We start from the raw sequence: 57,671 nt of genomic DNA, 5'->3' as shown, positions 1-57,671 counted from the left end.
ATAACAAAACGAGACAAGTGGAAGATTTTATATTTGGGACGTTTGTTACCTTCATTACCTATGAAAAAACTATTTGAAATGGCGCTTGGAGAAGGTATCTTGTTGAATTCGGGGAACGTTGAATCAGGCTGATCAATATTTACGTATCTCCTATTTTTAGGAGTAAGAAGTTTAAAAGAAATACAAGAGTAGGGTGGAGTCACGAGATTAAAATACCAACTGCGGCCAGCGATAGACGAGTTAATTTGAAAATTAGATTATAAAAAGATTACTAAAATTTCTACAATCATACCCGAAGTTAGATTTAGTCATACTAGCGTTATTCATCTACTACATTGTGGTAGATGATGATAAATTTCTCGCATTTATTGTTATTGCTGCAACTGTTACCAGGGGAGTGTACTACTATTATCAAGGTGAAGACAGCGAAAACTAGCTATCTGTAAAATATAGGTGTTTGAAAGCTGGTTGAGTGATCGTTTCGTGCACACTTAAAAGTGAAAAGGCATGAACCATTCATGACAGATTGGTGTAGTGCAGGTAGAGTGGGCTACCCACACTACACCAACCTGTCATGAGTATTTCTATGTCCATTTTTACACGTTCGTTCGTTTTTTGTATAAGCAACGAGTAAACCTTCCTCTAATTGTTTTTCATCCTCGCTTAACACTGAGAGACTTTAGCTCGACAGTCAGGAGAATCTTTCCCGGTTTGTTATAATATAGTCGGGTGTACGATCAGCACCTTTTTGTATAGGTAGTGTAACTTGATTGCTTATTAAACAAAGATTAATTTTAAACCAGCAATCACTAAGACAATCGCTAACGTTCTTCTAATGATCGTTTTATTTAACCTTTTTGTTCCGAGATTCGAGCCGATTAACCCACCAGCTATAGCAGAAACAGCGAGGTATGGCCAATAGGATGGGAGCATTTGTACACTTGAAATATGTCCCAATAAACCTGATAAGGAATTGACAAAAATAAATAGGGCAGCGATTCCAGAGGTTTGTTTGGTCGTTGCCCAGCCTAGGAGTAGTAACAAGGGACTTAGGAAAATCCCTCCACCTACGCCAATAATGCCAGATAAAAAGCCCATTCCCATTCCACTTAAGATGGCGAAAAAGAGGGGGATCTTTTTTATGTCTTTTTCTTCTTTTTTACTCGTTACAACAAAGTGATAAGCACTAAATAAAAGCACAACCCCTGCGATAATTTTGTATGTGTGAGAAGGTACTTGAAGTGCTCCTCCTAAATAGGCAAAAGGAATGGCTGGAAGGGCAAATGGTAGAAAAATAGACCACGAGAAAAACTTTGCACGATAAAAGCGAACGGAAGCTAGTCCTGAAACAAGTAAATTAAGCACGAGTCCAACAGGTTTCATGACAAATGGAGAAACGCCAAATAGCGCCATTGCCGCCAAGTAACCAGAAGCCCCTCCATGACCGACAGCAGAGTAGAGAATCGCAGCAATAAATATGAACATGCACAAAAGTGAAATCTCAGTCGCGCTCACCGTTAACCCTCCAAAAGCTAGATTTAAAATTAAATTGAATAATTGTACTCGCCATTATTACCACCTTTTTTCTGTGTAATCCGCGGATGCGTCGAGTTTATCGAAGTCTGTGCGGCGGATATCCGCGAATGCGTAGTGTTTATCGAAGCATGCCGAGCACATATCCGCGCATGATGTCAAAAGTACTAACTAAATAAAGTGGACGCTTAAAGATTAAAAAGTCTCCAAAGCCTGTCATTTAAACAATGTTGTCATTACTTCGTACGTGACGTCTCTGGAGTAAAGCATGTTCTTCCACCTGTTAAAATTATAGCTTGTAAAGGGGGTTTTTACACCATGTTTCAATATATAAAAAAAGAGCGGAACAAGTACGTTCTGCTCTTAGATTCTTGACCCATCTATGATTGCTCAATTAAAAGCAATAATCTTCTAATTAGAGAGAAAAGCGAAACCTTTTATGATCTTATTCGTAGCTATTAGAAAAGGCGGTGTAAATATTGAAAAAGTATCTTGTTTTATAATTAGTTTCGCGCTGTTAAACACCGTATTTCAAGTTTTATCAGGCTTGGTACTTACTGCTTATTATGTTCCCGATATTCCTGATTTCTCTTCTATGAACAGTAATTTAAGTCAAGAAGTAGTGTTTGGAGTATCTTCAATAATTCCTTTTCCTTTATTATCAACTTTAATTACAGCTACATTAGCCTATTTCTTCTCTCAAAAATTTTTTATAACTCCCCAAACTAAATCTAATGAGTGAAATTTAGTTTGAAATGATCCCCTAAGGCTATTTGATTTTAACTAGTTTCTTTCCAATCCTTTGACAACATCCCATAGACTGAATGGTCAACATAATGATCATATAACCATTCTGCTTGTCTGATACATCCTTCTTTTACAAAACCTAATCTTTCAGGAATGCTTTTACTTTTATTATTTTCCACAGCTGCCCTAATTTCAACCTTATCTAGGCTCAACTCACTGAAAGCGTATTCGGTCAAAGCCTTAGCTACCTTAGTCATGATTCCTTTTCCTTGGAATTCTTCTCCGATCCAATATCCTATATATGCTGTTTTGTTTGACCAATTTATAATGTTATAACCAGCCACTCCTACGATTTCTCCGTTGAATAAAATAACGGTATTCAGGCTCTTATTCTCAGCATGACCTTTTAAACAAGCTTGAATAAACCCTTTGGTATGTTCTATTTTTGTTGTAGTATCAATCCAAGGTAGCCACATAGAAATTTCTTTTTATTCTATAATTTTACTCTTAGAAGTACAAGTGTTAATTAGCCATGAAGAATTTAACTGGAACAGGGGGGGAAGAATAAAAAAGTACCATGACAGTGGCACTTTTTTTACTGGCTTATTTCATTAATAATTGATCTGCTTTTTGCGTATAAGAGAGAATCTTCTCTGTAGATTGCTGCTTGTTCTCGTTTATTAAAGGTTCGATTGGAAGCTGTGCGATCATTTCCGTTTCTAACAAGGCTAATCTTACTTCGCCATCCTGAGTGAAAAGGTAATGCATTTTTGCAACTTTCTGGAGCAGTAAAATAACTTATGTTTTCAACAATTACTACTATATCGTGGTTTGCTTTTTGTGCCATCACTCCTGCACGTTCTGCAACATGAGCAGCAGTAGGGTGAGGGGGCGTCACAATAATTTCTTTGCATGTTGAGATATGGTGATGTATGTCCAATGCAATATCACCTGTTCTTGGTAGTAAATCCAGTATCATATAATCTATTTCCCCAAAAATAACATCCTTTGTGAAATGTTCAACCATTTTGCCAAGCATTGGTCCACGCCAAACGATCGATTCATTTCCTTTTACTATATCGGGGTAGCAATGACTTAGTACTAATAGCCATCTTAGTGTTTATAAGATGGCATCAAACGTACCTAATGATAAAGACGAAACGCGCTAACGTCCCGTTAATGAAACAATCACCCTACATTCAGTTGTCATGAACGGAGGGTGATTGTTTCTTCTATTTCTAAGGAGACAGATCTAAGTCTTTTTGCATCAATGTTGACACATCGTTAAAGCCAAGTTTGTAATAAAGGTTTTTCACAGGGTTCCCTGAAAATACGTTCAATTGAACTTTTTGATAGCCGTGTTCCTTTAATTTACTGAATGCTTCCATGCATAATTTTTCGGCAATTCCTTGTTTACGATATTGTGGTAGGACAAAAATTTCTGGAATAAATCCGACCATTTCATCTGTGTAATAGTCAAATATTTTTCCGACACCAATCCATCCTTGAATCACATTATTTTCAATATGAACAAGGTAAAACCCACCATCGGACAAAAACGGAGAAACCAATTGAAGTGCTTTCTCTTGACTCTGTTCAACAGACCCCATGGTTGCTTCCTTTAATACAACTAAACTGTAATTCAATATTGTTTGTGTCTCACTATAAGTAGCTTTTCTGATTGTCATCTAACTTTGCCTCTCCTTTGAATAGAGATAAATAGGGCAAGAGATATAATCGGAAAAAGTGTGCCTATTCACTTTTTATTCGCAACACCTAAATACACGAAAACCAAGTGCATCCTTGTAGACTTTTGTTAGGTGTTCGTGTTCTGCAAAAATGTCATAGAATTCATCATCTATTTTCTCTGAAAGTGAAAAATCAGGAGCATTTTGTACATCATTTTTATCAAATGGTAGGTTGGATTTCTTTGCACTTATTTGTTTAAATCCAGCTTTTTGAAAATAGTTATACCATTCGGATTCAGTTCTTAATTGAGAAAATCCATAAAAATTAGAGATTTTTTCTGATTCCTCTTCAGAAATTGACTTTTCCAGTACCATTTCAATGGCAAGCAAAACACCTTTTGGCTTTAATACTCTTTTCATTTCTGGAATGGTCAAGGAGACATCTGTAAATGATATGACCGATTCTGAAAGAATCATATCAAATGAAGCTTCATCAAATGGGAGATCTTCACTGCTCCCTTGCTTAACCTCGATCGGTAAATGTAAGGATGAAAATCTTTGTTTTGCCTTATCCAGCATGAGTTTATTGCAATCTAAGGCAGTAACTTTGCACTTATACTGTTCTGCAATGTATGAAGAGGTTTGACCTGTTCCGCATCCAACGTCAAGAACGGATGTTGTCTCATCTATTTTTTCTGATGATAAAAGGTTTCTTGTTAGTTGAAGACCCCCAGGATGTGCACCTCCAACTCCGAATAATGCCAAACAATCAAGATATGTGTAATCCACATTAACCCCACCTTTGCGGGAAAATTTTTGCAAAACAAATCCTAAGCACTTATCATAATTAATCTTTCACGTATGACAGGGGGATTTTTTGATTATAATTTAATGAACTTGAGTAACGGACTCATCTGGTTATATAACCCATGCATTTGTTGTGCGGTTGATGAAATCTTCTTGAAATCGAATTTTCCCTCATCAGTTTTAAAATGAGATAATAAAGCATTCGGTTTTTTTTGGAATTGTTGACCTTGTAATGGTCTGCCAGGTTGGCCTTGTAATGGTATGCGAGGTCGACCTTGTAATGGTCTCCCAGGTTGAACATGTGAATATTGTGGCATTGGTTGTCTTGGTCGCATCGGTGGCATCGGTCGTCCAGGTGGCATTGGTGGTCCCGGTGGTCTTCCAAAAAACATAAATAAAACACCTCCCCTATTTAAGATATATTGTATTCAAAAGAAAGTTTTATGGGACGGTATCTGTCCTGTATTTATTTTTTTGTCTAGTAGGAGGTAGTGGAACAGGTTCACGTTTAGTTGATGAGTGAATATAGTATTAGACGTAATGTACATTTAGGGGTGATGATATGAGTGTTATTAGAACAGATAAATGGTTACTGAACTCATATGATAAACCAATTGAATTATGTGAAAAGGTAAAGGAATTTTTCGGTAACGCCCGAGCTTCCGAAATTCACCCTTATCTAATTCGACATGGAATGTACCGCCGTCCTTTTAAGAATGGAAAAGAGCTAGTGAGAAAATTAAAGGAAAATAGAGTATGGGAGATTGTACAAAAAGAGGAACAGCAACTTAAAAAAATATGGGAAGGACCAAATATTCCTATTTTTATTTTTCCGTCAGATAACAATCGAGAATTAATACAGAATTTTAATGGAAAATCTGGTTTGGCCTTTAAAGATAAACTATTTCTATTCATTTCTGAGGATAACACTGAAAAAGAAATAAGGGCAGTGTTTACGCATGAGTATAACCATGTCTGTCGGTTATCCCAATTGCAAAAAAATGAAAAGGATTACGTATTATTAGACACAATTATTTTGGAAGGGTTAGCTGAAAATGCAGTTCGTGAAAGGTTTGGTGAAGAGTTTGTAGGGAAGTGGACATCTTATTACTCAAATGAAGAGCTAGAGAGAATATGGAAAAAGCTATTACTTCCAAATAAAAATATCCGAAGGTTGGACCGTAAACACCAACAAATATTGTATGGAGCCCGTTCTTACCCAAAAATGGCAGGGTACTGTGTTGGTTACTACTTAGTTAAGAAATATATGAAAGCGAATAGCCTAACATGTAAAGACCTATTAAATTATAAATCTGATGATATTGCTCAAATAAAAGACAATTAATGTAGATACGTAAATAAGAGGAATATTCATTTCCAATTACCTAAAGTACGCTACAAAAAACAGACGAAAAAGCTCTCGTCTGTTTTTATTTTGTTCTCGTTCCTCCAATAACTTAAATGAAGAAAAGTGAAGCTAAAGCCACTCCTGCGATTAAGCCTACAGCTATTCCAATTCCTAAACCAGGTCGAAAAGGGCGGTACCCATATCCACCGTACCCATATCCACCATATCCACCAGAACCACCATACCCACCATATCTATATCCACCATATCCACCGCCAAAACCACCTAAATTTCTACGACCCTGAGGCATTAAATATACGTTATCGTTGTCCACATGCGTAATAACCCCCCTGTGGACTCTTCCATCAGAGGTTCTTAGATCAACAGCTCTACCTTTGTATTGTCGGCATAGTCCATGATAATGTCCATATGACATCTTTACACCTCCATATCCTAAGAATATATGACATTATATTCATTAACATGAAAGGTCGTAAAGGACAGATGTATTAGGATATTAGTGGAAATTAATAATCTGCAAATTAATACGACTGATTATTATGTATTTATTACCAATTAAATGATATCGCCTATTCTGGTACGATCGTCAGCGACAAAAGCAACATACTGTACAGGAGAGGGTTTAACGTTGAATGGTTCAGGCTTTAAAACACGATCGAGTTCAACGTTTCAGCCCCATCAAAGAACCCCCTGTTCACGGACGGATTCTAATTTTTCTTTGGAAATGAAACGCGCAAATAGTTGAAATACTAAAATGACTGTTTCATTGGAGAAAAAAGACAATGTTCCGTATAGGATGCTCAAAAGGTGTTTCATTTGATTGTCAGCCGGTGCAAGCGGACGAAACGACGAAAGCGATCGAGAATGTTCTTTTATTAATCAATTCATAAGTACATCCAGTATGTCATCCATGTATGTTCATCCTGCTAATATAGGACTTAATAAATGTTGGTTTTTAAAAAAATAGCCCAATTAACAACAATAGAGGATATTACCTATCTCGAAATTTACTTAATCTACATATATTAGTAACAAAGGTCATGGAGGTGTTTGATGAGTTAGCTATAGTGAGGTTTGTCCTTAATTGTAGTGTTGTTAATCCTATAATTATTGTTATAGGTTCATCTTACGTTTGATCTTGATATTAAATAATGAATGTTGGGAGGTTTTATTATGGCATTTGGAACTGGGTATGGATGTGGATGTAGCTATGTCGAACCTATGCCTGAGCCGCCTAGAGGCTGTGGGTGTTTTCCGATTATTGTCGTGTTATTTATCCTTCTCGTAATCATCGGATGCGTATGTTTGAAAGGATATTAAAAGGTACGTGAACAAAAAGAGGCTGACATAGAAGGTCGTTAAAAACCCTCTGGTCCCTCTTTTTTTAATTATACTGTTTGAAGTGCTAAAAATCCTCATTTTCCTCGACTTATACATTTCGTACAGTTGTTGACTTACCCAAGAATTTTTCAATCATGTTTCTACTTCCAAAGATTTCTTCTATTTTGCATTTTTTATTATATAAATTTTTCATACCCAAAAGCAGATATAAACGCTAGTTACAAAATATTTTCTCGTATCTCCTTACTTGAATAAATAAAAAAATATTATGGAGTGTTAGATGAAATGAAAATGAACGATGAAAAAGTAATTGACTACGTTGCACTAGGGGATTCGTTAACTACTGGTGTGGGTATTCTCCCGTTCGATCCAGGGTTTGTTGAAAGATATGCAGGTTTGACTAGAGGCAAATTAAATATGCCAGTTAGACTTTATAAACACGATAAAGTGGGGGCAACAACAAGCGACTTACTTCAATCTTTACGATCAGATGACTATAACAAAACAGTTTTAAGGCACGCTGATATCATCACCGTCACGATTGGAGGAAATGACTTAATCCAAGCTGGAAAAGCATTTCTTCAAAACAAAGATGAAAACGTTCTATTCCAAGCACTTGATACAAGTATAAAAAACATAAGCGCAATTATTACTATATTAAACGAATTAGTAAGTAAGTATGAAGGACCATTTATCATTCGTCTAACAAACCTTTATAATCCGCTTCCTCAAGTTCCACAAGCAGACATATGGGTACAAAAATTTAATGAACATCTTCAAGGATTCTCATCAATTAGTAATCTTAAAGTAGCAAATATTTATTCTATTTTTAAAGGGAATACCAAAACCCTTTTATCTTCAGATGGTATTCATCCGAATCAACAAGGATATGATCAAATGGCCCGAGCCGTTTATAATCTTGGTTACAATCCTTTAGCCTAGCGCCCCTGTGAAAGAAACAATACAGTTATTCGTGTTTTCTACAATTGACAAAAATTCGTGGAAGCTAGATGAGAACAATCATTTTTAGGAAAACATACGATCATATGTTATTTTTAGGAGTAAGGACCAATACTGATTGTATCGATAATTAACGATAAATTCTTTACCATAACTATGGTAAACGATTAATAGTTGAAGATATACTTTTAAATATTCCTACTATTCTTGACATAGGATCGATTGGTCATATAAAATGTAGCTAACATAAAACGGAAGGGTGACTCGAGTTAATGAAGTACTAATCCTATTTTTAGAAAAGCATTCGTTCATAAAAAATGAGTTTGGCCAAAGGGAGAAACCTGTCCTTTTTAAGCCAACCATCTTTTGGTTCGTTCGTTTTCTGAATAGGATTGTACGGTGCTTGAGTTAGGCAACAAGGGGACGAGTCTCTTTGTGCTTATTCACCACCCATGCCTCCTATTCGGAATTCGGATAGGGGGCTTTTTTGTCCCTAAATTGTGAAAAATGGGGATGATGAAATGATCGTATTAGAGGGAAATCAATTAAAGAAATCAGTGAAAGATCAGTTGTTATTTGAAGCACACCAACTAAGAATTTATCGCGGTGATCGTATCGGATTAGTGGGCAGGAATGGCAGTGGGAAGACGACGTTATTAGCCGTCCTTGCGGGTGAAATAAGCGTTGATGAGGGTGTGATAACAACCGATTCCACTCGCTATTTGCTGCCGCAGCTAAAACGTTTGGATCGCGTGAAAAGTGGTGGAGAAATCACACAAGAATACATCAACAAGGCATTGGCAGAAAAACCTGATATTTTATTTGCAGATGAGCCGACGACTAATTTAGATACAGAACACGTTGAACGGTTAGAGTCCATGCTTGATCGGTTCAATGGTGCGGTCGTTATTGTGTCACATGATCGTGCTTTTCTTGACAAACTTTGCACGAAGATTTGGCAGATTGAAGAACAGAAGGTTACTGAATTCAAAGGAAATTACCGCTCCTATCGTGAACAAAAGGAACAGATGAATCGTCAGCATGAAGCAGCTTATGATCACTATAGTAAGAAAAAGAAACATCTTGAAACTGCAATTAAAGCCAAGGAACAACGAGCACAACGAGCAACAAAAAAACCAAAAGATGGAACAGATATAGCGAACACCAAGCCCTATTTTGCAAAAAAGCAAAAGAAGCTACAAAAAACAGCTAAAGCACTTGAAAAAAGAGTAGACCAGCTAGAAGTTGTAGAAAAGCCAAAGCAACCAACTACCATTAAAATGAACATTCCCAATGAGGAGGCAATCGTAGGGAGAAGTGTCATTCGTGTCAATCAACATACGGTTGAAGCTGGCAACAGGATGTTGTTTACCACACCTAGTGTTGCATGTAAGGGTGGAGAAAAAATTGCGGTGATTGGCAAGAATGGTGTTGGTAAAACGACCTTACTCAAGCAACTTGTTCAAGGGCATGAAGAAGTGACGATCTCTCCTGCAGTAAAGATGGGCTACTTCAGTCAAAATCTTGATATTTTACAGGTGAACCATTCCATTTTAGAAAATGTCCAATCCACATCCATCTACCAAGAAGATCTTGTTCGAACAGTTTTGGCCAGGCTGCATTTTTACAGTGATGATGTGCATAAGCCTGTACAGGTTTTGAGTGGAGGCGAGCGAGTAAAAGTCGCTTTTGCCAAGGTGTTTCTAGGTGATCTAAACGTACTCATCATGGATGAACCAACGAATTATCTTGATATTGAAGCGGTGGAAGCACTAGAAAGCTTATTAAAGGATTACAAAGGGACCGTCATTTTTGTGTCACATGATCGGCGTTTGATCGACAACGTGGCAACAAGAGTGGTGGAAATTAAAGATGGAAAGCTTAGCGTTTTTGAAGGAGATTATCAAGTATTTACTCGTCATACTCATCTTCCTGAGCGTGATGATCAGGAAGATGAGTTACTCGTAATTGAGACGAAACTATCGGAAGTTCTCAGTAAGCTTAGTCTTGAACCAACGAAAGAGCTGGATGAAGAATGGCATCGATTAGTGGCATTGAAGAGAAAGGTATCCAAAAAGTAATCATGTTAAAACAGGAGGGAGGCGCTTGATGTTAACCACCTCATGGTATAGAGGCATGCGCAACCCACAGCAAGCTAAAAATGTGTTTAGAAAAGAGGGTCTGGTGCGAATAAGTGCCAGATCTTTTTGTATTTGAACCAGTCGATTTAGTTATGACTTCATTCTACTTCATTCACCCAAAGCGAATCATATCAACTCTTTCTTGCCGTTTTCACTTAGTCACATAAATCACTGCTTCATGCATATATATAGTTGATGATCAAAAAGAAAGGGTGTTCGCCCATGTGTGGAATTACTGGTTGGATTGACTGGAAGCAAGATCTTTCAAATGAAGAACCCCTAATGAAAAAAATGACGCAAACACTTGAAAAGCGGGGACCTGATGCGTCTAATATAAAGGGCACACCTCATGCACTACTCGGTCATACAAGACTCGTTGTAGTGGATCCTTCTGGTGGTGGCCAGCCAATGACTAAAAACATTCATGATCGAGACTATACATTGGTTTATAACGGAGAACTATACAATACGGAAGAGATTCGTGCAGAATTACTTAAGAGAGGTCACACATTCAAATCACATTCAGATACAGAGGTCTTACTGACAGCGTATATGGAGTGGGAAGAGCAGTGTGTTGATCATTTTAACGGAATTTTTGCTTTTGCGATTTGGGATCATTCAAAAGAACAATTGTTTATAGCGAGAGATCGGCTTGGTGTAAAACCGCTTTTTTATCGACAAGAACAAGGTTCGTTGATTTTTGCCTCTGAGTTGAAGGCGATTCTTGCTCATACTGAAGTAAAGACAGAGGTCGATATTGAAGGTTTACAAGAAATTTTCGGAATCGGTCCCGCTCGCACACCCGGGCATGGCGTTTTTAAAGAAGTAAAAGAATTACGTCCAGCTCATGCGATGATTTTTAATCGAAATGGATTAAAGGTGTGGCGTTATTGGAATGTAAAAAGTAGGCCCCATAACGACTCACTTAATGAAACAGCCCAGCATGTACGCTATTTATTGAAAGATGCCGTTGAGAGGCAATTAGTGGCAGATGTTCCGGTTTGTACTTTTTTATCTGGTGGAGTAGATTCCAGTGCAATCAGCTCCTTTGCGTCAGATTATATGAGAAATGAGGGTAGGGGAGAGCTCCATACGTACTCGATTGACTACGAGCAAAATAGTCATTATTTTAAAGCAAGCGCATTTCAACCGAAAGAGGATGCACCTGCCATCCAGTTAATGCAACATTATTTACGTTCTTCGCATCACACCTCTGTCATGGATAACGAAGAGCTCGCACATCGTTTGAATGATGCAATGAGAATGCGGGATTTACCAGGAATGGCGGATGTGGATTCTTCCCTTCTATGGTTTTGTGAGCAAATAAAAAAAGATTTCACTGTTGGGTTATCTGGAGAATGTGCAGATGAAATTTTTGGTGGGTATCCGTGGTTTTATAAAGAGGAGCTCTTAAATGCTGGTAATTTCCCATGGATGAGATCTCAAGCTGAAAGGGAGACATTACTGAATCCGGAGTGGAAGAAAAAACTTCGTTTAAGCGATTATGTGCAAGATCGTTATAGAGAAATGGTTGCAGAAACACCGTATTTAGATGGTGAAACGCAAGAAGAAGCTAAGCGAAGAGAAATGTCATACATCAACATGGTAAGCTTTATGACGACTCTTTTGGATCGTAAGGATCGTATGAGTATGGGAGCAAGTCTAGAAGTCCGTGTGCCATTTGCTGACCATCGACTTGTTGAATATGCATGGAACATTCCGTGGAACATGAAGAGGTTACATGGTCAAGAAAAAGGAATTTTACGTAAAGCGTTAGAAGGTGTTTTGCCACTTGAAATTCTTTACCGCAAAAAGAGCCCGTATCCTAAAACGTATCACCCAGCCTATACACGTGCAGTAAAATCAATGCTTCAAGATGTGATTCAACGACCTTCATCGCCAATTCTTGAATTTTTATCAAAAGAAAAACTAGAGGAATTAGTCCAATCAAACGGATCTTCATTTAAAGGACCGTGGTTTGGTCAACTCATGTCAGGTCCTCAATTGATTGCTCATCTCGTTCAGTTAAACACATGGTTTGAAGAATATAACGTGAAAGTAGTGTGAAGGAACTGTCTTTGGCAGTTTCTTTTTTTTCGCTATTCAGTGGTTGTCTATGCCAAGATACATACAAGTTAGGAATAAAAAAGGTGCTTGAAAAATTCTCAAACGCCTTTGCGACTTAATCCTTAATAATCAATTGATAAAAGTGCACGTCCTGCCACTGGTCAAATTTATAACCAACTTCTTTAAAACAACCTGCAAATTCAAAACCAAATCGTTCGTGAAGTTTTACGCTTGCTTCATTTCCACCAGTAATTCCACCAATCATTACGTGATAACCTAAAGATCTAGCGTGTTGGATAATTTCTTCCATCAATTTCTTACCCACGCCTTTACCTTGAAAAGCTGGGGAGATGTAGATCGACAATTCCGTCGTATCTTCGTAAGCATCCTTGTCTCTGAATGGATTTAAGCAACTGTACCCTGCCACTTCTCCATTGATCTCAGCAACAATTAATGGGTATTTCCCTCCATACTTTTCAAACCAAACCATTCGCTCTGCTAGTGGTTGCTCGACCAAATCAAACGTTGCCACTGTATGTAAAATGGCATCATTATATATTTTTGTTATCGCAGGAACATCTGAAAGAAGTGCTTCTCTTATGTTTACCATGATTATCCTCCATCTCATTACTCATTTCCCTTTATTAGTGTACGTTAAAAAATGGTCTTTAGGAAACACTTTTGTTTGTAGGGAAATTAGGTCAAGAACTTTCCCCACATGACGTTCATTGTCCACGATTGTTTCTATGACGATTCGTGGAGTCTTTTCAGAGATTGGAAGTAACTAATCATCTATTTCGATGTAATTCTCATACAGATCAAACTAACCCCCCTAGGAAGCTAATCTCTCACCTAGGGGGGAGTGTGTAATAAAAAAAGCACGCCGAAGGATGCTAAGAGTGATCAATTACAAATACCGGCGGGGTCACTAGTGTCCACATTTATTCCCTTTGAATTTATTATTCTTCGATATTGAAACTCCCATTACCGAACGAACGGTTAAACCTGTATTAGATGGAACTGATTTGGAAGATGATGGTATAAACCTTACTAATACTTCTGGTGGCGTGTTGGTGAAAAATTTTATTATTCGAAATTTTGGTTTATCTCACTTTTTCTATCCCAACAGCTTGATATTATCTTCATCTGGGGGAGGTTCACTTATTAGTATTGATAGCCATAATTATAATTAGGGTGAGAATAATGAGGTGCGTTTTGTGACATAGGGTTTGAGTACCTTGGCATATTGGAATGAGAAGCGTTAGAATAACCTTGTTTCTTTTGATGATTTTTTTCTACACACTCATCAGTTGGTCCGATAACAATCGTTTCATTTTTTAATGGAGCAAGAGTTCTTCTTAATTTTTCAGGGTCCAAACAATAGGTATGTGCAAGGACTTCTATTGGTGTTTTTGTAAGAATATCAGATCCGAAAATATATTCTGGATACGGGGCATCGAAAATAGCAAGTAAATGGGTATGATCTTCTGAGGCGATTTGCCAATGCCACCAGCCTTGAGGTATATTTGCCACTTGGCCAGGAGTAATAGGAATATTCGTCACTTCATTATTGAAAGGATTAATTAAGGAAACTACTGCCGATCCTGAAATACAATAAACAATCTCAGCAGCATTTTGATGATAATGTGGTTCAACTACACGACCCTGACTTAAATAAATATCAAGTAATGACACCTCTCCAAGTGTGTTTAGAACATCTCTACCTAACCGGTTAACAAAGTTTTGTGAGTTACGGGTAATTAATCTATTTTTATTAACATCGGAAAAATATTGGACATTGGGACTAGTGTAATCCATGTATGATGCTGGCATCTACTTCCATCTCCCTTCTTTAAGAAATTCAATATACAATGATGTATAGTATGAAATAAAACTAATTTAGTGACTACGCCCATATCGGAACTGCACCTACATAATCATCGCATCTGCACTCATTTCCTACGATCGTTCGATTTGCTCATAAAGATTCAAAGCACTTATTAACCGAAAACAATCTTTCGCTTTTTTAGGATCGAGGTCTGTTAAGGACTTGATTTTATCCAAATGAGCAACAACCGTCGCACGTTGAATCAAGAGTGCTGAAGCTGTTTTAGAAATATTTAAATCAAAATCAAAGAAAGCCTTCAGCGTAACAATTAAAACTGAATAGTCAAGAAGATTGGCGAGTGTGTTTCTAAGAAAGAGTTTTTTAAGGAATGGATCCGTATGTCCGAGTAAGCTATCAACATCTAATACGGAAGGCGTGTTGAAAAAACGGTTCGTTCTTTTTCCAATTAGAAGGAGTGTTTTACATAGCTCGTAATGTTCTTTGTATTCATGTAGATCAATCAACTCCGTACTGGAAGAAAAATAGACCTGTTCTTCATTGGCCAATTGAGTAAAAGAATGAACGGGATGATTCACTAACATGATTCCTTCATTTAATTGCGTCTGTGCAATGACTATACAAGAAGGGGCGTTGCTCAAAAAACGGGTGATTTTGTCGAGTTCTTTGGGGGATGCACAGGAAAAAACCATTAAATAAAGCTTTTGTTTAAGAGGCAAGGATAAGAGCTCTGTTCGAGATAAAGCTTGTTCAATCGTCATTTTCTCTGAGAACAAATCTATGAAAAAATAATCTTGTGCTCTTTTTTGACGTTCAAGCTCTTGTAATAATACTTGCTGCTTGAGAAAAAGTTCAATATGCGACTTTACCATTGTTGCGAAGGGACGCACTTCATTTACCTCACCGGTAATGCCCACTACGCCAAGGAGCGTATGATTAACGATGATCGGCATGTTGATCCCTTTTTGAGCCCCGAGCAATGACTCATCTGTCACTTCAAAGGTTTGCTTTGTTTCAAGCACGACAAGAGCGCCTTGATGAAGCTGATCAAGGCGCTTAGCATCTCCACTGGCGATGATTCTGCCTGCGTGGTCAAAAATATTTATATTATAAGGTATGATGGCCATCGTTTCTAATACGATCTTTCTAGCGATTGTTGGTGTGAATAACATGGTACTCATCCTTTTTATCTTACCTATGCTAATAGTAAGTAAAGGATAAACGTAGTTGTAAACGCTGTCAATCCCTGGACAAGTGTTGCCATTGTTTGAGCCTTGTATGCATCGGTTACTTCCATTCCGCTAAGTTGAGTGACAACCCAGAAGTAGCTATCATTCACATGTGATACCGTCATTGCTCCTGCTCCAATCGCTATAACCGTTAAGGCAAGTTGCAATGGTGATTCAACCCCTAGTGATGGCAAGAGTGGTGCGATCAAAGCAGATGTCACAACAAGTGCCGCAGTGGAAGAGCCTTGGGCTGTTTTTAACGCTGCCGCAATTAAAAATGGTATCAGCAGAACAAATGCACCATTGAAACTACTTGCTGTTACAAAGCCTTCAATAAAGTCAGATAGTGGTGTATTGGTAAGGACACGACCAAATGATCCACCTGCTGCAGTGATTAATAAAATAGGGGCAGCGGCTTTCAAGCCTTCTCCAACCCATCCATTTAATGTCGTTTCATTAAAAGCAGGAAGAAGTAAGAAACTAAACAATACACCTACAAAAAGGGCAACCATAGGAGCACCTAGGAAAGTAAAGAAAGTACTGCCAAATCCATCATATTGTGTGATTGAAATGATAGAAGAAATGGCAATTAAGCCAATGGGAGCTAAAATGGGTGCGAAAGCTTTCCAAGTGGGAGGAAGCTCGCCAAACTCTTTTAGCACATCATCATATGAAATATTATGCTCTTCACCGACAATTTTAATTTTTGAAGCGACACGTGTGGCCCAAAAATAGCCAGCTGCAATGGTTGGGATTGCAACAATGAAACCGACAAAAATGATCGTTCCTAGATACCCTTCAGCGCCAATATTACCAGCTGCGGCAATCGGACCAGGTGTAGGAGGAACGAGAGTATGGGTGGCATAAAGACCTGTTGATAAAGCGACAGCCATAGATGCTAACGCGACATTTGCCCGACGAGCCATGGCTTTTTTCAGACTTGATAATATCACATATCCTGAATCACAAAAGACAGGAATACTGACGATTGCTCCAATAAGTGACATCGCGAGCTGAGGACGTGTATCACCAATTCTTCGAATAATGACTTCAGCCATTTTAAGTGCAGCTCCAGATTTTTCAAGAATTGTACCGATGATTGTTCCAGCTACGATGACGATCCCAATACCGCTCATTAAACCGCCAAAACCACTGTTGATTGACTCCACAATCATATCGAACGGCATTAGAGCCATAAATCCAGCTAGGAAAGAAGCGAACATTAAAGCTAGAAAGGGGTGGAGGTGTAGCTTAGCAGTTGCAAAAATAATGGATAAGACAGAAAGAATCAGTACAAAAATTAACATTGGACCTTCTAACATCTACAAACACTCCTTCTATTTACTAAATTAATAGTGCGACTAATTTAGCTATTTCTTTACTCCTAGCTTCAGTTAGAAAAGCGGCATGTTCCATTGCATAGTTTAAAGTACATGGGCCATACATAATTGAAAACGATGCTGAAAATAAATCATCAACTGCATCCATCTCTGTATCCAAGCTTCCAGAAATCAAAATGACTGGTTTATTTGATTCCTTTGCTTGTGACGCCACAAAATGTGGAACCTTGCCAAAAGCCGTTTGGAAATCTGTTTTCCCTTCGCCTGTTATGATGAGATCAGCCTTTTTTATTGCTTCAGGCAGCATCAGAGCTTCAGCAATGACCTTTGCGCCTTGTTCAAACCGTCCACCAATGGATAATAAAGCAAACCCGAGTCCACCAGCGGCCCCAGCACCTGGTTGATCGATCAAATGGGAAGCAAGTCGTTCACCATAGTTAGAAAGAGCTTGATCAAGAGTCTCTACTTGATTGGCTAGAACGCCTTTTTGAGGTCCAAAAACGGCAGTTGCTCCTTGAGGTCCCGTTAATCCGTTATTTACGTCAGATGCAATTAAAATATCAACCTCTGACAAACGAGGGTCGAGTGTAGAAATATCAATTGATTCAATAGTAGCAAGGTCTTGTGCACGTATATCTGATAGTTTGGTAGAACCCTTCCAAAAATGAACGCCTAATGCTTCAAGCATGCCAGCACCACCGTCATTGGTGGCACTACCACCTAACCCAACAATGATCTTTTTACACCCTTGATCCAGCGCGTGAGAGATCATTTCGCCCACTCCGAAGGTCGTGCTCATATGAGGTGATAGTTGATCAACGGAGTAGTCAGTTAGTCCAACAATCGAAGCTGTTTCAATGATCGCTTGTTCCTTGTGAATCAAGACGGATGCTTCCTTGTTTTGTCCGTAAGCATTGCGAACAGTATGGTGTTGTATGGGAACTTGTTTTTTATAGGAAAATGATTGCAGCGTGCCTTCACCACCGTCAGCCATTGGGAAAACCGAAAAGACAGCGTTTTCAAAAATCGCTTCAAAACCTCGTTGCATGGCCTCAGCAGCCTCAGTTGCACATAAGCTTCCTTTGAATGAATCAGGCGCAATGACAATATTCATCTAGGCCACTCCTTTCTATTGTGTATTATTGTAACAAGCTCAAATCCTACACACGATAACCAAAGTGACTACATTTAACTAGTTTTTTTCTGAAAAAATGATCAATTTGATTGGTGATTCTTCAAACTTCGCGGAATGGACAATAACCCTGACTATAAGGTAGTGGTTTTTACAGAGGATTGAAAGCAAATTTCAAACGATCTTTCATTTTAAATATCTTTAATTTTTAATTCTTTCATTAATATGTCATAATAAAAGGAATACTCTGAAACTATTGTTTCGAATTCATTGTAAACCGGATCAAGCGATAAAAGCACCACAGAATTGCATATCAAGAGGAGGAGGGGGCTACATGGCTTTATTAATATTAGATTTAGACGGGACGTTAGTGGATTCAACGGACTATGATACAGAGGCGATTCATTTAGCGATAGAGGGTATGCCTCATATTGAAGAACCTACAAGAGAATTGGTTCAATCCGCTTATGGGTTAGCGAATGGAGACTATTGGGCAAAGGTTGCTCCGGGTGCTTCGGCTCAAGATATAACAAGGATTCGTTCGAGAAGAAGCACATTTTTAGATCAATTAGTAAAAGGAAATGATCTTTTGTTCCCGGGTGTTCGTGAAACACTAGCTAAACTAAAAGAACAAGGACACATCTTAACAACAGCATCAAATTGTGGTATTCATTATTTGAATATGATGCTAGATTCACAAAATATTCGTCATTATTTCACCCATCCAATTTGTCTTGGGACAATCAATGGAGAAAAGAAGGCAGACATTTTGACAGCTCACTTTGATCATCATTTCCTTAAGGAAAATGTTTATATGATTGGTGATCGATATTCTGATATAGAAGCTGCACGAGAACATAATATCCCATCTGTAATTTGTACCTATGGTTTTGGTGACCAAGAGGAATGGCAAAAAGCTGACTATAAAATTGATAAGGTTGAAGATCTACTTTGTCTGATAAAATAATGAAAGACAGCTTCATATTTTTATTTGAAAAGGATGATTAGATGATTGATCAACAGCCATTTTTTAGTTCTTGGAGTGGTGGCAAAGATTCGACGTTGGCATTTTTCAAAGCATGTCAACAAGGTGGTCATCCTGTAAAACTCGTAACCATGTTTGAAGAAAACGAAGAGCGCTCAAGATCTCATGCGCTACCTATTGAGGTGCTAGAGGCTCAAGCAGAAGCGATTGGTGTACCACTTATCATAAAGGGAGCGTCGTGGGATCAGTATGAAAATGCTTTTTTAGAGGTGCTTCAGGGTTTGAAAAGAGAGGGCATTACACATGGTGTCTTTGGTGATATTGATCTTGAGCCACATTTGGAATGGGTTGAAACTACTTGCTCTAAAGTAGCGATCACTCCATATCATCCTCTGTGGAAAATGGAGAGACGAGCGGTCCTGGATGAACTTTTATTACATGGGTTTGAGTGTGTCATTATTGTGGTGAAGGATGAAAAACTTCCCCAATCATTTCTTGGAAAAACGCTCTCCAAAAAAGTAATAGAAGAAATCGAACAATTCGATATTGATGCATGTGGTGAAGAAGGTGAATTTCATACCGTAGTTGTAAACGGTCCGAATTTTAGTAAACGTATTCCACTACACTTTGAAGGCATTCATGCGGAAAGTGGATATTCATTTTTAAAGGTTAAGCTTAATGAAGATGAAAAATAAAAAAGGAGCAATTACGCTCCTTTTCCATCACTCCTCAAGATCAGGTCGTTCCCCCCGCTGTAGTTCATGTATGGATAGCCCAAACCTCATTTCAAAATGAGGGTAATCTTTAAAACCGGGCCAATCGCCTCCCCACGAAAATCCAAGTTCTTTTGCAATCTCGACGACTTCCATCCAATCGGATTGATTGTTGTCGTTCCCGTCGTACTCCATATCCCAAATAATGCTTCCATCATTCGTTCTAAGAGCAAAATCGATCGCTAATCCAAAGTTATGATAGGATTCTCCACCTTCTGCATAAGTGACAATATTCCCCTCGGTGGTTCTTCCAATGGCATAGAGGGCATCCTGTTCTTCTACTGATCGGAATCCCTCTGTGATGACAACGGTTATTCCAAGTGAAGCAGCTTGTTCGATTAGTTCATCTTGTTTTTCTTGGACAATCGGGTGAAGGTCTGTTGGTATTGGAACGTTTTGTAATTCTTCACGCCGGTCCTTTTCATGATCAATCCATATACCAAGTCCTATGAGGACCAAAAAAATAATGAAAATGGCTGTGAAATTTCTTGTCTTGGACAAATGTGTTTGCACCTCAAATGTTTACTTTTGACATAGTTTGAACGGGCGTATTTAGTCCTGATGTTAAACCGATCCTTTAACAAGGACCGAAAAATGTCCACATATCCTTTAATCTTAGACTATCACATGAACAATACAGAGGGAATTAATTGGTTACTCTTACATCTGTATTCCCATTTAAAAAGATAAAAAACCTTCAATTTAAAATATACTTTCAAGATCAGTTTTCCTTTAATTAAGATCAATCTAGACAATGCCGCACTGATGAAGTACGATTGAAAAAATTGTTTCTTGAAAGGGTCTTTGCCTATGGACATACAAATCGTCCTATCCACCATTAGCGTAATGGGGATTATGATCGCGATCGGTACATTTTTTGCCTATCGTGTAGATGTGACGAGGGAAGTAAAATATACCCTCATTTTAATTATTTTGAACGTAGCCGTACCAGCTGTTATTTTAAATGGGGTCTTTAGCGTAGAGATGACGGGACAAACTTTATCACTCGCTGCGATGGTATTTGGCATTTCACTTGCCTATCATCTACTGGCCCTTGGCATGGTCGGTTTGTTTGCGAGAATTTTCCGTTTTAAGTCTACTTTTGCTGTTAAGATGATGATCCTTGGCGCTCTAGGTAATACTGGATTTATTGGAATACCTTTAGCCGCAACAATTTTTGGTGCTGAGGGAGGATTTTTAGCTGCAATATTTGATGCTGGTCTAAGTGTTATCGTGTACACAGTCGTTTTATACATACTTCAAATTGAAGGTAAGTTTCAATTCCGACAACTAAAAGCAGTGATCAACATTCCAATTATGGCTATCCTGCTTGGGATATTGGTTGCTGTCACTGGCTTCGAACCTCCACAAATGGTCATTCAACTTACGAGCATGCTAGCTGGGTTAGCAGCTCCAATGGCGATGTTGTATGTCGGAATGTTGCTACCGCCATTGTTCAAGAAAAAAAGAAAAGTGTTTTTTCCAGAGGTATGGTTTCCGCTATCATTTCGTCTGCTTGTCATCCCATTAACTGTAATGGTTATATTTAATGTTTTTTCATTCGATGGTTGGATTGCAAATATGATTGTTCTTCAAACAGCTATGCCAACTGCTATGGTCATCGCGGTTTTATTTTCACGCTACACGGAAGAAGAAGACACGGCTGTTGTGACGATTTTTTCTTCAACCTTACTTAGTTTAGCTACGATTCCACTCATTGCTTTTTTAATGACTTGAAGACGCCACCTCTAAACGAAGTGTAGCTGGGGAAGAACCGTCCTTTTTGTTTTTTGAAGTAATTAAATATAGAATGTTAACTATAAATTGATTATAATGAAAATAGAAACAAATGTTCGTGGTTATCGTCAGAATCATCGTTTCATTCTTTTAGAGACGGTTCAAGACGAAACGTGTGTAGCAGAAGGTTTATGGCCAATATTTGTTGTTCTTCTGTTGGAGCGATTCGAAATATAACGTTTTTTCTTCCAGAAGTCGCTAAGTGGAGTAGTTCAAGAATTAGGCGTTTTACAATGATTTATATTGGTACATAGTTAAATGAAGAGTTCTAGAAGGGAGCAAACAAAATTGACGAAAACAATGTTCACTGGTTACATAGGAACATATACAAAAGGTACGAGCGAAGGAGTCTATTCTTTTACACTAGATACAGAAAAGGGAGAACTTGCCCGAGCTGAGGTAGCCGCTCCATTGATTAACCCAACATACGTAACGATTAGTGATAATGAACGCTTTGCCTATGCAGTTTCTCCAGGAGGTCTAACTGCTTATGAGGTGAATAAAGTGACAGGTGAATTAACGCTCATCAACAGCATATCAAATAAAGAGAGTTCGCCATGTCATGTGAGCATCGACCCTACCAATCAATATGCAGCAGCTGCGTATTACCATGATGGTACTGTAGTGCTATATAAAGTGGACCCAGATACAGGGAGGCTGTTGGAACAGTTATCAGTTGCACAACAGGTTGGGAATGGGCCTAATAAAGATCGTCAAGAAGCACCACATATGCACTTTAGCGGTTTTACACCAGACGGAAAATTTCTAGTAGGCGTTGACCTTGGAACAGACGAAATCGTGACATATGAATATAAAGAAGGAAATCTAAATGATGTACAACGTCGAGCAACACCTCCTGGTTCAGGACCAAGACATGTAGCCTTCCACCCTCAAGGCCTTCATGCCTATGCTATGACTGAACTTAGTAATGAAGTATTGGTACTTCGTTATAATGAAGTGAATGGTTCATTTGACATAATTAAATCAATCACAGCTATACCTGATGATTTTAAGGACAATAGCCAAGGAAGTGCCATCCACATTTCGTCAGATGGTCGCTTTGTTTACGCCGGGAACAGAGGCCACGATTCAATTGTCGTATATAAAGTTGATCAGGTGACAAACGAGCTTGAGCTAGTAGAATATGCTAATACAGGCGGAAACTGGCCGCGTGACTTTGTCCTAGATCCAAGTGAGAAATTCCTTATTGCAACAAATCAAGAAAGTGGTAACGTGGTGTTATTTAAACGAGATGCCGAGACAGGTAAGCTCACTGAGACGGATTCAGTGATTCAAGTTCCAGATCCTGTTTGTGTGAAGTTCTTAAAGTAAAGGTTTTAGTATAGACAAAAACGCTTGGAGGAATCCAAGCGTTTTTATCAATTATTTTTACATTCGTTCTGTGCAACAAAAGCATGAAGAAAGACTACCACATCGGCTCATCATTGTTACTCAGTTTATATAGGAATGACATCAAAATATATGAAACTTACTTTTCTTTAAGCAGCAAATCGGGTTGACCAACATCATTGTTCTCTGAGTCCTCAACCATTGCTGTTACCGCTGCTATGGCTGCTCTAGCGTCTATCCGTCCATGACCATATCTGTTGTCCCATTCTTCTCCAACTGGGTGATGATATCTTGCCGTCTCCTCTAGTATATTACGTATCTGATCTATGGTAAGCGTTAGGCCATGAGCTTTAGCTTCTGATAGCATCAGCGCGATGACACCTGTTACTGCCGGCGCTGCCATACTAGTTCCTGACATTCCAATGGTTTTGTCGAGTGTACGAGAAGACGCAGCTTGCACTCCAATTGGCGGACTCCCACCTGGCGCACTTATTTCGGGCTTTTGGCGGCCGTCACGTGTTGGTCCAGCACTCGAAAAAAATGAAATAGGGGTATCAGAAGATTTAGCATCATACGAGCCAACCACAATGCTCTTATGTCCACAGCAAACGGAACCCAACGTATGTGTGTTGTCATTCGGCGGCGCAAATTTGGACTGTACTCCACGCAGGTGATTATCTCGCTCAATCCATGCATGGAACTTTCCATTTGTCACCCTAACTCCATGAAGGCGAATGGTCCAGGTACCCGGAGATACACGCCTTTCAAGAGGGTAAAAAACCATAGCTACATTGTCCCCATTGTCATCATCATGTTGAACTTGGGTAGCGTAAATCTTCTGATTTAAAAAATTCTCTTTAAGTCCTATATTGCAGATACTCTCGTTTTCCGGGTTTATAATCTCAAGGTGGAACTCATCTTTACCGTCGTACCATACTTCAAGTTCGTTACGCGTGAAGTCCCCCTCTGACATATCCCAATGTAGATCGATGTAACCTCCTTGTGGTATAGAACCAGTGGCGTGGATGTTATCATCATAGGAATTACCAGCTGCGATGACTACTGCCCTATTAGGTTTATCAATGATCAAACCGTCGATTCCTTGCTCAACGAGTGAAGTTCCATCATGGGAACCACCATTTGTTCCAAGGCTAATGTTAACCACGCAAGGCTGATCTCCCGCTTGTTCGAAAATAAACTTAATGGCTTCAAGAAGATTGCTGGAGTCGCCGAAATTACCTAAATCACCGTCGGCAATATCCCAGTAAAAAGGTTCGACAAAAATTAAGTCTGCATTGGAGGCTACACCCTTCACACGGGTACCAAGTCCATTTCCAGCAGCAATATCCATTACATGAGTACCGTGTGCCCGAGTATTAACATTGTACCCTAGGGTGTTATAGGGATTATCAGTCTGGAGAGATTCATTGATTTCCTCTTTACTGTAGACCTTGTCATTTCTCTGATCAAAAAGAGCAAGCAATCTAGTCGAACCATCGTCTCGACGAAAATTCTTATGAACGAAATCGCAACCATGATCAACTATTCCAACGATTACTCCTTTCCCTCCTTCAATTTCAGCTCCAATAAGAGGGGGTACGTCAATTTCTTTATTGGTATCTTTAAGTAACGGTTTTAACGGTTGAGCTCCCTTTAAGCTCAGCACGACTGGCGATTGTCGAACTTTCTCCAATTCAGACACGGAGACTTTTGCTGTTACGATTCGCCCAGACTTATCCGGCGCTATAGTGATATCGTTTTCGTGGTGAACACCGGGGATAGCACAAAAGATATCAATATCCGTAATTTTGGCGATAACTGAAATTAGCTTTTCCTCTTTAACGGATTCATCTAAGGTGTTGAGTTCTCTCTGCTGACTTTTTACAATGGCTTTTTGCAGGCGCGGATCAAGGTTTGTAGGGATTTTTTCTGTTGTCATTTTCATCCTCCTCCATAATCTCTTGTTCAAAAAAGTAAACTGATTTTCCTAAGCTATAGGTAATCGGATTTTTTGATGCAAGCAAACGCTTAGTGTAAAACGTTAGTCAATTAAAGGAGTTGCAATTAAATGGAGACATAGAAAAGCTCTTGGGGGCCAAATCAATTATTTTCACATTCGTTCTGTGCAACAAAAGCATCAGGAAGTTGAAGAGGGACTACCACATCGGTTCATCATTGGTACTCAGTTTAAATAGAAATGGCATCAAAATAAGCACTAAAATATATGAAACGAATTCTAAAGCCAAGATGTTACCGATGGATACACTAAATGATACTAGTGGTAACCAAAGCATGGGGATAAATGCAAAAAGACTTAATAGGTTTCTTGATTTTTTTGAAATGTATTGAGGTGACTCACAGGAGGGACATCTTAACTTTCTTTTAAACGAAAAAATTTTTACAAAAGCTTCTTTCCATCTCCACTTGTAGCTACAATTTTGACAGATTGGCATATTAAACCAACTCCCTTAAATATACTCTACCAAAATTTTAACAAAAATCATATTATTATTTGGTGTTTTTTTCAAAAGAGTGACTGATACATAGACGATGAACGAAGACCAAAAGTGGTGTGCATCAAAGTGTTCATGAGAATGGGATGGAGAAATGAGCACAATAATCAGCATTCGGTTTTGAGGTACCTAAAAAAGAGCTTTCGCTAGCCTCGTGCTTATGACTAGACTAAACGAAGGAATGTATGCACGTTGATGCCAAGAGACATGAGAGGGTGCGATGGCATAATAAAGTAATAACTTGTATTTAGTTCCAGATTAGTGAGAGTACACATACAAAAGTTTTACTGGTTCTGAGGTACGATTAAACCAAGTATGAGGTTTAGAAGAATCTATATGGAAACTATCCCCGTTTTCGAGCTCTGTTTCTGTTTCCCCGATAAGCACAGTTAGAGTACCTTCTAAAACATATACAAATTCTTGTCCACCATGGGTGTTGATTGTAACATTCTCTTTATCCGGAAGTAATATAACGAACATGGGTTCAAATACTGGATTTGAGACATTTCCTGAAAGACTTTGATAAGTAAAATTTGATTTCCGAAAATTTATTTCACTTTCATTTTTACTACGAAATATCTCAGTGGGTTGATATTGTTCTGTAAAGAAATAGCTTCGACTTACCCCTAGAGCATCAGAGATTTTGGAAAGAGATTGCAAAGTTATGCTTGATTTGGATAGTTCTACTTGAGACAAGAAACTAATAGAAAGGCCTGTTTTTTCAGAAACCTGCTTTAATGTCATTTTTCTCTCAATTCGAAGCTGTTTGATCAAATCCCCTATTTTATCCATATACATTCCCCCTTTTTAGCCATTTCTATAAATCTTATATCGTACAAATTCTATGACAAAATTTGTTTTCATACCGAGATTTTCGTAATATTGTTGATAATTCTATTATTCAATTATTTCAATTATTTAAATTATACTTCATTTTTGTTCTTGATCAACTTATTTATATATTTTCTCTAAATGAATCGAGGTCATAATAGTGTTTATAAAAAATAAGGAGGAAGAAAATACTGAAGGGGAACGATGCGAAATCGGTGTTTTGTACGAATTAATTTTTATGAGAATAAAATACAATAGAGTTAATAAAATTGAAGTAGTACTTTAAAATTAAGTGTAAAAATTCCGAAAATTCATTGAAATTAAATAATATATGTTGTAAAATAATCCTGAAAATATATTTCATGTCACGTCTGTTGATTAACCCAAAGAAGCTCTTATTTTAACCGGTAAAAGAATCCATCCAAATCATTCCCCCACGCTAATGGCAGTGTGTTATGCAAGAAACATCGAAAAAAAGACCGGAACAACTGAGGTCGATCGACTTTTTCTTCACAGGATCAAATAGTGTTTGATCCATGGGAAAAACGATTCGATGTCCCTTCTGGATCTGTTCTTATCGTCAACGTTTCTGCTGAAACATCTTTTAATTTGTCGCGACGTCCATCACGTGCCCATACCAATCCAATAAGGGAAAGGACATGAAATCGATGCTTTGTTAGAAACTGTACCTTTCCAAGCTGCACATGAAGTCCTTTCCACCGTTGATCTGTTTTTTCCACTCAATGAATACGAACGGTGAATGTCCCGCAATCGAGTGACAAACAGTTGTTATTTCTTCTTGATGACCTCTTACGAAAATATAGTCCTTGTTTGCGAGTGAAATGCTCGATAGTCCAATGACCAGAATAGAAGTTCTTTTTTACGGTAATCAACAGACGTGCTTTAATGTGTTTTCTTATAAGAAAGGTTGTAATTAAGATTAAAAGTTTGTTAGAGAATAGTATACGGAAAATGATAGTTACTCTTCAAGATGTGAATTTTTGTTACAAAGAAAGGGGTTTTTGTAATGAGATCTGCTGATGCTATTGTTAAATTATTAATTGAAAATGATGTGGAAGTTATCTTTGGTGTGCCTGGTGATACTAGTATGTGTTTTCATGATGCATTATCTAACCATAGCGATCAAATAAAACATATTGTTTGCCGTGATGAACGTCATGCCGCCTATATGGCTGATACTTATGCGAGAGTAACTGGAAAACCGGGGGTAGTCGATGTACCTAGTGGTGGAGGGATATTGTATGCCGTTCCAGGGATAAGTGAAGCCAATTCTTCCTCTATCCCTTTAATCTGTTTTTCATCTGATATTTCCATGGCTAGTGAGGAAACTGGAGCGTTAACAGAATTAAAACAAGAAGAATTAACAAAGTCGATTACGAAATGGAATACTCGAATAAAATTAGCCTCGAATATTCCACAATTAATAAGAAAGGCATTTAGAATGGCTACTGGAGGTAGACCAGGAGCTGTACATATATCGATTCCTGAAAATATTCTTGAAGAGGACCATGATTTTCCTTTTTTAGGGGAAAGCAGAAGAGAGACTTCATTCAAAAGTTTTCCTAACCAGATAGATGTTGAAAAAGTATATAAAATGTTAACAACAGCTTCACGCCCAGTGATTCTTGCGGGTGGAGGTGTTCACCTATCTGCGGCGTATGATGAACTTGAGCATTTCTCTAATAAATATACAGTGCCTGTTGCAACATCTATTAATGGGAAAGGAAGTCTAGCAGAAACTTCTCCGCATGCAATTGGGGTGATTGGCGTAAATGGAGCATCAGATGAAACAAATAGCATAATGAAGAATGCTGACTTTGTTCTAGTGTTAGGATCCAAATTAAATAATGTTACAACAATGAACAAAGGTATTTTTAGTCATTCTCCTAAAGTTATCCAAGTTGATATTAGTGAAGAAATGTTGGATTTAAATATACGGGCTGATGTAGCAATTATGTGTGACATCAAGTCTTTTTTAGCAACCCTTGACTCAGAAATTTTGAAAAATAATATAGATGTCACTCAGAAATTTCAAGAGTGGAATATTTGGTATCAAGATGCAATCAAAGAAAAGTTTTCAAGAGTGGTAACCGAAGTAGAAAAAGAAACGAATAATGTAAATCCAGCAAGGGTCATAGACCTTTTAGATAAGAATACGGATGAGAATTCAATTTTTGTGATTGATGCTGGAACACAAACTCCTTACATGGCTTCCAACTTCAAAATAAAAAAAGCAGGTAGAAAAACTGTATTCGATCGAGGCCATGGAAACTTAGGATATGCTTTGTCGGCTTCCATCGGAGCTAAAGTTGCAAATCCGAAGTCAAAAGTATTCTCGATGTTTGGTGACGGGAGTTTTGCGATGTCAGTTGGTGAATTAGAAACAGCGAAAAGACTTGGTCTACCAATCGTTTTTATGATTTTCCAGAACAATAGTTATGGGTGGATAAAAAAGCTTCAACAGTTATACTTTGAAGAACGATATATAGCGGTTGATTTTGACAAAATTGACGCTGCTAAAATCGCTGAAGGGTTCGGTTTGAAGAGTCTTAAAATAGATCGTAATGATAAGTTGGAAGAAGGCTTGAAATGGGCAATGGAACAGGTGTCACCTGTATTTTTAGATATTCATATTGATCCGATTACAGATATAGTTCCCCCAGTAACTAATTGGAGACATGATAGTAAGATCGATCCGAAAGATAGAGTTGCATTGACATATTAATTCTGAGAAACACAACATATTTTTTGGAGATAAAAAGCGATTCTCCCTAAAGTTGTTGTAAATATCATTGGGGTTTAACCATTTTAAAAACGATCTTGTTAAGGCTATGAAAATTGCTTTATCAGGATCGTTCTGTTTTCTTGTTTTCTGTTTTATTGAGTTTATGGGTAATAAACTTGTTATTCAACCGTGTGAAAATGTGCAAAACTAAGGGAGGAATAGTATTGACTGTCATAAAAGGTGGCTATGTGACTTACGGTGAAAAAATAGGAATATTGATGCTGGATACCGTATTCCCAAGAATACATGGCGATATGGGGAATGCAAGTACCTTTCCTTTTCCTGTTAAATATAAAGTGGTTAATGATGCTTCAGTAGTTAGAGTTGTAAAAGAAGGAGATGTTACATTAATAGAGCCGTTCATAAAAGCGGCTAAGGAATTGGAGGAACAAGGAGTACAAGCGATAACAACATGCTGTGGCTTTTTGGCACTCTTTCAAAAACAAATTCAAACAGAAGTGAATGTGCCTTTTTATTCATCCAGTCTTATGCAAATTCCTTTTGTCTATAACTTAATTGGACAAAAAGGAAAAATTGGCGTATTGACAGCTAGAAAGGAAACACTGACTTTTAAACATTTCGAGGGTGCGGGAGTGAAGGACATTCCGTTAGCAATTGAAGGGATGGATGATATGAGTGAGTTTAACCGTTCCATAATAGAAGGGAATGAAGTAATGGATGTTAAACAAGTAGAACAAGAAGTTCTTCAACAAGCAAAGGCACTGATTGAGAACCATCACGATATAAGAGCAATAGTGCTTGAATGTACAAACTTGACCCCTTATATAGAGGATATAAAAAGAGTTACCCAACTTCCCGTTTTCGATATCCTTACATTGACTAAGTACGTACACAACGCTCTTCGTTAACTACACTTATAATTTGTAAGCGTTATCAACTTAGTGATCATTTGTTCATGAAATAGCAAGAAGACTTCCCAAAAATTTTTAATATAAATAACAATTAGGGACGCTTTTGTATAGGTATTTATTTCTATCAAAATTTTATAGGATTGAAAGTTTACTATTTACAGGGAGGTATAATAAGTGAACTATAGTGTGATCGTCGTCGGTGGTGGAATTATTGGAACATCAACAGCTTATTATTTATCCAAATTAGGAGCGGACGTTACCTTATTAGAAGGTAAAGATATTGCTTCAGGTACATCTGGATCCTGTGATCAAGCGATTATGTTGCAATCAAAGAAACCTGGACCGATTCTCGACCTAGGGATTGAAAGTTCAAAGATTTATGCAGAGCTTGAAAATGAATTGGTATGTGATCTGGAATATAAAAAAGAGGGTGGAATGATTTTAATCGAAACGGAAGAGGAAATGGAAATGATGTCAACGCTTGTTGCTCAGCAGCAAGAAGCGGGTATGGACGTGAAGTTATTATCTAAGAAAGAAGCTCAACAACGACAACCTGGCTTATCTGAAAATATATTAGGGTCCACATGGTGGGACCATGATGCGAAGGTAAATCCGCTAAACGTTTCCTTGAACATGGCAAAAGCAGCTGAAAAATTAGGCGCCAGCATTCGTCTAGGAGTTAAGGTTACCAGTCTCATTACTGAACGTAATCGTGTTTTAGGGGTTGAAGTTTCTGGGGAAAAACTATACGCCGATGCAATTATATTAGCACTTGGTGTCTGGACTCCTTATCTGCTAAAGCCATTGGGAATAGATCTACCAATTATTCCGCGACGTGGTCAGATTTTGGTCACAGAGAAAATTCCTTCTTTTATCCATTCTACTGTATTGAATGCCGCTTATATTGCAGCTAAAAAGGGAAATGGTACTGATTCCATCGATCCCAACAATCCTGCTGGAGTTGGCCTAGTGATTGGACAAACGTACAGCGGGAATCTTTTAATTGGTGGATCCCGTGAATTTGTTGGTTTCGATTTTAGAACGACACCCGAAGTAATTAGTGCGATTGGAAAAGGGGCCGTACGAGTTTTTCCTGAGCTAGAAAATGTAAGGGTTTTACGTACTTTTGCAGGGCTTCGTCCTTACACACCGGATGGAATGCCTATTATGGGACCAGTAGAAGGTTTTTCAGGTTTATACCTCTCAGCAGGTCATGAAGGTGATGGGATTGCCCTTGCTCCTGCAACAGGGAAAGTGATGGCCCAAGTTGCATGTGGACTTGATCCTGGTTTTGATATAAGTCATTTTTCGCTGAATCGTTTTAGAAAAACATCCGTTGTATGAGAGGGAGTGAATAAGCATTGTGTGCATCTTATCGTCTGGAGTTTTCGGAAGAATCAAAAAATGAAAAAGAGGTGCCGTTCTACTTTAATGGAAAACAACTGATTGGTAATGAATATGAGCCAATAGCTGCCGCATTATTAGCTAATGGAATAAGGGCTCTACGACTCTGTGATACTACAGGTGAGTATCGAGGAGTTTTTTGTGGGATCGGTCACTGTTATGAATGTAGAGCTGAAGTTGATGGAATACCCAATGTCCGCACATGCCTAACTCCGCTTACCGAAGGAACAAAGGTATCTTCAGTTCCAACTTGGCAGATAGGGGTGAAGTGAAAATGAACGTAGATGTATCCATTATTGGTGCAGGTCCAGCTGGTCTTGCTGCCTCAATAGAAATAGCTAAAAGTGGTTTGTCAGTTGCTGTCATAGATGAATATTTTCGTCCAGGAGGGAGGCTACTCGGCCAACTTTATGATGACCCAAAAGCTCCTCCAAATGAAAAACAATGGGATGGAAAAAAAGTTGCTCAAGGGTTAGTGGAACAGGCAAAGGTATTGGGGGTTCACATTTTTTGTGGTGTTACAGCTTGGACTGTAAATAAGGGGTGGCATATTAAACTAACTGGGGCAAAAGAAAAGTCTTTGACTTCACAAGTGTTGTTGTTGGCTACAGGTGCAGCAGAGAGGGCATTACCTATGCCAGGATGGACACTACCAGGTGTATTCAGCATTGGTGCGGCTCAAACATTTACTAATGTTCATCATGTAGCAGTAGGTCAGAGGGTAATGGTCGTTGGTACAGATCCGCTTGCTTTATCTGTAGTAATGGAAATGAAGCAGGCTGGCATTGATGTGGTAGGAGTTGCTTTACCTCCTAAATCACCAATAAGCAGTGATTTTTCCTCCCCAATCAATAGTGTTGGTCGCCTGGCAGAAGTGGCGGATCTTGCTCCCAACCCTCTTCTTCGGACAATGGGAAGGCTTGCATCAGGGAAATTAAGAAAACTGGCGGCGCATGCTTTGCATTTCAACTTACTGAGAATTGAAGGAATACCCGTACATATGCGTAAAGCAGTAGTAAGTATCGAAGGTAAAAATAATGTAGAGGGCGTTATCATGCAATCTGTTACTGTGAATGGTGATCCCAAAGGTAGCGTTAAACAGGTGGAGGTCGATGCAGTCTGTCTCTCTGCTGGGTTATACCCCTTAATAGATATTGCTCAAGTAGCAGGCTGTCCACTTGTAGATATACCGGAACTAGGAGGACTTATTCCAGTGCATGGGCCTAACTTACGGACCCCTGTGGAAAGCCTATTTGTTGCAGGGAATATAACAGGGATTGAAGGTGCAAAGGTCGCGATAGCACAAGGAAAACTCGCAGCAGTATCCATCGCTCAATCACTTGGTAAGAAAACCTTCATGTCTGAGGAACAGGCTATAAAAGAAGTAACACTGGCACGTGAACAGTCTCCTATCCGATTTCTTCCCCATATTGAGGAAGGGCGAGATAAAATGAATTCCCATTGGAAAAAAATACAAAAGGAGAAGGGGAAGATATCATGAAAGACTTCATCATCTGTCGCTGTGAGAGTGTTTGTTTATCAGATATCAAAAAGTCTATATATGAAGGTGCTACATCCATCCCTGGTGTAAAGAAACGCACTCGAGCTAGTATGGGACCTTGTCAAGGTCGTGTTTGCCAGCAAATCATTCGTGATATTTTAGTGTCTGAAATAGGACAATCTGCGAAATCAAGCTTTCAGCGTTCTCAATCACCTGTTCGTCCCACATTACTAAAAGATATATAGATACATAATGGAAAGAGGTGTTCAGAAAGGGTAGTCTAGTTACCCCATTGATAAATCATTTGAAGGAGGCAATTTCGAATGGGGAGAGTCGGAAAAGTCGGTTTTCTTACACAGATATTGATCGCTTTTGTTGTCGCTGTCATTGCAGGTATCATTTTTGGACCTAGCGTTAAAATTGTCCAGCCACTTGGGGACTTATTCTTACGCCTGATTACATTTCTTATTGTACCTTTGATTTTATCTACTTTGGTAGTAGGAATAGCAAGCACTGGAAGCATGAAAACGCTAGGAAGAATGGGCGGGAAAACAATTATTTATTATTTTAGTACAACGATCGTTGCCGTTCTTATCGGTTTAGCTATCGGTACCTTATTTTCACCCGGTTCAGGAATCAATATTACCCCTACTGGAGATGTGCCTAACGTGACGGATTCAGGAGGTATTATTAACATTCTATTAAATATTGTTCCAACCAATCCAATTGCTAGCTTAGCAGATGGTGATATTTTGCAAACGATATTCATTGCAATATTTATCGGTCTAGGAATTACAATGGCTGGTGAAAAAGCACAACCTGTATACCGTTTATTTGAAGGGTTTGCGGAGGTCATGTATAAAATAACGGGTGTTGTTATGAAAATTGTTCCACTTGGCATTTTCGGCTTGTTGGCTCCGATTATTGGAGAGTATGGTCTTTCTGTTATAATCCCCTTGGGTAAGTTGTTTTTGGCTGTTGCAACCGCATGTATTATTCATATCGTTGTAGTCTATTCTATTTCTGTCAAAACACTAGGGAAAACGAGTCCGCTTAAATTTTTTAAAGGAATTGCCCCTGCGGCTCTAGTAGCTTTCAGTACACAAAGCAGTTCTGGTACGTTGCCAATTACGATAAAAGATTCAGAAGATCATTTTGGCATATCAAAAAAGGTCACAGGTTTCGTTTTGCCGTTAGGCGCGACTATTAATATGGACGGGCAATCTATTTATCTGAGTATAGCAGCTCTGTTTACTGCACAATTTTACGGAATTGACTTAACTGTTTCACAAATATTAATTATTGTTTTAATTTCTTCTCTAGGATCAATTGGAACCGCCGGGGTGCCGGGTGCTGGTATAATTATGCTATCACTAGTCCTAACTTCTGTTAATTTGCCTTTAGAAGGCATCGCACTGATTGCAGGAATCGATCGTTTTCTCAACATGTTTAGTACCGCTACGAATGTTATGGGAGATGTTTCCGCTGCTCTTTATGTGAACGCTTCTGAAAATGAAAAAGATCGAAATCAAGAACCCGAAATGGAAATGGTCTTGAATAATAAAACATCTAATTTTTGAACAGTGCATTAGTCAATAATAAACGCCTAGTAATTAGTCCTTTTAAGCACTTATCTCCTTTGTGAGAAAAAGATCTCAATAAAAACACCTCCGATAAATGTACTTGTTTAGAGTGTAACATTTACGAAGGTGTTTTATTTTTATGATCTTTTATTTTACAACTGGTCTACCTCGACTTGTAGCATTTTTTTAGATTGTTTTTTTTGCCATGTCATAGAAACAAAGATCGTAATGGACAGAATGATGAGTCCGAGTACAAATGGATAGGTGATTTTTACATCGAATAAGAGACCAGCGAGTGTTGGTCCAAGTACGTTGCCGATACTCATGTAAGTATTATTCATCCCCATTGCAAACCCTTGTTCATTCCCTGCAAGTTTGGATACGAGCGTGGTAAGAACAGGTCGTAAAATGGAAGTCGCCAAAAATATAAGTAGCGTGACGCAAAAAAATAGGGCATAGCTTGAGGCGAATAATGATAATAAAAAGCCAAACGCCGCCACTCCAAGAAAGATATTCAAAACAGATCCTTCTCCGAGTCTTCGTACAAGTTTATCGACAACAAAAAGTTGTACAATGACGCTAATAACTCCAGTAGATGTAATCATTATGGCGATTTCTTGTGGAGTTGCTCCGAATTGATTATCTACGAAAATTCCGATCACCGATTCATATGACATTAATCCAAAACTCATAATTAGTGTAATGACTAGTGGAATAAAATATGGCTTGTGAACTGATTTTGCTAGTTTTTTAACTAAAGGATCTGGTTCTTCATCCTGCATTAGATTCTCTTCACGTTCACTGCTTTCTTTTAACACGATAACTGAAAAAATAACGGAAGCTAACGATACCAATGCAGAAACAAGGAGGGGAACTTTTAAGCCAAACTCAGCTAAAAATCCTCCAATACCAGGACCAACAACAATTCCTAGTGACATAGCCGCTGAAATAAAACTGTTCCCCTTCGCACGTTGTTCCATTGAGGTAATGTCTGCAACATAGGCGAAAATTGCAGGAATCACAAGTGCTGCACCGATTCCACCAATCACACGAGATCCATATAAGACCCAAATAGAATCAGATAAATAAAAGATAAACATGGAAAGTGTTAAACCGCTTAAACCAGCGATGATCATTATTCGTCGTCCATATTGATCTGCCCATTTCCCTGAAATAGGAGACATGATAAGCTGTGCACCGGCAAATATTGCGATGATCAATCCAGCTGCTGTTCCACCTTCACCAATTGAATGGAGATAAGCAGGTAAAATCGGAATAATAATCCCAAAACTGCCGACAGCAATAAAAATATTAATCATTAAAATAAGCATTTTTTTCCTTTGTTCTGATGACACGATCTATTCCTTCTTCCTAACATACAAAACAATGTAGTTTGCATGGTTAACTTTTTGACATGCTAAACATGTTATACACATTTATAGAACGTGTCAATGAACATAGAGCGCATGGAAGAAAGTTCATGATGATTTCGTCAAAATCGTTTTTTATCTTTCCACGATGCAAGTTGAATTCGAAAGTATTGTTCGATAATAAGTAAGGGAAGACAATAATTTTCTGAAAAAACACAAAATTATAATGAATAAGATAAACAAAGAGCTGATTCTTGTAATTTATCAACTATTATTTTATAATTTTTTAAAAGAGTCTATACATTATTATTTTTCTATAAATATAGAAAAATTAATCAATTGAAAAATTTAAAGATTCTATATATTTTTATTTATTAGAAATCAATTTCCGGTTGACGATGCTTCTCATAAATATTTGTATAAATAGTGTGAGTTAGAAAGTCAATTGTGGATTTACATAAGTAAGGTGCCACCGCAAGAAAGGGGATGAAATCAATGAGAATTACAATCGATTTGTCTGTCGTACACGTGAAACCTCGTTTGAAATCACATCTATCGAATGTTATTCATTTTATAGATTCGGATGATAATCGGTTTATATGGACAACTGCTGTAGATAAAAAGCTCCAGGTTGGTCAGAAGATTGAAGCGCAAGTTAGTGCGAATGAAGAATTATATGATGAAGATGGAAAGTATGTTCGAATTAGTCATGTTGCTATTATTGATCAAATTGATCAACTTAGACCTTCAACTTATGCAGAAAAGCCTTTTAATATAATGGATCGACCAGCCGAGAACAAGGTAAAGAGCGTTGTCCCAGATGAGCAATTACTAAGTGATATTGAAAAAACTTTGATGCTTTTGAAAAAACAACAATAAGAGACAACGTTTATGTCAAAAGGAGCAACCGGTGTAACATCGGTTGCTCCTTTTTCTAAAGTGAAGTACATAAACTGAGCTTCTACTTTTACCACCAACTCAAAGGTGGGGGCATCTATTACATGTATATAAGTCTAAGCTAAGCAATAGAAGTAGATGACAATGGAATTTTGAGCTTTTTTTAGAAAATGTAAAAGACGTCTTTGATGTTTCTAGTTGAACGTGTTCCTAACGTTCTTCCATTAGTAGTTGTAAGTCCGAATTATAGAAAAAAAGGTATAGCATCGAAACTTATTACAGAAGTCGAAACTCAGTGTAAAACACAGAAGGTCTTTACAAGCACAAATCAATCTAACTATCTAATGAAGAAACTATGTAGGAGGTTAGGTTATAACGAGTGTGGGCTAATTGAAGGCTTAGATGAATCGGATCCGGAAATTTTTTTTATGAAAAATAGGATCTAATAGAAGGGGGGAGGGAGTATCATCAATTCGCGATAACAGTGGGATTTGAATTAGAATTTCCGAGTGGAAAAACTACTAGAACATAGTCAAGTATACTTACGAATCGTATTTATGGAATTTCGATATAATTCATGCTACAAGAATGACGCCGAAATTGGTAAGATAGAGAAAGAGAAAAACGTCCTCGAACACTCTTTGGACTTTTTCATTAAATATTAAACACAAGGAGTAGAAGCATGGAAAAAATACTTGTTTTTGGACACAAGAATCCTGATACAGATACGATCACATCAGCTATTGCGTATGCATATTTAAAAAATGAAATAGGTGTAGTAGCTGAACCGGTACGTCTTGGTGAAATAAATGGTGAAACACAATATGTGCTTGAGCACTTTAATGTAGAGGCGCCTCGATTGATCGAGAAAGCTGGAGATGAAGTAGACAAAGTTATTCTAGTTGATCATAACGAACGCCAACAAAGCGTTAATGACATTGAAGATGTACGCATTATGGAAGTCATTGATCATCATCGTATTTCAAACTTTGAAACGAGCGAGCCAGTGTATTTCAGAGCTGAACCAGTTGGGTGTACAGCAACAATTCTTAAAAAACTATACAAAGAAAATAATGTTGCCATTCCTAAAGGCATGGCCGGTTTAATGCTGTCTGCTATTATTTCAGATTCACTATTGTTTAAGTCACCAACCTGTACAGAAGAAGACATCCAAGCAGCACGTGAACTTGCCGAGCTTGCGGAAGTTGATGTAGAGGAATATGGACTTGCTATGCTTAAAGCGGGTGCTGATTTAAGTGAGAAAACAATTGCACAGCTTATTTCCTTAGATTCAAAAGTATTTGAAATGGGCGATCATCGTGTGGAAATTGCACAAGTAAATGCGATTGACCCAGCTGATGTCCTGTCATTGCAACAAGATATTGAAGGCATGCTCGATCTTGTGATTGCTGAGAAAAAGCTATCTGTTTTTATCCTTGCTGTGACAGATATATTGAATAGCAACTCAACGATCATCGTTCGCGGGGCGCAATCAAGTGCGGTAGAGAAAGCATATAACCTCTCACTCGAAAACAATACTGCGCTTTTAGAAGGTGTAGTATCAAGAAAAAAACAAATTGTACCAATCTTAACGGAAACGTTTAAAGAATTGTAACCGTGATATCCTACCTCTCCTACTTTGCTAGGAGAGGTTTTTTGTCGAGAGGGATCATTTCCTAGGAAATAATATGATTTTAGGTAGTTAACGATCTACGCCTCTTAATTGTATTGTGTGAAGTGTTGCTTTTGGAAATACTTTTTATTTACCATTCTCCTGCTCTCATCAAATTCGATAATTCGACTAAACACTTCTTTGGTGCTTCCTTTTGCACCTATATACTTAATTTGATTTTCCTTTTGGAAGGTATTCTTGGAGTTTCGATTTATCGCTATCTAAGCAACATTTTTTTATATCTATCACTACTTATTGCAATTATAGGTGTTTTTTATGGAGGTGTATGGCTTTATATTATATGGCCAGTTTCTATTATTTTAGGAACCTTGTTCATGGCTTATAAAGATCGAAAGACGAAGAAAATATATTTGTGGATAGGATTAGTAATAGTAACAACAATAATATTACTCTATGGTCTAAACAAATAATTGAGTAGGAGGGAGTGATTAACTTCCGTCCTCTCACACCACAGTACATACCTCTCGGGATGACTGTGTTGAACATAGTAAGTTAAGTGCTAAGAGGTTGTTCCCTCTTAAGTGAACGTGAAAACATCTTATTAAAATAGATAAATAAGAGCAGCGCATCACGAGCTACTCTTTTTTTTACACATGACCATCCATTGATCAATTGAAAAAGACTGTAAACGACCTTTTTCTTCTTTAAACTCGAAATATTGTTTTTCTTCTTTCTGAGCTCTTTTGAAAAAGTGAGTGACAGCTTGAACCTGACTTTGGTCTTCTGCTGTTCGATTTACCCAATTGTGAAAAGGTAGTGTCTTTTTCGTTCGTTGTTCTCTTACAATCTCTAATTGATTTCTCTCAATAAGCCCAATCCAATCTTTTACCGAAAGAGCCTTTGAGTGGCTTGGATCACGCATTTCTTCAAAGGTGTTCATAAACTCATCGAGCGCTGGGATAGCAGGGGCAACATTATCGATCAATATAAATGTGCCATCAGGTTTTAGTACACGATGAACTTCTTCAATGAATAACGCAGGGTTTGGAAAGTGATGAGCAGCAATTCTGCAAGTAACGATATCAAATGAATCATTTAAGAAGGGGATGTTTTCAGCATCAGCAACAACATAATAAACGTTTTTGTAGTCTGTTAAAAAATGTGATGTGTTTTGAAGCATTTCTTTTGTAAGGTCAGTTGCAAAAACAGTGGCTAACGTTGGAGCTAGACGTTTTACTACATTCCCGCCCCCAGTCGCAAGGTCTAGGGCAACTGCACGTGAAGAAGGCTGAAGCCAATCAATTAACTGCTCAAGGTCTTCACCGCTAGCGTGCGTTTTACTTGTGGCATAAGCGTCAGCGTTTTTAGAAAAAATGGTTTTCACTTGATTTTTCTTATCATGATTCATAATTTACACCTCCTAAAAGATTCTCTTCTAGTTTAGAGGAATATTGTTCATAAGAAAATTATAATTTTTTTCAGTTCTAACATAAGTAAAACTTATTGATTTGATTCGACATTCAGTTCCTCGAGGTCACAGGTCATTCACTACAGGAGAGAAAAGTGACTTCTGTCAGCAGTTGACTGTGATTGTCATTCTGCCGTTCCCACTTTAGCTATTTAGGTTTCATTCGTAATACATTCTATTGTTTTATCTTTCCTTTATTAGAAAAGACCCAAAGAGATAATACAAAAAAAGCCGATCTTCCGCAATTGAGCGAAAATCGGCTTTGATTGTTTCAAGCATTATTTTTTTCTAAACAACTTCACTCCAACAATCACCAACACAATACTTAGTAAAAACGTTTGGAAGTAGTATTCGAACAAAAATCTTATATCGACCCCAAACCAATCCATAAATTTATGTGTAAGTGCAGGCAGCAAGCCATTGAATAATAAATAATAAAGTCCGATAAAGATCAGACCTACGCCAAGCCAGCGCTTATATTGATGGAAGAAGCCAAATACAGGCTCATCGTAAAGCTCTTCTTTACCATAACGTGAAGTTTTTTGCAGTCCATCAAAGAAACTGTAAAACCAGATTAGTGGAATAAGGAACAAAAACAATCCTAGACGTAATGCATCTAATATATAAATTGTAAAAAGAAATGCAGCCATTAATTGTATGCCGCGTTGTTGTAAACCTAAGTACAGGTGGCCTGCACCAGGGAAGATTGATAAGACTGTAGCAATTGCTGTACTCTTTTTGTCATCTTTTCGGCGAGTTTCCCAATCTTCTAAGATAGAACGGTCCTTCAGTTCTTCGCCATTTTGCTTGCGTGAAAGCATTTGCATAATATCGACAAAACTGTAGATCCAAACGACTGGCAATAAAATGGAGAAAAGTAAGAAAGCGTTTGATTCGAGAAGTGCCGTGACGAAGAAAATCATCGCCGCCATTCCCAAAAAGGTGGCCATAAAGGTTAGTCCGCGGTTCATTAGCCCTAATTGGAAATGACCAAGTCCAGGAAATAGGGAAAGGATAATCGTGAAAAAGCGCTCAGAATCTTCTTGTTTACCCGTGATAAAACGTCTTGATCGCAGTTCTTCCCCATTTTCCATGGCTTCGGATTTCAATCTGTTTAAACTCATAATTATGTCTAAGAAGCTAATGGCGTAAATCAATAGTCCGATCAAAAAAAGTGCTAAAAAGATGACTGCAACACCCATCAAGGCAAACAAAATTCCGCCAAGAATGAATCCTGTAGTTACAAAGAAATATACAAACCCTCTAATCACATTTCCAATATAAACATGCCCCCATCCTGGCATAATGGAAAGTAGAAATGCGATTACTGGTGATTTTGTCATTCTAACTCCTCCTTCGGCGACGGATCCATTTGATTGAACAATCGCTCGGTTTGCTCCATAAGCGATGAAGTGATCGATGGAGTATCTATTAGTTCTTTACTTGGAACGCTTGATGTTTCATCAACGAGCGATGAAAAAATACCTGTACTTGCCAGCATGATGGCTGCGGCTGCTGAGATGAAAAAATGAACGACCGTTTTTTTGCGCAAGTGGGAGGATGGTTTTGTCATAGGACGTACAGTTTTTGTTTGGTCAGCTAAGAGAGCAGCCATGACTAGATCCTCCACATTAAATTCAGGTGAGGGCTCATGCTGAAGAGATACTTCTTCAAAAGTGATAAGACATTGATTACACACGGTTAAATGATCCTCCATTTTTCTTTCGATGGACTGCGCTAGTACTCCTTGACCGAATCTTTCCCATTGTTGTTTTGTGAAATGTGTCATCTGAACTCCTCCTCCCGCCAATGTTTTTTCATCCATTGCCTGCCGCGATATAATCGCATTTTTACGGCCGATAATTCTAATTTGTGTTCATTTGCAATTTCCTCATATGATTTCTCCTCGATATAAAACGCAAAAATGACAACGCGGTAATTCTCAGGTAGTTCTCGTAAACGATGAAGTAGTTGTTCACTCATGTTTTGTTGAATGAGTTTCGACTCAAGTGATTCTTGTCCGTCATCTAAATAAGGACTCATTTTTTCTAAGTCATCATCACGGTCGCTGCGTCTACTTCGTTTTCGTTTCAAGTCAATGGCGTGTCGAACGGATATTTGTCTGATCCACGTTTTCAATCCTTCTTTACGATAATTTGGAAGAGCATTATAGATTTTCATAAAAATTTCTTGCACTGCGTCCTCAGCATCTTTTTCATGACGGAGGACCCCATAAGCGAGTTGATAAATATAACGCTGGTAGGAACGGATAAACAGCCGAAATTCTGCAGAATCCTGTTGGACCAACTTCTTTATATCAATCTCCTGCACCCGTTCCACCTCCTTAGCAACAAGCTGCAAAATACTAGACGTCAAAAATAAAAAAAGTACTACACTTTTTCCGGATGGAGAAAAGTGGGTTTAAACATTGGTGCGAAGGGGTTCCCTTAAATTGTCATTACATGAACTATTAAGAGGCTAACAAAGGTTTCATTATAACATTTCCTGAATGGAATTAGTAAATGCATTTTAGGAATGGATGGATTTGGTATATCACCACGAGTACTCAGCTGTCTTAACGCGTTCAACCATGTGCAATTTTGCCGTGAATACGAAATCTCCTTTAAAAAGATAGGTGCGATTTTTAAAAAATGTAATGAGAAGGACGATTGGTTAATAAAATCATATGATAAGTGATGATTTGGTAGGGGGATTTTCTATAAGGGGGGTAGGGAATGGATTTTATAATTTTTGGACTGTCGGCAATCATTACGGTTTTAGCAGCGATTGAGTTGTCCAACAACGCAGATGTGTTAAGTCAAAAAACTGCTCTTGGTGGATTACTTGTTGGAACGCTGTTGCTAGGTGGTGCGACGTCACTACCAGAGGTAACGGCGAGCCTTTCTGCTGTAATAATCGCAAATCCAGATATTGCAGTAGGGAATATGTTAGGTTCAAATATGTTTAATATCTTTATTATTGCTTGCTTTGATATTTATTATAGAAAAAAACGATTGTATCAACTAGCAAATACCGGTCACTTATATACCGCAGGGTTGGGACTAGCTCTAACTGCAATGACGCTTGTTGGGTTGGTACGTAAAGTAGATTATATGGTGCTCGGTGTAGGCGTAGATTCACTGCTGGTTGCGTTTGTTTATGGGACAGGCATATATGTGATAAGTAGAATGTCAAAAGGATCATCTGATGATAAAGTGATGGTTCCAGATTTTGAAGAGGAAGTAGTTGATGATTCCCACTCAACTACACCAGTAAGACGAGCTGCACTAAGTTTTGTTATTGCAGCAGTGGCCATCATGGGTGCGGGAACGTTGTTGTCTATATCCGGGGATAAAATTGCGGAGATAACAGGACTTGGATCTACCTTCATTGGCAGTTTCCTTATGGCAGCGACTACATCATTGCCTGAAGCAGTGGCCGTATTAGTTGCGTTAAAATTAAGAAATATTAATTTAGCGGTCGGGTCAATCCTTGGAAGTAATATTTTTAACATGTTAATTCTTGTGGGAGCAGACAGCGCCTATCGAACAGGTTCGATCCTAGCAAATGTTGCACCATCACACCAAATTACCGCTACGGTAGTGACCTTTTTATCTGTCTTTCTCGTCATTTCGTTAATGCGTAAAAAAAATACCTCTACTGTTTCTTACGTGATGCCTTCAATACTAATCGTTGTTGGTTATTTCATTGCCACCTATCTGATTTTTATGGGATGAATTCTTACATAAAAAAGCTGCCAGTCGACCTGGCAGTTTTTTCCTTTAAAGATACTGTTCATATCTTTTTTCTAAGTAGTTCTGTAATACGGTCATAGCAGAACATAACCCCCAGTAGATAAAAGCAACAACGATGTACATGGTCAAAAAATCAAACTCACGACCACCAACGATTCGTGCTTTTTGAAAAATTTCAGGCACGGTAATCATGGCAGCGAGAGAAGAGGCTTTGATAATATCAAGTTGAACGTTTGCTAGCGGAGGGGTGGCAATACGTATGGATTGTGGCAAGATTACACCGAACATCGTTTGCCAATAGGTCATGCCTAATGCTTTTGACGATTCCCACTGTCCTTTATCGACTGATGATAAAGCAGAGCGGATAATTTCTGCAATATAGGCCGCACTATTTATGCTAAAGGCAATCAGTGCAGCTTGTAACGCAGAGGGTTGAAGACCGATAATTGGCAGACCAAAGTAAAGCATGAATAATATGACCAAAATGGGCACGCCACGCATAAACGAAATGTATATGCGCGTTGGCAAGCGCAGGATGAAGTATTTAGATGTACGTGCGATCGCAAGGAAAAATCCAATGACAAGTCCAACTCCCATACTCACTAGTGAAATGAGAATGGTATACCAAACACCTTCCATGACATATGGAAAAGACTCTACTGCCAATTGAGGATCAAATATAAGATGCCATTTAATATCACTCATCTTGCTTCACCTTTTCTTTACTACTCATCAAAATCAAAGTCTGGCTCTTGTGTTACGTCTGCTCCAGCAAAAAATTCACTAGAAATTTCGGCAATCGTTCCGTCTTCTAGCATTTCACCAAGAACACGATTAACCTGTTCAGTTAGCTCACTGTTTTCTTTATCCATGACCATTGCAGCTTCTGAAGGAACGTATTTAAGGTCGGGATGGATGGTGATTTCAAGTTCTGGAAATGCTTCTAGGGCAATCGTTTGAAGAAAGTAATCATTTAAAATGACATCTGTATTACCAACTGCAACATCACGTAAATATAGTTCGTTTGTTGCGTTATCATAAATAACTTCTTCCGCACCATATTCACGCGCAAGGTCCATATAAATAGATGTCGCAGCACCAGCAGCACGCTTATCTTTTAAGTCTTCAAATGTTTTGATGCCTGATAGATCATCTGTACGAACGATTGCTGTTCCGTATGAATGTTTGATCGGTGTCGAAAACGCTACTTTTTCTGCACGCTCATCGGTAATTTCAATATCATTTGCAGCGATGTCGACTTGACCCGTACTCACAGACTTTAACATGCCATCTAAACCCATTTCTTTAAACTCCACTTCAAGGCCAAGACGGCTTGCCATTTCCCGTACAACTTCGACTTCAAAGCCTGTTAGCTCATCAGATCCTGATTCATAATACGAAGTAGGATAGAGAGTGCCTGAAGTGGCAACTGTTAGCACGCCTTCTCCTGTGTTATCACTGCCACAAGCAGCTAAAAGAGCCATTGACATAATAGTTGCTGTCAATGCCCATCTTTTTTTACTCCAAAAACTATTCACAAAAAAAGCCTCCTATATATTTATCCTTTAAAAAGATAGCATTCAAGTTAGGTATAGAGCAAGTACAAGGTATTGGTGGACTTGGTTAAAAGAGGTGGGTGGGGAATGGGAAAGAATATCTTTAAGTTCTTTCAAAAATAAAAACAGCCACTCAGTAGATGAGTGACTGTACCCTTCATTCTATTAATCTAACGGATAGGAGACGCCAGTTTGTTGACGGATCGTTTGCATGAGGGCTACTACATTTAAAGATAGCTCGTGAGTATTGGTTGATGATTCGATTTGTCCATTTTCAAATGCGTGAACAAACTCTTCAAGTTCATAGGCCATAGAAGCTTTCGGTTGAGCAACTGTCAGGTCCTCACGTTCCCCACCCTTAGTGATTTTTAGGACATTGTCTGGACCACTAATATGTGAAATATGTAATGCTGCATTTTCACCGGAAATTTCACTTGGTAAGTAGCTATCAGTAATTTTAGAGAATGTTACGACAGCATCCATGTCAGCGTAACTTAAAAGGACCATACCTTGCCCATCTACCCCAGTATGAAGGTTGGTGCTGATTGCTTTTACTTCTTTAGGCATACCGAAAAGTGCGATTAACGGATATATTGTGTAAACGCCGAGGTCCATAACCGAGCCATTTGCCATTTCAGGTTTAAAGGCATTTTCAATTTTCCCTTGTTTAAATTGATCATAACGGGAGGAGTAGCGGCTAAAGTGTGCGCTGTATTGACGAATTGTTCCGAGTGTCGGCAATAATTCTTTCACTCTCTTAAAATTTGGCATGACAGTGGATTTCATTGCTTCCATTAAAAGCACACCATTTTGTCTAGACGTTTGGATCATTTTTTCCGCGAGTTCATAGGTAGCTGTTAGTGGCTTTTCGCAAAGAACAGGTATTCCAGCTTCTAAACATTCAATTGTTTGTTCATGATGGACTGCGTTTGGTGTTGCAATATAAACGCCATCAATTTCACCACTCTGACAGAGAGCTTGAATGGAAGTATAAACGTTTGGAATACCATGCTTCTTCGCAAATTCATCGCCTTTTTCTTGTGATCTGGAACAGACGGCTGTTATTTTAGCAGATTCAACATCTTGTGAAGCGTTGATGAATCTATCGGTGATCCAATTAGTGCCAATTACACCTATTCTCATCATTTGTTTCCCATCCTCTCTTCGTTTAATTATAGGTGAAGTATAACGCTTATTGAGTTATTCTGACAAGTATGGAGCGTGCGAATGATTAAGAAAGAGGAATATTTTTTCGTAATAGATCGAATAAACAACTAATTTAGTTTATAATGGTTAAATTCGTTTATGTGAGGAGTGGCCATTATTAGTGGGTTGGTAAAAGCAAGTCGTTTTGCAGGAAATACATTTGCGTTTTGGGTGTTACTCATAGGGGTTATTGCTTTCTTCTTTCCTTCTGGATTTACATGGATTGGACCATACATAACCATTTTGCTTGGCATTATTATGTTTGGAATGGGCATGACGCTAACGGTTCAAGATTTTAAAGCCGTCGCAAGACAACCGAAAAGTGTGTTCATCGGAGTAGCAGCGCAATACACGATCATGCCGCTACTTGCATTTGGGTTAGCGACTCTATTTCAACTTCCACCTGAACTTGCTGTTGGAGTTATTTTAGTAGGTTGTTGCCCTGGAGGAACCGCATCGAATGTGATTACGTATTTAGCGAAAGGAAATACAGCATTGTCAGTTGCTATTACGTCTGTCTCTACGTTACTTGCACCAATTTTAACACCTGCACTTATCTTTGTTTTTGCTAGTCAGTGGCTGGATGTGTCGTTTTTTGGCATGTTCATGTCTGTTGTCCAAGTAGTGCTGATCCCTGTTGTTTTGGGTATTGGTGTACGTTCGTTATTAAAAGAAAAAGTTGAAAAGGCAATCCCTGTCATGCCATTAGTTTCTGTTATTGCTATTGTAGCGATCATAGGCTCAATTGTTGGGGGGAGCAAGGAGCAAATCGTCACATCGGGCTTGCTCATTTTCTCAATCGTGGTGATACATAATGGACTTGGCTTGTTGATCGGATTTACCCTTGCAAAAGCGTTAAAGCTTGATTTGGCGAGTCAAAAAGCGATTGCTGTTGAAGTTGGCATGCAAAACTCAGGGCTTGGAGCAACGCTTGCTGCTGCCCACTTTAATCCAGTAGCGGCAGTACCAAGCGCCATTTTCAGTATATGGCACAATGTCTCAGGAACACTTGTTGTAACGTTTTGGAGTAGAAAAAATTAGCATAATGATTGATTTTCGTTCGCTCATTTTGGCACGGGGTTTTTAATCATATACGACTAGAAGACGACCGATCATTGAACCAGGGTGGGTGCTAGAGGGTTGTTTTGTTACGTCGTTGTACATAAAGGGTATTAATATTAGTATTAAATACACATAGAATGATAATCTTACACCAGAACCATAAAAAAGCTATGCTCCACGGCAAGGAGGAAAGATAAACAAATAACTATCTATCTTCTACTTGCCTTTGTCACTGCTTCTTGTGTTATTTCGTCCTCGTCCTTCAATTCTCCAGGCTTACATCATAAAACAGAAAGTACATATCTAATTGTTCAGCGCTCGGAAAATCTTCTTCTTTTTTAGGTAGTTCATTCATGTTTCTACATTATTCTTATAGTATTTACCCCAGTGTGGTTGTGTGCCGTCAATATCTTTAAATCCATATACTTCAGAAAGTTCCCACGTACTATATACTCCACCTGTTTTTGAAGCTATTTTAGGATCTGAAGCAAGACATTTTATTGCTTCACCAATATAAGATGGGGTTTCAGAAGCAATAAAATGCGGATCATCTTTAGCTCCCTCTTTCCAATTTTCTTCTGTTACTCCAAAATATTCGAGCATTGCTTCTGATCTTAAAAACCCTGGGGTAACTGCAATTGCAGTTATATTAAAATCTTTTAAGTCCTGTGCCATTGCTTGAGCCATGTGTATATTCGATATTTTCGCAAGACTATAATAGAAGTTCCCACGAGGTTTATAATCTACACCATCAGTAATTTCAATAATGAGACCTTTCTTATTTTCTCTAAATAAAGGAATACTATAATGAGCAGTAACTATATGTGATTGGACAGCTTGTTTTTGAATTTGCAGCCCGTTATTTAAATCGTGAGTTCCTATTGGTTTCCCCCATTCAGTAAGAGGGTCCCCACCCCAAATATCATTTACTAAAATATCAAGTCGACCATGTTCCTTTTTTATTTTATCAAATAAACTTATTACATCTGATTCAACCGTATGATCTACTTTTACAGGTATTCCAGTTCCACCAGCTTTAGTTACTAATTCTGCTGTCTCTTCAATCGTTTCTTTACGCCCCATTGGTGACTGATTACTATTAGTCGTTCTTCCAGTAACATATACTGTTGCACCAGCTTCACCTAATTTAACTGAAATACCCCGACCAGCTCCACGAGTTCCGCCCGCAACTACAGCTATTTTCCCTTTTAAAGCAATTTCTCTGGACATATTAAGTCTCCTTCTTCTCTCTAGAATGTACTTTATTGATAAAGTAATAAAGTATGTATTATACTACCCCTAAAACATGACAACGATTGACGGTTAAAACAAGAAAGGTGAGAAATATGTCAAAAGCAAAACGTTTATTAGACATACTCATGTTTGTTAAGACGAAAAGAAAATTTACAGCTCAAGAATTAGCTGATGAATTTGAAATATCAGTACGAACCATTCATCGATATTTGTTAGATTTAAGTGATATGGGTCTACCGATTTATGCTGAACAGGGGAGACATGGTGGATATACCGTTTTAGAAAATAGGATGCTTCCTCCTATTTTATTTACAGAAGAAGAGGCTGTTTCGATCTTTTTTGCTTTTCAGTCTTTAAGCTACTATCGTTCGCTTCCTTTTGATACAGAAATTAGCGCTGTCGCACATAAATTATATAATTCGCTTTCAAACGATGCGAAAATAAAAGTAGATAAAATGCGTTCTTATATATCTTTTTGGAACCCAAAAAGAAGTATAGATACCCCTTATCTAAATGATTTGTTAGAAGCGTCTATGTTAAATAAAAATTTATCTATTCAGTATGACTCTAAATCTGGAATTACAACAAAATATATACGCCCAATTGGTATATATGCACATGATGGATTATGGTACCTTCCAGCTTATGATTACAATAAACAAAAAATATTACTATTTCGTGCAGATCGTGTTCTTTCTATACAATTAAAAGAAACAAATGAAGAGGAATTTATGAATTTAGAAGAATGGTTTGATTCGACTGAAGTAACAAATCCTATTCGTTTGTATGCTCTACTAACAAGAGAAGGGGTACGTCAATGTAAAAGTGTTCCTTGGCTAGAAGGCTGTGTAGAAACGAAGGAAGATGGAACTGGCTATATTGATTCACCCATAGAAGAAAACGAGATTTCTTTTATCACTCCACTATTTTATAGGCTAGGAACAGACGTACAGATAAAGGAGCCCAAGTATTTAATAGACAGAATGCGTCTACAAGCAAAAGAGATATTGAAAATGTATCCTGAATAAAAAAAGTATAGTTACCTCTTTATTCATTGATCGTTTCGAACGGATTCAGATGATGTGATCTCAAAAGTTATCGAGTAAAAGCGACGCCTCTTCTCATACCATCTCCCACATTGTGTAGCGGGAGGTGGTTTTTTTATTCGAAAAAATCCATCATTTTCACATGTTCTCTTGATTATTTTCCCAAGTTGTTGTAAAGTATAAAACAACAAATAATTCTGAATATAACAAAATAGCATACAACTTATCTAGAGAGGTTGAGGGACTGGCCCTTTGACACCTCAGCAACCAGCCGCATTTGGCACGGTGCTAATTCCAGCAGGTTATAAAAACTGAGTGATAAGGAGAACCACGAATGCCTATTCGGACCTTCTTCTTATGAGAAGGTCCTTTTTCGTTTTTTTTGAAAATACGTTTTTGTTTGCTAAATACTTTATTGAACGAAAGCGATCTTACAACGATTTTTTGATGATCGAGGAGGAAGTGCTGATGAGTTACCATCTAGAAACGCAATTTGCACAATTAGGGAATCGTAGTGAACAAACGACTGGGACAGTTAATCCGCCTGTTTATTTTTCGACGGCTTATCGCCATGATGGAATTGGTGAATCGACTGGTTATGATTATACACGGACGAAAAATCCGACTCGTGCTGTTTTAGAGGAGGGGATCGCGAAGCTTGAGCAAGGGGATGAAGGGTTTGCGACTAGTTCTGGGATGGCAGCGATTCAACTTGTGTTGTCTCTATTTAAACATGGAGATGTGCTCCTCGCATCAGATGATATTTATGGTGGAACGTATCGTTTACTCGAGCATTATGAAGAAGCATATGGCATTCAAACAAGGTATGTTGATACGAATGATATCGACCAACTAACTGAATCGATATGTGAGAATACACGAGCCATTTTTGTTGAAACACCGACAAACCCATTGATGCACATGTCAGATATCAAAGCGGTCGCGGGTCTTGCAAGGGATCACCACTTATTGACGATTGTAGATAATACATTTTTAACCCCTTACCTACAAAAGCCATTAACGTTGGGTGCAGACATCGTCATTCATAGTGCAACGAAATATATTGGGGGCCACAATGATGTGTTAGCTGGTTTGGTTGTAGCGAAAGGGACGGAGACATGTGAACGCCTATTGACCTTTCATAAAGGGGCAGGGGCTGTTTTAGGGCCGATTGATTGTTGGCTTTTAGTGAGGGGTCTCAAGACGTTATCACTTAGAATGGATCGTCATCAAGAAAATGCAAAACAGGTCACAGCGTTTTTAGCGGAACAGGCTGGCATTACAGATGTGTTGTATCCAGGAATTGGTGGCATGGTGTCATTTCGCTTAGAAAAGGAAGAGTGGATTGACCCATTTTTACGGTCATTACAGCTGATTACATTTGCTGAAAGTTTAGGTGGGATCGAGAGCTTTGTTACGTACCCAGCGACTCAAACACATGCGGACATTCCGGTAGATGAAAGGCATAAACGAGGAGTTTGTGATCGCTTATTGAGATTTTCGGTTGGCATTGAGCATATCGATGATCTTACACAAGATTTGGCACGAGCACTTGCCATCGTGCAAAAAAAGGAAACAGTGATATGACAAACCATGAGTTTGAAACGAAATTGCTACATCAGCCACAATTTCGGGATAAACAAACAGGAGCTGTAAACGTTCCGCTATATTATTCATCCACTTATCATCAAGAATCTATCGATGAATTTGGACAATTTGACTACAGTCGTTCAGGAAATCCAACAAGGCAGGCACTTGAAGAAGCAATTGCTGAGCTTGAAGGTGGATCACGAGGGTTTGCTTTTGCATCGGGAATGGCGGCCATTTCATCAGCGTTTATGCTGTTATCAGCTGGTGATCACGTGCTCGTCTCAAAAGACGTGTATGGCGGTGCATTTCGTGTGATCACAGAGGTGTTGACTCAATTCGGTATTGATCACACTTTTATTGATATGACCGATATGGATGAAACAGCGCGAAATGTTCGTCCGAACACCAAAGTAATCTATATAGAAACACCGTCAAATCCTTGCTTGAATATTACAGATATTGAAGGAGTTGCAAAGATTGCAAAAGCAAATGGGTGCTTAACGTTTGTGGATAATACGTTCATGACTCCCTTACTTCAAAAACCGCTTGATTTAGGGGCAGACCTTGTATTGCATAGTGCAACTAAGTTTTTGTCCGGTCATAGTGATGTGGTGGCAGGTCTCGCGGTAGCAAAAGATGAAGCTCTTGGTAAACGGATGGCATTCATTCAAAATTCATGCGGAACGATTTTAGGTGTGCAAGATTGTTGGTTACTTCTTAGAGGAATGAAAACGTTGAGTGTCCGATTAAAGCAGTCATCTGAATCAGCAAGGGAAATAGCTCAGTACCTCCATCATCATCCAGCAATTGAAGAAGTGTATTATCCAGGTTTTTCGTTCCATGCAGGATACCCGATCCATAAGCGTCAAGCAACAGGAGCGGGCGCAGTCGTATCATTCCGCTTGGCATCAAAGAATTGTGCAAGAATTTTTGTGAATCGCATGAAAATACCTGTATTTGCCGTCAGCCTCGGTGCAGTTGAATCTATTTTATCTTATCCTGCTACCATGTCTCATGCGGCAATGCCAGTGGTTGAACGAGAAAAAAGAGGCATTACTGACGGGCTTTTACGTTTATCCGTTGGGTTAGAACACGTGGATGATCTACTAGCAGATATTAAACAAGCACTCGTAGCTGTGCAACAAAGTAGGCCAGTTATACATCGTTGAAGACGCTCATAGTTCACTGCCACTTGCGAAAAGATTCGCAGGTGGTGTTTTTTTATGGTGCAAATGATAGGTCAAATGACATCATACGCGGATAAACTAATTGCAAACACGGATAAACATGTAGTAAGCGCGGATAACCACTTAATAAACGCGGATAAAAAATTTTACTACGTCACCAGTTGGCAGATATGTTCAACATCAAGCTGATAACAAAATATGCTAGTATTACCATACAATATAATTTATACTATTAAAGAACAATTAGAGAGTTTTAAAATATATTATTTTTTAAGGGAGAAGGATATTTTATGAAAAAAATTACCTCTTTATTAGTACTAGCATTATTACTAGTACTTAGCGCATGTGGTGCAGATGAATCGAAAGAAGCTGATGACCAAAATGATCAGGGAACTTCGGAAACAAACCAATCCTCTAATAATGAAGACGATAATGAATCAGAGGAGGATTTAGATTTAGATGAGCTAGATATGGATAATCTAACTGAAGAAGACTGGGAAAATCTCCATCTATCAAAAAAACAATTTGATCAACTACTAGATTATTTTACTGAACCAGATGGTGAAGACGGGGAAGTAGTTTTTAATACAGTTGAGATGACTAATGATAAAGAGATTGTCATGACGGTAAATAACTCAGACGGAGAGTCTTTGGAAAATTCTATAACAGTTTTAATGGGTGAGATTGTTAGACAATTCTATAACCGCTCTGACTATTATAAAAACGAAGAACCTACAATAAAAATTGTTGATTTATCTGGATTTGTAATATCAGAAACTGATGAACCAATTGACTTTGACTTTGAAGAGTAACGATTTAGAGAAATTTGACACCACTTGCGAAACGATTCGCGGGTGGTGTTTTTTTATGCTGTAAATGATAGGCCAAAGGACATCATGCGCGGATAAAAATTTCACTTGCCATTTTTAAGAAAATATAATACACTACATTACAACACTAATGCACTATGTTGGATAGGGGGTGTGGCGTTGATTCTCAATACCGATGGGACCAAACCAATTTATGTTCAAATCGCAGAATGGATTGAAAGGGAGATACTTCAGGGGGACTTTAAGCCAGATGATAAAGTTTATTCGCAATACCAGTTGGCAGATATGTTCAACATCAATCCAGCAACAGCAGGAAAAGGATTAACCATGCTAGTCGATGAACAAATTTTATATAAAAAGCGGGGGTTAGGAATGTTTGTATCAGACGAAGCACATAACATGATCAGACACAAACGAATCAACCATACATTAAAGAAATTAGTCCAAGAAATTGTAGAGGAAGCGGCTCATTTACAAGTAGGCGAAAAAGAATTATTCACGATGATACAAGAAGCTGGAGGCAATCGAGAGGGGGGGGAAGGATGAATGTTATTGAATGCAATCAATTAACGAAAACATACGGTCGTTTCAATGCCTTGATTAATCTTTCTTTTACGATCAAAGAAAATACAATTACAGGAATTATTGGCCGAAATGGTGCTGGTAAAACGACACTTCTTAAAATTCTCGCAGGATTTTTTCGCGAAACGAAAGGCGAAGTAAAGGTATTTGAAGAAAAACCGTTTAATAGCTTGCTTGTTTCAGCAAACAGTATTTATATCGACGAATATATGAATTACCCGACTTCTCTTACACTTGTGGATATCCTGCATCAAAATAGCCGTTTTTATGAAAAGTGGAATGCGCAGTTAGCAAATCGACTGTTTGACTATTTCTCGTTGCAGCCAAAACAGCACTACAATCGTTTATCAAAAGGTCAAAAAAATACGTTCAACGCGATCGTTGGGCTTTCCTCTCGCTGTGCCCTAACTATATTCGATGAACCAACAACTGGTATGGATGCTTCAGTTCGAAAAGACTTTTATCGTGCGCTGTTAAAAGATTATCTTGAACATCCACGAACCATTTTAATCTCCAGTCATCATCTGGATGAAATTGATGACTTAATTGAAGAAGTGTTGTTGATCAAAAATGGAGAAAAGCACCTGCATAAGCCTGTAGAAGAATTGAAGGAGTATGCGATTGGGGTGCAAGGACCCGAAGCTGCCATCACGCAATGGACAGCAGAACAACAAGTCATTCATTGTCGTTCTTTGTCTCCAGGGACATCCTACGCCGTGGTTGAAAATCATTTCTCCGCTGCTCTTAAAGCAGAGGCTACTCGAATGGGCCTTCACTTTTCTCCTGTCACAGCAAGTGATGTATGTGTCTATCTGACGCATCAGAACAAGGGAGGAATTGATGATGTCTTTAACAAGTATTAGACTGCGTGAGTTGGTTTGGAGACAGTATGTTTACAAATTAACTTCGAATACAGTTGCTATCAAATCGTTGATGATGGATCAAAATAAAGGAGGAATGGCTAATGCCTTTAACGAAGGTTAGCCTTGGGAGTGTCGTAGGAAAGCAATATGTATATAAGTTATTTTCGTACGCTGATGCCATTAAATCACTTATTATTGTGCAATTGATTGCGATTGCTTTTTCATTCCTTGGGAGCATGGGAGGCGGTACAGGCAATGGGCAAGTGAATATTTGGGTGTCCTATTATTCAATCGATATTGTGGTAGTCTTTACGATGCTTTGGGTGTTTACGACAGCGATCCTGTTAACATCAAAAGCTTATCGATATGAAGATTACTCTTTTGTGACAAATCGATTAAGTAGCCAGTTATCAAATATTGCTTTTTTATTGACAGCGGCCATGACTGGAACGATAACAGCGATTTTGAGTGGCTATTTTATTTTTCTTATTACTCACCTTAGGAACGTACCTATGCTAAACAGTACGGCAGCTGTTGGGTCACTAAGTGAAATAGTTTTGGCTACTTGTGGAGCGTTTCTTTATTTAGTTTTAGTAGGTGCATTTGGTTATTTTGTAGGTGCATGTGCGCAGATAAGTAAATTGTTCATTCTCATTTTTCCAGCCGTTTTTTTTGTCATATCAATTGTCTTTGAAAGCTCTTTCATTGTCGAGCAGTTTTTTCAATTTTATTTTATGGAAAAATCGATCTGGATTTTTGGGGTGAAAGTTTTAGTCACTTCGGTAGCATTATATGGAATTGCACTAATGATTTTTTCTAAAAGGGAGGTGCGCTTATGACGTTCCTGATGACGGTTTTGACGACGCTTATTCCTCTGTTGATCGTCGGTTCTTTAATTGTAATAATCATAGTCTTTATAAGGTTGTGGCAAACAACAAGTAAAAAAGTCATATCCAGGAAAAAAATGCACTGGATTCTTGGGGGATACGTCATGATTTTATTTTTGTCGATGATTATCTATTACTTGATTCCAACAAATGAAGAGGATTCGACTCAACGACCAGTACTGCCAAGAGAGAACTGGATCATACAAAATGATGAGAATCCGATCATAGAGATAGATGAGAAAACGACTGATTATAGTATTCCGGAACTTGACTATCTTGATTATATAGACCCTTCTCTTGAAAGAGGAAGTTGGACATTCCCTTACGAAAAAGAATCGATAAGAATCGATATGGGGTACAGCGATACTGGAAGTTGGACTGTCGTTACTGGGCGCAAGAATGAAAACGATGGGGAAATTGATGTGACTCTTTATTCAGAACCATATACAGTAGGTAATATAGACATTTCTGATGACATCGATTTTTTAAATGTCGACATCGGTAAGGATGAATTATATTTATATCATCCAACTGAGATTGAGCTAAAGTACGCAACATATAAAAAACCATTTGTTTACACCCAATTTAGGGGGGGAGGTTTTGAGGATTTAGATATTAGAAAGCCTTATTATGGATTGCAAGTAGTCTACCTAGAAATTCCTAAAGATCTAGAGCTAACGACCACTTTGGATCAAAGTATTGAAATAATCGAAAACTAGAATGCATAGGTGATTTGGAGGGAACCGCGGATAAGTGTGCAAGGGGAAAAGCAAAAGATAAAGAGAAACAACTGCAATTTCAAACCTGAATTTTAAATATACTGTCATTACTGGAGGATCTACTTTTAATCTTTTCTTGCATGTAGGTAACGGCGGATGTTTATCTGGTCTTAGTCTGAAAGATGTGGAATATTCAATTTCTAACGAACAAAAAGAAGAATTGACAAATGTCGGTTCTTTTTTTAAGAAAGGTGAGTTTTTTTGGAAAAATTAAAAATATCCTCAACAGATAAGTGGTTATTTGGGGTTTGTGGAGGAATAGCTGAGTTTTTTGGAATATCGAGTACGATTATAAGATTGATATTTATCATAGGATCGCCAGTTACTTTCTGGATTTACTTAATACTTAATTTTTCATTAGAAGAGAAAAGATCCCTCTGATATTATTCAAATTTGGGGTGTGTGCGGATAGTGTGTGTGTAGACACACATAGATAATCGTAGGATTCTCTAAGTCTTAGGGCGTTACAGTAAACGCGAGAACATAACTTAAGAGCAACCCCGATTCAAAAGGGTTTGATCAAAACTGCTACTCGTTCGAATCCTGTTGAACAGGACTTACTTTTACGGACTCTGAAAGGATTGTCAAAGATGTTTGAAATGAGAGAAGGGTATAGAGTAGTTGCTATCAAGCGTGCGAATGGTCGGTTCACCAAGTGCGTTTTAGATAAGCACGATAAAATAGTGGAAAAAAAATGTACTGGATGTTTGGAAATAAAGGGATTAGAACGATTCAACAAAAACAGTGCAAATAAATTCGATGGTAGAATACAAAAATGCAAAAAATGCGACGCTGAATATAGTATAAAATACCATGTGGAAAATAAAGAGCGTAATAGAAAATATGATGCAAAAAAAAGAGAACAACTTGCTGAACATCGTAGAAAATATGATGAAGAGAAAAGAAAACGTCTCGCTAAGTGGGATAGATACGGTTGAAGATCTTGAAGAACTCAAACAAATGATACAAGAAAAAAATAAAAAACTTAGGGGAATTGAATATGACACAGAAATCGATTGTTCAGCTAAGAGATGTGACGAAAAAGATTAATGGGAAAACGATTATTGACAAGGTTTCATTTGATGTTTATG

At 38.2% G+C, this 57,671-nt stretch carries 59 protein-coding genes and 1 riboswitch; of the genes, 33 read left to right on the top strand and 26 right to left on the bottom strand.

Going from position 1 to position 57,671, the window contains the following annotated elements:
- Nucleotides 1-777: 777 nt before the first annotated feature.
- Entirely contained in the window at nt 778-1,515 is a 738-nt protein-coding gene (locus AB1471_RS12860) for a sulfite exporter TauE/SafE family protein (protein ID WP_367780169.1), read from the bottom strand.
- A 457-nt stretch (nt 1,516-1,972) separates the two neighbouring features.
- Here AB1471_RS12860 and AB1471_RS12855 point away from each other — a divergent pair, with 457 nt between their 5' ends.
- Nucleotides 1,973-2,275 carry a hypothetical protein gene (locus AB1471_RS12855; protein WP_367780168.1) on the top strand — a complete coding sequence of 101 codons (303 nt, stop codon included), beginning with the start codon at nt 1,973-1,975 and terminating at the stop codon, nt 2,273-2,275.
- A 37-nt stretch (nt 2,276-2,312) separates the two neighbouring features.
- Here AB1471_RS12855 and AB1471_RS12850 read toward each other — a convergent pair whose 3' ends face one another.
- The 5 genes from AB1471_RS12850 to AB1471_RS12830 form a co-directional block, all read right to left on the bottom strand.
- Entirely contained in the window at nt 2,313-2,756 is a 444-nt protein-coding gene (locus tag AB1471_RS12850; RefSeq protein WP_367780167.1) for a GNAT family N-acetyltransferase, read from the bottom strand.
- 119 nt (nt 2,757-2,875) lie between these two features.
- On the bottom strand, nt 2,876-3,337 hold the full coding sequence (locus AB1471_RS12845; protein WP_367780176.1) for a P-loop NTPase: 462 nt from the start codon (nt 3,335-3,337) through the stop codon (nt 2,876-2,878).
- Nucleotides 3,338-3,518: 181 nt separating this feature from the next.
- A complete protein-coding gene (locus AB1471_RS12840; RefSeq protein WP_367780166.1) occupies nt 3,519-3,968 on the bottom strand; it encodes a GNAT family N-acetyltransferase in 450 nt (149 codons plus the stop codon).
- A gap of 75 nt (nt 3,969-4,043) precedes the next feature.
- Nucleotides 4,044-4,757 (bottom strand): class I SAM-dependent methyltransferase, encoded by a 714-nt coding sequence (locus tag AB1471_RS12835; RefSeq protein WP_367780165.1) that lies wholly within the window; start codon nt 4,755-4,757, stop codon nt 4,044-4,046.
- 92 nt (nt 4,758-4,849) lie between these two features.
- Nucleotides 4,850-5,167 (bottom strand): YppG family protein, encoded by a 318-nt coding sequence (locus tag AB1471_RS12830; RefSeq protein WP_367780164.1) that lies wholly within the window; start codon nt 5,165-5,167, stop codon nt 4,850-4,852.
- A 170-nt stretch (nt 5,168-5,337) separates the two neighbouring features.
- Here AB1471_RS12830 and AB1471_RS12825 point away from each other — a divergent pair, with 170 nt between their 5' ends.
- Nucleotides 5,338-6,120: a DUF2268 domain-containing putative Zn-dependent protease gene (locus tag AB1471_RS12825; protein ID WP_367780163.1), complete on the top strand. Its 783-nt coding sequence runs from the start codon at nt 5,338-5,340 to the stop codon at nt 6,118-6,120.
- Nucleotides 6,121-6,232: 112 nt separating this feature from the next.
- Here AB1471_RS12825 and AB1471_RS12820 read toward each other — a convergent pair whose 3' ends face one another.
- Nucleotides 6,233-6,559, bottom strand: coding sequence for a hypothetical protein (locus AB1471_RS12820; RefSeq protein ID WP_367780162.1), 327 nt, complete (start codon nt 6,557-6,559; stop codon nt 6,233-6,235).
- 758 nt (nt 6,560-7,317) lie between these two features.
- Between AB1471_RS12820 and AB1471_RS12815 the strand changes: the two genes are divergently transcribed.
- From AB1471_RS12815 to asnB, 4 genes are all read left to right on the top strand, one after another.
- Complete coding sequence (locus AB1471_RS12815; RefSeq protein WP_367780161.1) at nt 7,318-7,464, top strand: YjcZ family sporulation protein; 147 nt, start codon at nt 7,318-7,320, stop codon at nt 7,462-7,464.
- A 306-nt stretch (nt 7,465-7,770) separates the two neighbouring features.
- On the top strand, nt 7,771-8,427 hold the full coding sequence (locus AB1471_RS12810) for a GDSL-type esterase/lipase family protein (RefSeq protein WP_367780160.1): 657 nt from the start codon (nt 7,771-7,773) through the stop codon (nt 8,425-8,427).
- A gap of 539 nt (nt 8,428-8,966) precedes the next feature.
- Complete coding sequence (locus AB1471_RS12805; RefSeq protein ID WP_367780159.1) at nt 8,967-10,526, top strand: Vga family ABC-F type ribosomal protection protein; 1,560 nt, start codon at nt 8,967-8,969, stop codon at nt 10,524-10,526.
- A gap of 282 nt (nt 10,527-10,808) precedes the next feature.
- Nucleotides 10,809-12,653: an asparagine synthase (glutamine-hydrolyzing) gene (asnB, locus tag AB1471_RS12800; protein WP_367780158.1), complete on the top strand. Its 1,845-nt coding sequence runs from the start codon at nt 10,809-10,811 to the stop codon at nt 12,651-12,653.
- Nucleotides 12,654-12,768: 115 nt separating this feature from the next.
- Here the strand turns inward: asnB and AB1471_RS12795 are convergent, their stop codons facing one another.
- The 5 genes from AB1471_RS12795 to AB1471_RS12775 all read right to left on the bottom strand — a co-directional run bounded on the left by AB1471_RS12795 (nt 12,769) and on the right by AB1471_RS12775 (nt 18,182).
- Nucleotides 12,769-13,263, bottom strand: coding sequence for a GNAT family N-acetyltransferase (locus AB1471_RS12795; RefSeq protein WP_367780157.1), 495 nt, complete (start codon nt 13,261-13,263; stop codon nt 12,769-12,771).
- Nucleotides 13,264-13,817: 554 nt separating this feature from the next.
- Complete coding sequence (locus AB1471_RS12790; protein ID WP_367780156.1) at nt 13,818-14,486, bottom strand: cupin domain-containing protein; 669 nt, start codon at nt 14,484-14,486, stop codon at nt 13,818-13,820.
- 126 nt (nt 14,487-14,612) lie between these two features.
- On the bottom strand, nt 14,613-15,671 hold the full coding sequence (locus AB1471_RS12785) for a CdaR family transcriptional regulator (RefSeq protein ID WP_367780155.1): 1,059 nt from the start codon (nt 15,669-15,671) through the stop codon (nt 14,613-14,615).
- Between the two features lie 23 nt (nt 15,672-15,694).
- On the bottom strand, nt 15,695-17,035 hold the full coding sequence (locus tag AB1471_RS12780) for a GntP family permease (protein WP_367780175.1): 1,341 nt from the start codon (nt 17,033-17,035) through the stop codon (nt 15,695-15,697).
- Between the two features lie 37 nt (nt 17,036-17,072).
- Complete coding sequence (locus AB1471_RS12775; RefSeq protein ID WP_367780154.1) at nt 17,073-18,182, bottom strand: glycerate kinase; 1,110 nt, start codon at nt 18,180-18,182, stop codon at nt 17,073-17,075.
- Nucleotides 18,183-18,534: 352 nt separating this feature from the next.
- On the opposite strand from AB1471_RS12775, the gene AB1471_RS12770 reads away from it, so the two are divergent.
- Nucleotides 18,535-19,167 carry an HAD family hydrolase gene (locus tag AB1471_RS12770; protein ID WP_367780153.1) on the top strand — a complete coding sequence of 211 codons (633 nt, stop codon included), beginning with the start codon at nt 18,535-18,537 and terminating at the stop codon, nt 19,165-19,167.
- Between the two features lie 41 nt (nt 19,168-19,208).
- Nucleotides 19,209-19,880, top strand: coding sequence for a Dph6-related ATP pyrophosphatase (locus tag AB1471_RS12765; protein ID WP_367780152.1), 672 nt, complete (start codon nt 19,209-19,211; stop codon nt 19,878-19,880).
- 27 nt (nt 19,881-19,907) lie between these two features.
- On the opposite strand, the gene AB1471_RS12760 is transcribed toward AB1471_RS12765, so the two are convergent.
- Nucleotides 19,908-20,459, bottom strand: coding sequence for a M15 family metallopeptidase (locus AB1471_RS12760; protein WP_437342369.1), 552 nt, complete (start codon nt 20,457-20,459; stop codon nt 19,908-19,910).
- Between the two features lie 309 nt (nt 20,460-20,768).
- Between AB1471_RS12760 and AB1471_RS12755 the strand changes: the two genes are divergently transcribed.
- Together AB1471_RS12755 and AB1471_RS12750 are read left to right on the top strand one after the other, a co-directional pair.
- Nucleotides 20,769-21,695, top strand: a complete 927-nt coding sequence (locus tag AB1471_RS12755; RefSeq protein WP_367780151.1) for an AEC family transporter — start codon at nt 20,769-20,771, stop codon at nt 21,693-21,695.
- A gap of 360 nt (nt 21,696-22,055) precedes the next feature.
- A complete protein-coding gene (locus AB1471_RS12750; protein ID WP_367780173.1) occupies nt 22,056-23,087 on the top strand; it encodes a lactonase family protein in 1,032 nt (343 codons plus the stop codon).
- A 157-nt stretch (nt 23,088-23,244) separates the two neighbouring features.
- Here the strand turns inward: AB1471_RS12750 and AB1471_RS12745 are convergent, their stop codons facing one another.
- From AB1471_RS12745 to AB1471_RS12730, 4 genes are all read right to left on the bottom strand, one after another.
- Nucleotides 23,245-25,044, bottom strand: coding sequence for a S8 family peptidase (locus AB1471_RS12745; RefSeq protein ID WP_367780150.1), 1,800 nt, complete (start codon nt 25,042-25,044; stop codon nt 23,245-23,247).
- A 217-nt stretch (nt 25,045-25,261) separates the two neighbouring features.
- Nucleotides 25,262-25,558, bottom strand: coding sequence for a TIGR04104 family putative zinc finger protein (locus AB1471_RS12740; RefSeq protein ID WP_367780149.1), 297 nt, complete (start codon nt 25,556-25,558; stop codon nt 25,262-25,264).
- Between the two features lie 318 nt (nt 25,559-25,876).
- Nucleotides 25,877-26,410: a helix-turn-helix domain-containing protein gene (locus AB1471_RS12735; protein WP_367780148.1), complete on the bottom strand. Its 534-nt coding sequence runs from the start codon at nt 26,408-26,410 to the stop codon at nt 25,877-25,879.
- A gap of 557 nt (nt 26,411-26,967) precedes the next feature.
- Nucleotides 26,968-27,153 carry a hypothetical protein gene (locus AB1471_RS12730; protein ID WP_367780147.1) on the bottom strand — a complete coding sequence of 62 codons (186 nt, stop codon included), beginning with the start codon at nt 27,151-27,153 and terminating at the stop codon, nt 26,968-26,970.
- A gap of 323 nt (nt 27,154-27,476) precedes the next feature.
- Here AB1471_RS12730 and AB1471_RS12725 point away from each other — a divergent pair, with 323 nt between their 5' ends.
- The 7 genes from AB1471_RS12725 to AB1471_RS12695 all read left to right on the top strand — a co-directional run bounded on the left by AB1471_RS12725 (nt 27,477) and on the right by AB1471_RS12695 (nt 34,612).
- Nucleotides 27,477-29,195 (top strand): thiamine pyrophosphate-binding protein, encoded by a 1,719-nt coding sequence (locus AB1471_RS12725; RefSeq protein WP_367780146.1) that lies wholly within the window; start codon nt 27,477-27,479, stop codon nt 29,193-29,195.
- Nucleotides 29,196-29,419: 224 nt separating this feature from the next.
- Nucleotides 29,420-30,124 carry an aspartate/glutamate racemase family protein gene (locus AB1471_RS12720; RefSeq protein ID WP_367780145.1) on the top strand — a complete coding sequence of 235 codons (705 nt, stop codon included), beginning with the start codon at nt 29,420-29,422 and terminating at the stop codon, nt 30,122-30,124.
- Between the two features lie 177 nt (nt 30,125-30,301).
- Nucleotides 30,302-31,471, top strand: a complete 1,170-nt coding sequence (locus AB1471_RS12715) for an NAD(P)/FAD-dependent oxidoreductase (protein WP_367780144.1) — start codon at nt 30,302-30,304, stop codon at nt 31,469-31,471.
- A 17-nt stretch (nt 31,472-31,488) separates the two neighbouring features.
- The gene (locus AB1471_RS12710; RefSeq protein WP_367780143.1) at nt 31,489-31,803 is read left to right on the top strand and encodes a (2Fe-2S)-binding protein; all 315 of its coding nucleotides are present in this window, start codon (nt 31,489-31,491) and stop codon (nt 31,801-31,803) included.
- A gap of 2 nt (nt 31,804-31,805) precedes the next feature.
- Nucleotides 31,806-33,032 carry an NAD(P)/FAD-dependent oxidoreductase gene (locus AB1471_RS12705; RefSeq protein ID WP_367780142.1) on the top strand — a complete coding sequence of 409 codons (1,227 nt, stop codon included), beginning with the start codon at nt 31,806-31,808 and terminating at the stop codon, nt 33,030-33,032.
- On the top strand, nt 33,029-33,277 hold the full coding sequence (locus tag AB1471_RS12700; protein ID WP_367780141.1) for a (2Fe-2S)-binding protein: 249 nt from the start codon (nt 33,029-33,031) through the stop codon (nt 33,275-33,277). Before AB1471_RS12705 ends, AB1471_RS12700 begins: the two co-directional genes overlap by 4 nt.
- A 78-nt stretch (nt 33,278-33,355) precedes the next feature.
- The gene (locus tag AB1471_RS12695; protein WP_367780140.1) at nt 33,356-34,612 is read left to right on the top strand and encodes a dicarboxylate/amino acid:cation symporter; all 1,257 of its coding nucleotides are present in this window, start codon (nt 33,356-33,358) and stop codon (nt 34,610-34,612) included.
- 155 nt (nt 34,613-34,767) lie between these two features.
- Here AB1471_RS12695 and AB1471_RS12690 read toward each other — a convergent pair whose 3' ends face one another.
- Nucleotides 34,768-35,970, bottom strand: a complete 1,203-nt coding sequence (locus tag AB1471_RS12690; protein ID WP_367780139.1) for an MFS transporter — start codon at nt 35,968-35,970, stop codon at nt 34,768-34,770.
- Nucleotides 35,971-36,480: 510 nt separating this feature from the next.
- Between AB1471_RS12690 and AB1471_RS12685 the strand changes: the two genes are divergently transcribed.
- From AB1471_RS12685 to AB1471_RS12675, 3 genes are all read left to right on the top strand, one after another.
- Nucleotides 36,481-36,864 carry a hypothetical protein gene (locus AB1471_RS12685; protein WP_367780138.1) on the top strand — a complete coding sequence of 128 codons (384 nt, stop codon included), beginning with the start codon at nt 36,481-36,483 and terminating at the stop codon, nt 36,862-36,864.
- 206 nt (nt 36,865-37,070) lie between these two features.
- Nucleotides 37,071-37,328: a GNAT family N-acetyltransferase gene (locus tag AB1471_RS12680; protein ID WP_367780137.1), complete on the top strand. Its 258-nt coding sequence runs from the start codon at nt 37,071-37,073 to the stop codon at nt 37,326-37,328.
- A 236-nt stretch (nt 37,329-37,564) separates the two neighbouring features.
- Complete coding sequence (locus tag AB1471_RS12675) at nt 37,565-38,497, top strand: manganese-dependent inorganic pyrophosphatase (protein WP_367780136.1); 933 nt, start codon at nt 37,565-37,567, stop codon at nt 38,495-38,497.
- A 646-nt stretch (nt 38,498-39,143) separates the two neighbouring features.
- On the opposite strand, the gene AB1471_RS12670 is transcribed toward AB1471_RS12675, so the two are convergent.
- The 4 genes from AB1471_RS12670 to AB1471_RS12655 form a co-directional block, all read right to left on the bottom strand.
- Nucleotides 39,144-39,923 carry a class I SAM-dependent methyltransferase gene (locus AB1471_RS12670; protein WP_367780135.1) on the bottom strand — a complete coding sequence of 260 codons (780 nt, stop codon included), beginning with the start codon at nt 39,921-39,923 and terminating at the stop codon, nt 39,144-39,146.
- Nucleotides 39,924-40,261: 338 nt separating this feature from the next.
- A complete protein-coding gene (locus AB1471_RS12665; RefSeq protein ID WP_367780134.1) occupies nt 40,262-41,326 on the bottom strand; it encodes a hypothetical protein in 1,065 nt (354 codons plus the stop codon).
- Entirely contained in the window at nt 41,323-41,772 is a 450-nt protein-coding gene (locus tag AB1471_RS12660) for a hypothetical protein (RefSeq protein ID WP_367780133.1), read from the bottom strand. Before AB1471_RS12660 ends, AB1471_RS12665 begins: the two co-directional genes overlap by 4 nt.
- A complete protein-coding gene (locus AB1471_RS12655) occupies nt 41,769-42,314 on the bottom strand; it encodes a sigma-70 family RNA polymerase sigma factor (RefSeq protein WP_367780132.1) in 546 nt (181 codons plus the stop codon). Before AB1471_RS12655 ends, AB1471_RS12660 begins: the two co-directional genes overlap by 4 nt.
- A gap of 404 nt (nt 42,315-42,718) precedes the next feature.
- Here AB1471_RS12655 and AB1471_RS12650 point away from each other — a divergent pair, with 404 nt between their 5' ends.
- Nucleotides 42,719-43,720, top strand: a complete 1,002-nt coding sequence (locus AB1471_RS12650; protein WP_367780131.1) for a calcium:cation antiporter family protein — start codon at nt 42,719-42,721, stop codon at nt 43,718-43,720.
- A 45-nt stretch (nt 43,721-43,765) separates the two neighbouring features.
- Here the strand turns inward: AB1471_RS12650 and AB1471_RS12645 are convergent, their stop codons facing one another.
- The 3 genes from AB1471_RS12645 to AB1471_RS12635 all read right to left on the bottom strand — a co-directional run bounded on the left by AB1471_RS12645 (nt 43,766) and on the right by AB1471_RS12635 (nt 46,440).
- Nucleotides 43,766-44,443: an amino acid ABC transporter permease gene (locus AB1471_RS12645; RefSeq protein ID WP_367780130.1), complete on the bottom strand. Its 678-nt coding sequence runs from the start codon at nt 44,441-44,443 to the stop codon at nt 43,766-43,768.
- Nucleotides 44,444-44,463: 20 nt separating this feature from the next.
- Nucleotides 44,464-45,276: a transporter substrate-binding domain-containing protein gene (locus AB1471_RS12640; protein ID WP_437342368.1), complete on the bottom strand. Its 813-nt coding sequence runs from the start codon at nt 45,274-45,276 to the stop codon at nt 44,464-44,466.
- 183 nt (nt 45,277-45,459) lie between these two features.
- Nucleotides 45,460-46,440, bottom strand: a complete 981-nt coding sequence (locus AB1471_RS12635; protein ID WP_367780129.1) for a Gfo/Idh/MocA family protein — start codon at nt 46,438-46,440, stop codon at nt 45,460-45,462.
- A gap of 177 nt (nt 46,441-46,617) precedes the next feature.
- Here AB1471_RS12635 and AB1471_RS12630 point away from each other — a divergent pair, with 177 nt between their 5' ends.
- Nucleotides 46,618-47,541: a bile acid:sodium symporter family protein gene (locus AB1471_RS12630; protein ID WP_367780171.1), complete on the top strand. Its 924-nt coding sequence runs from the start codon at nt 46,618-46,620 to the stop codon at nt 47,539-47,541.
- Nucleotides 47,542-47,913: 372 nt separating this feature from the next.
- Here AB1471_RS12630 and AB1471_RS12625 read toward each other — a convergent pair whose 3' ends face one another.
- Entirely contained in the window at nt 47,914-48,792 is an 879-nt protein-coding gene (locus AB1471_RS12625) for an SDR family oxidoreductase (protein WP_367780128.1), read from the bottom strand.
- A 116-nt stretch (nt 48,793-48,908) separates the two neighbouring features.
- On the opposite strand from AB1471_RS12625, the gene AB1471_RS12620 reads away from it, so the two are divergent.
- The 11 genes from AB1471_RS12620 to AB1471_RS12570 all read left to right on the top strand — a co-directional run bounded on the left by AB1471_RS12620 (nt 48,909) and on the right by AB1471_RS12570 (nt 57,518).
- Nucleotides 48,909-49,844: a helix-turn-helix transcriptional regulator gene (locus AB1471_RS12620; RefSeq protein WP_367780127.1), complete on the top strand. Its 936-nt coding sequence runs from the start codon at nt 48,909-48,911 to the stop codon at nt 49,842-49,844.
- Between the two features lie 238 nt (nt 49,845-50,082).
- Nucleotides 50,083-50,187: riboswitch (SAM riboswitch) on the top strand.
- 143 nt (nt 50,188-50,330) lie between these two features.
- Nucleotides 50,331-51,449 carry a methionine biosynthesis PLP-dependent protein gene (locus tag AB1471_RS12615; protein ID WP_367780126.1) on the top strand — a complete coding sequence of 373 codons (1,119 nt, stop codon included), beginning with the start codon at nt 50,331-50,333 and terminating at the stop codon, nt 51,447-51,449.
- On the top strand, nt 51,446-52,621 hold the full coding sequence (metC, locus tag AB1471_RS12610) for a cystathionine beta-lyase (RefSeq protein ID WP_367780125.1): 1,176 nt from the start codon (nt 51,446-51,448) through the stop codon (nt 52,619-52,621). The genes AB1471_RS12615 and metC overlap by 4 nt, the downstream gene beginning before the upstream one ends.
- 308 nt (nt 52,622-52,929) lie before the next feature.
- Nucleotides 52,930-53,451, top strand: a complete 522-nt coding sequence (locus AB1471_RS12605) for a hypothetical protein (RefSeq protein WP_367780124.1) — start codon at nt 52,930-52,932, stop codon at nt 53,449-53,451.
- A 177-nt stretch (nt 53,452-53,628) separates the two neighbouring features.
- Complete coding sequence (locus AB1471_RS12600; protein ID WP_367780123.1) at nt 53,629-54,015, top strand: GntR family transcriptional regulator; 387 nt, start codon at nt 53,629-53,631, stop codon at nt 54,013-54,015.
- On the top strand, nt 54,012-54,914 hold the full coding sequence (locus tag AB1471_RS12595; protein ID WP_367780122.1) for an ABC transporter ATP-binding protein: 903 nt from the start codon (nt 54,012-54,014) through the stop codon (nt 54,912-54,914). The genes AB1471_RS12600 and AB1471_RS12595 overlap by 4 nt, the downstream gene beginning before the upstream one ends.
- Entirely contained in the window at nt 54,895-55,035 is a 141-nt protein-coding gene (locus AB1471_RS12590; protein WP_367780121.1) for a hypothetical protein, read from the top strand. The genes AB1471_RS12595 and AB1471_RS12590 overlap by 20 nt, the downstream gene beginning before the upstream one ends.
- Nucleotides 55,016-55,753 carry a hypothetical protein gene (locus AB1471_RS12585; protein WP_367780120.1) on the top strand — a complete coding sequence of 246 codons (738 nt, stop codon included), beginning with the start codon at nt 55,016-55,018 and terminating at the stop codon, nt 55,751-55,753. Before AB1471_RS12590 ends, AB1471_RS12585 begins: the two co-directional genes overlap by 20 nt.
- Before the next feature lie 152 nt (nt 55,754-55,905).
- Nucleotides 55,906-56,520, top strand: a complete 615-nt coding sequence (locus AB1471_RS12580) for a hypothetical protein (protein WP_367780118.1) — start codon at nt 55,906-55,908, stop codon at nt 56,518-56,520.
- Nucleotides 56,521-56,781: 261 nt separating this feature from the next.
- Complete coding sequence (locus AB1471_RS12575; RefSeq protein WP_367780117.1) at nt 56,782-56,961, top strand: PspC domain-containing protein; 180 nt, start codon at nt 56,782-56,784, stop codon at nt 56,959-56,961.
- A 209-nt stretch (nt 56,962-57,170) separates the two neighbouring features.
- Nucleotides 57,171-57,518: a hypothetical protein gene (locus tag AB1471_RS12570; RefSeq protein WP_367780116.1), complete on the top strand. Its 348-nt coding sequence runs from the start codon at nt 57,171-57,173 to the stop codon at nt 57,516-57,518.
- The last annotated feature ends 153 nt before the right edge of the window (nt 57,519-57,671 follow it).

Source organism: Jeotgalibacillus marinus, from assembly GCF_040801915.1.
Classification (GTDB): Bacteria; Bacillota; Bacilli; order Bacillales; family Jeotgalibacillaceae; genus Jeotgalibacillus; species Jeotgalibacillus marinus.
The sequence above is the reverse complement of the archived record's forward strand: the minus strand, read 5'-3'. Positions and strand labels throughout refer to the sequence as shown.

Excerpts from the sequence above, each read along its gene's own strand:
- AB1471_RS12855 (WP_367780168.1), top strand. The coding sequence starts at position 1,973 with ATGATCTTATTCGTAGCTATTAGAAAAGGCGGTGTAAATATTGAAAAA.
- AB1471_RS12850 (WP_367780167.1), bottom strand. The coding sequence starts at position 2,756 with ATGTGGCTACCTTGGATTGATACTACAACAAAAATAGAACATACCAAA.
- AB1471_RS12840 (WP_367780166.1), bottom strand. The coding sequence starts at position 3,968 with ATGACAATCAGAAAAGCTACTTATAGTGAGACACAAACAATATTGAAT.
- AB1471_RS12830 (WP_367780164.1), bottom strand. The coding sequence starts at position 5,167 with ATGTTTTTTGGAAGACCACCGGGACCACCAATGCCACCTGGACGACCG.
- AB1471_RS12825 (WP_367780163.1), top strand. The coding sequence starts at position 5,338 with ATGAGTGTTATTAGAACAGATAAATGGTTACTGAACTCATATGATAAA.
- AB1471_RS12820 (WP_367780162.1), bottom strand. The coding sequence starts at position 6,559 with ATGTCATATGGACATTATCATGGACTATGCCGACAATACAAAGGTAGA.
- AB1471_RS12815 (WP_367780161.1), top strand. The coding sequence starts at position 7,318 with ATGGCATTTGGAACTGGGTATGGATGTGGATGTAGCTATGTCGAACCT.
- AB1471_RS12810 (WP_367780160.1), top strand. The coding sequence starts at position 7,771 with ATGAAAATGAACGATGAAAAAGTAATTGACTACGTTGCACTAGGGGAT.
- AB1471_RS12805 (WP_367780159.1), top strand. The coding sequence starts at position 8,967 with ATGATCGTATTAGAGGGAAATCAATTAAAGAAATCAGTGAAAGATCAG.
- asnB (WP_367780158.1), top strand. The coding sequence starts at position 10,809 with ATGTGTGGAATTACTGGTTGGATTGACTGGAAGCAAGATCTTTCAAAT.
- AB1471_RS12795 (WP_367780157.1), bottom strand. The coding sequence starts at position 13,263 with ATGGTAAACATAAGAGAAGCACTTCTTTCAGATGTTCCTGCGATAACA.
- AB1471_RS12790 (WP_367780156.1), bottom strand. The coding sequence starts at position 14,486 with ATGCCAGCATCATACATGGATTACACTAGTCCCAATGTCCAATATTTT.
- AB1471_RS12785 (WP_367780155.1), bottom strand. The coding sequence starts at position 15,671 with ATGTTATTCACACCAACAATCGCTAGAAAGATCGTATTAGAAACGATG.
- AB1471_RS12780 (WP_367780175.1), bottom strand. The coding sequence starts at position 17,035 with ATGTTAATTTTTGTACTGATTCTTTCTGTCTTATCCATTATTTTTGCA.
- AB1471_RS12775 (WP_367780154.1), bottom strand. The coding sequence starts at position 18,182 with ATGAATATTGTCATTGCGCCTGATTCATTCAAAGGAAGCTTATGTGCA.
- AB1471_RS12770 (WP_367780153.1), top strand. The coding sequence starts at position 18,535 with ATGGCTTTATTAATATTAGATTTAGACGGGACGTTAGTGGATTCAACG.
- AB1471_RS12765 (WP_367780152.1), top strand. The coding sequence starts at position 19,209 with ATGATTGATCAACAGCCATTTTTTAGTTCTTGGAGTGGTGGCAAAGAT.
- AB1471_RS12755 (WP_367780151.1), top strand. The coding sequence starts at position 20,769 with ATGGACATACAAATCGTCCTATCCACCATTAGCGTAATGGGGATTATG.
- AB1471_RS12750 (WP_367780173.1), top strand. The coding sequence starts at position 22,056 with ATGTTCACTGGTTACATAGGAACATATACAAAAGGTACGAGCGAAGGA.
- AB1471_RS12745 (WP_367780150.1), bottom strand. The coding sequence starts at position 25,044 with ATGACAACAGAAAAAATCCCTACAAACCTTGATCCGCGCCTGCAAAAA.
- AB1471_RS12740 (WP_367780149.1), bottom strand. The coding sequence starts at position 25,558 with ATGCCAATCTGTCAAAATTGTAGCTACAAGTGGAGATGGAAAGAAGCT.
- AB1471_RS12735 (WP_367780148.1), bottom strand. The coding sequence starts at position 26,410 with ATGGATAAAATAGGGGATTTGATCAAACAGCTTCGAATTGAGAGAAAA.
- AB1471_RS12725 (WP_367780146.1), top strand. The coding sequence starts at position 27,477 with ATGAGATCTGCTGATGCTATTGTTAAATTATTAATTGAAAATGATGTG.
- AB1471_RS12705 (WP_367780142.1), top strand. The coding sequence starts at position 31,806 with ATGAACGTAGATGTATCCATTATTGGTGCAGGTCCAGCTGGTCTTGCT.
- AB1471_RS12700 (WP_367780141.1), top strand. The coding sequence starts at position 33,029 with ATGAAAGACTTCATCATCTGTCGCTGTGAGAGTGTTTGTTTATCAGAT.
- AB1471_RS12695 (WP_367780140.1), top strand. The coding sequence starts at position 33,356 with ATGGGGAGAGTCGGAAAAGTCGGTTTTCTTACACAGATATTGATCGCT.
- AB1471_RS12685 (WP_367780138.1), top strand. The coding sequence starts at position 36,481 with ATGAGAATTACAATCGATTTGTCTGTCGTACACGTGAAACCTCGTTTG.
- AB1471_RS12680 (WP_367780137.1), top strand. The coding sequence starts at position 37,071 with ATGTTTCTAGTTGAACGTGTTCCTAACGTTCTTCCATTAGTAGTTGTA.
- AB1471_RS12675 (WP_367780136.1), top strand. The coding sequence starts at position 37,565 with ATGGAAAAAATACTTGTTTTTGGACACAAGAATCCTGATACAGATACG.
- AB1471_RS12670 (WP_367780135.1), bottom strand. The coding sequence starts at position 39,923 with ATGAATCATGATAAGAAAAATCAAGTGAAAACCATTTTTTCTAAAAAC.
- AB1471_RS12665 (WP_367780134.1), bottom strand. The coding sequence starts at position 41,326 with ATGACAAAATCACCAGTAATCGCATTTCTACTTTCCATTATGCCAGGA.
- AB1471_RS12660 (WP_367780133.1), bottom strand. The coding sequence starts at position 41,772 with ATGACACATTTCACAAAACAACAATGGGAAAGATTCGGTCAAGGAGTA.
- AB1471_RS12650 (WP_367780131.1), top strand. The coding sequence starts at position 42,719 with ATGGATTTTATAATTTTTGGACTGTCGGCAATCATTACGGTTTTAGCA.
- AB1471_RS12645 (WP_367780130.1), bottom strand. The coding sequence starts at position 44,443 with ATGAGTGATATTAAATGGCATCTTATATTTGATCCTCAATTGGCAGTA.
- AB1471_RS12635 (WP_367780129.1), bottom strand. The coding sequence starts at position 46,440 with ATGATGAGAATAGGTGTAATTGGCACTAATTGGATCACCGATAGATTC.
- AB1471_RS12625 (WP_367780128.1), bottom strand. The coding sequence starts at position 48,792 with ATGTCCAGAGAAATTGCTTTAAAAGGGAAAATAGCTGTAGTTGCGGGC.
- AB1471_RS12620 (WP_367780127.1), top strand. The coding sequence starts at position 48,909 with ATGTCAAAAGCAAAACGTTTATTAGACATACTCATGTTTGTTAAGACG.
- AB1471_RS12615 (WP_367780126.1), top strand. The coding sequence starts at position 50,331 with ATGAGTTACCATCTAGAAACGCAATTTGCACAATTAGGGAATCGTAGT.
- metC (WP_367780125.1), top strand. The coding sequence starts at position 51,446 with ATGACAAACCATGAGTTTGAAACGAAATTGCTACATCAGCCACAATTT.
- AB1471_RS12605 (WP_367780124.1), top strand. The coding sequence starts at position 52,930 with ATGAAAAAAATTACCTCTTTATTAGTACTAGCATTATTACTAGTACTT.
- AB1471_RS12595 (WP_367780122.1), top strand. The coding sequence starts at position 54,012 with ATGAATGTTATTGAATGCAATCAATTAACGAAAACATACGGTCGTTTC.
- AB1471_RS12590 (WP_367780121.1), top strand. The coding sequence starts at position 54,895 with ATGTCTTTAACAAGTATTAGACTGCGTGAGTTGGTTTGGAGACAGTAT.
- AB1471_RS12585 (WP_367780120.1), top strand. The coding sequence starts at position 55,016 with ATGCCTTTAACGAAGGTTAGCCTTGGGAGTGTCGTAGGAAAGCAATAT.
- AB1471_RS12580 (WP_367780118.1), top strand. The coding sequence starts at position 55,906 with ATGATTTTATTTTTGTCGATGATTATCTATTACTTGATTCCAACAAAT.
- AB1471_RS12570 (WP_367780116.1), top strand. The coding sequence starts at position 57,171 with ATGTTTGAAATGAGAGAAGGGTATAGAGTAGTTGCTATCAAGCGTGCG.